Below are 57,671 nucleotides of genomic sequence, written 5' to 3' on the forward strand. Positions count from 1 at the left end.
GCTCGTCTCCCGATTTGAACTGCTTCAGGAAATCGTCGTTGAACAATTCTTCTTTCTTCATAATGTGCAAATATTTAAAATTAGACAAAAAATTAGCGGGGGCATGCCCCCGCTAATTTTCTATTTACACACTTTATGAGATAGTCCTTTTATATCAATTGCCAGAGCAATCAACCATATCCGGCGGACTAGAGAATGCCCATTCCAATTCAATATTGAGTTTAAAGACCATTGCGTCCAATGCTTCTTGATTATCGCTGCAAAGACTCATTCCTTCAACACCCACAGGAATGTACGGTTCAAGGTTTGGATTGCTGGCCCAACCTATCATTGTATCTGAAAAGCTCTCTGGAGACATCCCTGAATCATTAAACATTCCAGTCATATCTTCAACACCTGCAATATCCCAAGCCCCAATGTTTTGGTTAAAAGACTGTGCATTTAAAAACATTTCTGACATATATCTAACATTCGCCACATCCCAGTCACCAATATCCGAATTGAATGATTCTGCTGCTCTGAACATTTCTTTCATATTTGTGACATTGCTGGTTTCCCACAAACCAATATCTCCATTGAAAGAAGTGGCCTCAGAAAACATTCTTTCCATTCTTGTTACATTACTTACATCCCAATCGCTTAAATCACCATTAAATTCATTTGCACCATGGAACATACCATCCATTCTTGTAACATTACTTACATCCCATTCACTTAAATCACTATTAAATGTATGGACCTCGGAAAACATTCTTGCCATACTTTTCACATTACTTACGTCCCAATTACTTAAATCACTACTGAAGTTATATGCGTTATCAAACATTCCATGCAGATTAGTCACATTACTTACGTCCCAATCACTTAAATCTCCATTAAACTTGTTAGCATATAAAAATGCATCAACCATACTTTCAACATTTTCTAGGTTTGGTATATCAGTAGCATTATACTCCATATAATGACACAATGCAAAAGCACTAGTAAAACTTTGCCAAACTATATTGCCCCACTGTTCTAAGCCTTTTAAGGTTCTCCTAATATGAATAGGTTGATCCCGCATCAAAATATGGGGGAAATCTCCTTGAATGGAAACATAATAGGTTCCTGCATTTGTATAAATGTGGGTTGGGTTTCTTGACGTCAGCTCTTCAACAGGAGAGCCATCTCCCCAATCAATTATATAATCATATTCAAGTTCCATTGATGTGCCCGTACCAATGGTTAACTCAAAATTACTGCTCGATATTTCCCATTTGGTAATAAAGGATTCGGGGTCTTCAACCATACTGTCGAAAACGTTGGTAACAGTAATTGTCATTAAACCATTTCTAACCTGTTTACCGTCGGATACTGATACAAGAATAGTATGTTCGGTAGATACTTCATAGTTCAACTCTTTGCCAGGAGCAAGACTTATTACTCCCGATTCCGTAATTTCAAATAAATCATTATCACCATTTTGTGCAATACTAAAAATAAGAGTATCCTCATCTTTATCTGTGGCAGTAACAACTCCGATTTTTTCCGAATCAGAAATATCTTCAGCAACCGTAAAGCTCTGCGCCTCAATTTTTGGAGCATTGTTTTTTTCTGTTGCAGGGGTTGTGCCATCATCCTTACCACAGGACCATAGCAACGCCAGCGAAATAATCGTACATAATAGATTTTTGATATTCATAGTTAATGTTTAAGTGAATCGTATTTTCACAATATCCAATATTCATGCTGTTATTTTAACTACGATCTGACCGATGCCCCATTTGAATTGATGTATGAAGTATTCTTCTCAATTTTTGATAAAAAAACATCAATACTTAACCTAAATTTATTATGCATGCATAATAAATTTTTCATATATTTGAGAACACCAAACCAGTTCTATGAAAGATTTGACCATTGATCATGCCCTTAGGGCCACCTGGCAGGCCGTTAGCAAAATGTACAATGAGGAAGCTAAAAACTATGGGCTTACAATGGCCATTGGATTTACCTTATTGAGCATTGACCCAAAAGGAGGTACTCCGAGTACCACATTGGGACCCAAAATGGGGATGGAAGCAACTAGTTTGTCCAGGATCTTAAAAAATATTGAACAAAAAGGATACATACAACGTAAACGTAACCCTAAAGACGGACGTGGGGTTCTGATTTATCTCACACCGCTGGGTTTGGAAAAACGGGGAGAATCCAAAGAAGTGGTATTGCGTTTCAACGAAGTGGTCAAAGAGCACACCTCTCAAGAGGATTTGGTGGGCTTTTTTAGAGTTATTGAAACCATCAACAAGCTGATAACTGACAAGAAAATCTATACAAAAACAACTAATAATTAAATTACAAAACTCGCACATGAAAAGGCATATAAACAAAGTTGCCGTAATCGGTTCCGGAATAATGGGAAGTGGCATTGCATGCCATTTTGCGAATATTGGGGTCGAGGTCCTATTGTTGGACATTGTTCCCCGCGAACTTACCGACAAGGAAAAGGCCCAAGGACTTACCTTAGAAGATAAAGCGGTCCGCAATCGTTTAGTGAACGATTCATTGGCCACTGCCCTCAAATCCAAACCCTCCCCTATTTACCACAAAAAATTTGCAGATCGTATTACCACAGGAAACATGGAAGACGATATTTCCAAAGTGGCCGATGTGGATTGGATCATTGAAGTGGTCGTGGAACGCTTGGACATCAAAAAACAGGTATTTGAAAACTTAGATAAACACCGCACACCTGGTACTTTGATCACTTCGAACACTTCTGGAATCCCTATCCGATTTATGAGCGAAGGAAGAAGCGATGATTTCCAGAAGCATTTCTGTGGCACGCACTTTTTCAACCCAGCACGTTACTTAAAACTTTTCGAAATCATTCCTGGACCTAAAACTTCACAGGATGTTTTGGACTTCCTTAATGGCTATGGTGAACAATTCTTGGGGAAAACATCAGTCGTTGCTAAGGACACACCCGCATTTATCGGTAACAGAATCGGAATCTTTAGTATTCAGAGTTTGTTCCATGCCGTAAAAGAAATGGGCATGACGGTTGAGGAAGTCGACAAACTCACTGGACCAGTGATCGGACGACCGAAATCCGCCACCTTCCGCACCGTAGATGTAGTAGGACTGGACACCTTGGTGCACGTGGCCAACGGAATCAGTGAAAACTGCAAGGACGATGAGCGCCACGAATTGTTCCAGTTGCCGGATTTTATCCAATCCATGATGGACAACAAATGGTTGGGAAGTAAAACCGGACAAGGTTTCTATAAAAAAGTTAAAGGGGACGATGGCAAGAGCGAAATCTTGACCTTGGATTTGGACACCATGGATTACCGCTCCAAAAAGAGTGCAAAATTTGCCACTTTGGAACTTACCAAGACCATTGATAAGGTCATTGACCGTTTTCCCGTTTTGGTAGATGGCAAGGACAAAGCAGGTGAATTCTACCGAAAGAGCTTTGGAGCACTTTTTGCCTACGTTACCCATCGTATTCCTGAAATTACGGATGAGTTATACAAGATAGATGACGCCATGAAGGCTGGCTTCGGCTGGGAACACGGCCCATTCCAAATTTGGGATGCCGTTGGGCTCGAAAAAGGACTTGAATTCATTAAGGCTGAAGGTTTGGAGGCTGCTTCATGGGTGTCCGAAATGAAAGAAGCCGGAATTGATTCCTTCTACACCGTTAAAGAAGGGAACACCTACTTCTACGACATCCCAAAAAACCTGCCTGCCGGCAAGGCAGGAACCATGGAAAAAGTTCCGGGCCAGGATGCATTCATCATTTTGGACAATATCAGAAAAACCAAAGAGGTCTTTAAAAACAGTGGTGTTGTTATCGAAGATTTGGGCGATGGAATCCTGAACTGCGAATTCCAATCCAAAATGAATACCATCGGTGGCGATGTACTTGCTGGTTTGAACAAAGCCGTAGATCTAGCAGAAAAAGATTTTGCAGGATTGGTGGTTGGTAACCAAGCTGCCAACTTCTCTGTTGGTGCCAATATCGGAATGATTTTCATGATGGCTGTGGAACAAGAATATGATGAGCTGAACATGGCCATCAAAATGTTCCAGGACACCATGATGCGCATGCGATATTCCTCTATTCCGACTGTTTCTGCCCCTCACGGTATGTGTTTGGGCGGTGGTTGCGAACTTTCGCTCCATGCGGATAAGGTGGTGGCCGCAGCAGAGACCTACATTGGTTTGGTGGAATTCGGTGTAGGTGTAATTCCCGGTGGAGGTGGTTCCAAGGAAATGGCGCTACGTGCTTCCGACACCTTCAGAAAAAACGATGTGGAGCTCAATGTACTTCAAGAGTACTTCCTCACCATCGGAATGGCCAAAGTATCAACTTCGGCTTATGAGGCCTATGACTTGGGCATCCTTCAAAAAGGAAAAGATGTAGTTGTGGTCAACAAAGACCGTCAGATTGCAACAGCAAAAGCGTATGCTAAACTGATGGCCGATGCAGGCTATACCAAACCGGTTAAACGAAAAGATGTCAAGGTACTTGGAAAACAAGCCTTGGGTATGTTCTTGGTAGGAACGGACTCCATGGAAGCTGGACATTACATTTCGGAGCACGACAAAAAGATTGCCGACAAATTGGCTTACGTAATGGCCGGTGGCGACCTTTCTGAAGCAACAATGGTAACCGAGCAATATCTTTTGGACTTGGAACGAGAAGCATTTCTATCCCTTTGTACCGAAAGAAAGACTTTGGAACGTATCCAACACATGTTGAAGACAGGAAAACCACTAAGAAATTAGATTTCGGACAACTAGAATCTAGAAATTAGACAAATGGCAAGACATAATTTTAAAAAATTAAAGGTTTGGCAAGATGGTATTGAATTTGTGAAAGATAGTTATAACCTAACAAGAACTTTCCCTGATTTTGAACGATTCAATCTTGCAAGTCAAATGAACAGATGCGCTGTATCCATACCTTCAAATATTTCGGAAGGTTCTAGCAAAAGTACTGACAGACACTTTAAAAAGTTTTTAGAAAACAGTCTTGGTTCTGCCTTCGAATGGGAAACACAATTAATAGTTTCATTTAACGAAGGGTATTTAGATAAAAACGATTTCAAAGCATTAGAAAATAAAATACTACAAATTCAAAAAATGTTAGGCAAGTTTATTGATAATCTAAGCGATTAGTCTAAACTCCAATCATCTAGATTCTAGATTCCAAAATAATATATAAAACTATGAACAAACAAGCATATATAGTAAAAGCATACAGAACAGCCGTGGGCAAAGCACCAAAAGGTCTGTTTAGGTTTAAGCGCCCGGACGAACTGGCTGCCGAAACCATAGAACACATGATGAAAGAGCTTCCCCAATTGGACAAAAAACGTATTGATGACGTTATTGTGGGAAATGCCATGCCCGAAGCCGAACAAGGTTTGAACATGGCTAGGCTCATCTCACTAATGGGACTGGACATTGATGATGTGCCAGGGGTGACCGTGAACCGGTATTGTGCATCCGGATTGGAAACCATTGGTATCGCTACGGCCAAAATCCAATCGGGAATGGCGGATTGTATCATCGCTGGTGGTGCGGAAAGCATGAGCTACATCCCTATGGGTGGCTACAAACCAACACCAGATTACGCAACTGCCAAAGAAGGGCACGAAGACTACTATTGGGGAATGGGGTTGACTGCTGAAGCGGTTGCCAAACAGTTCAAGGTATCTCGCGAAGACCAAGATGAGTTTGCCTACAATTCACACATGAAAGCGTTAAAAGCGCAAGAAGAAGACCGTTTTCAGGACCAAATTGTTCCTATCGAAGTAGAGCACACCTTTGTGAACGAAGCTGGTAAAAAGGAAACAAAAAATTACACCGTAAACAAGGATGAAGGTCCAAGAAAAGGCACCAACATACCAACCCTAAACAAGTTGAGACCAGTTTTTGCTGAAGGTGGTAGCGTAACTGCAGGTAACTCCTCACAAATGAGCGATGGAGCCGCCTTTGTCATGGTTATGAGCGAAGAAATGGTAAAAGAATTGAACCTTGAGCCCATTGCCCGATTGGTCAACTACGCAGCTGCAGGTGTAGAACCAAGAATTATGGGAATAGGCCCTGTAAAAGCCATCCCAAAAGCATTGAAACAAGCTGGAATGAAACAGGATCAAATAGACCTTATCGAGTTAAACGAAGCCTTTGCATCGCAATCGCTTGCCGTTATTCGAGAACTTGGGCTGAACCAAGACATTGTAAACGTAAACGGAGGCGCCATTGCACTCGGTCACCCGCTGGGATGTACCGGGGCCAAACTATCTGTCCAACTTTTTGATGAAATGAGAAAGCGGGACATGAAAGGCAAATACGGAATGGTAACCATGTGCGTAGGTACTGGGCAAGGTGCCGCGGGGATATTTGAATTTCTTTCTTAATATTCGAAAAGAGATAAGAGAAAAGAGAGGGCTTCAGATGAAAAGACACAATTATAAAAATTTGAAGATTTGGTCACTCGGATTGGAAATAGCAAATGACATTTCTGATTTGCTTCTCAACTTTCCCAATCATGAGCGATACGATTTAAGTACCCAAATAAGCAGATGTTCGGTTTCAATGCCAAGCAATATTGCAGAAGGATCTTCGAGAACTGATAAATCTTTTAAATATTTTATTGATGTTGCTTTGGGGTCTTCTTTTGAACTCGGCACACAACTTTTAATAGCAAAACATCGGAATTATATCAACACTGAAAATTTAAACAAACTTGAAGACAAGATAGAAGAATGGCAAAAGATGACCATGGGGTTTCAAAATGGATTGAGATAAGTCTCTCTTCTATTTTCTATCTTCTTTAATCATTAAAAAAATGGAAACAACAGAAAAAGACATACTGAGAGGAGGTCAATTCTTGGTCAAAGAGACCAAATGTGAGGACGTGTTCACCCTTGAAGACCTCAACGAAGAACAAAAAATGATGCGCGAAAGCACCAAAGAATTTGTAGACCGCGAGCTTTGGGCACATTGGGAACGCTTTGAGAAAAAAGACTACGCATACACCGAAGAGTGCATGAAAAAAGCTGGAGAACTCGGTCTTCTAAGTGTTGCTGTACCCGAAGCCTATGGAGGTATGGGCATGGGATTTGTTTCCACTATGCTGGTCTGTGATTACATTTCAGGCGCCACGGGATCTTTTAGTACAGCATTTGGAGCGCATACTGGAATTGGAACCTTGCCCATTACATTATATGGAACCGAAGAGCAAAAACAGAAATACGTACCCAGATTGGCTACAGGCGAATGGTTCGGAGCTTATTGTTTGACCGAGCCAGGAGCGGGTTCCGATGCAAACTCGGGTAAAACAAAGGCCGTCCTATCCGATGATGGCAAATATTACAGCATTACAGGACAGAAAATGTGGATTTCCAATGCCGGTTTCTGTAACCTGTTCATTGTTTTTGCCAGAATCGAAGATGATAAAAATATTACAGGCTTCATTGTTGAAAATGACCCGAAGAATGGGATTAGTTTAGGTGATGAAGAAAAGAAATTGGGGATTCACTCCTCCTCTACCCGCCAAGTATTCTTCAGCGAAACCAAGGTACCCGTTGAAAATATGCTTTCTGAAAGAGGCAATGGGTTCAAGATTGCCATGAACGCACTAAATGTGGGCAGAATAAAATTAGCTGCAGCATGTTTGGAAGCCCAACGCCGTGTAATCAACGAAGCCACAAAATATGCCAACGAACGTGTTCAGTTTAAAACTCCGATTATAAACTTTGGTGCTATTAAGGCCAAGATTGCAGATATGGCCACCAATGCTTATGTGGACGAAGCTGCCTGTTACCGTGCCGCAAAAAATATCGAGGACAGAATCGCCATTCGCGAAGCCAATGGAAATTCACATCAAGAAGCAGAGCTTAAAGGTGTTGAAGAATATGCGATTGAGTGCTCCATTTTGAAAGTGGCCGTATCTGAGCACGTACAGCATACCACGGACGAAGGCATCCAAATTTTTGGAGGAATGGGCTTTAGTGCCGATACCCCAATGGAATCTGCGTGGAGAGATGCCCGTATTTCCAGAATTTATGAAGGTACGAACGAAATTAACCGTATGCTCTCCGTAGGCATGTTGGTTAAAAAAGCCATGAAAGGCCATGTAGACCTTTTAGGTCCAGCTACTGCCGTTGGTGAAGAATTGATGGGCATACCATCTTTTGAAACACCTGATTACTCTGAGTTACTATCAGAAGAAAAAGACTTACTGTCTCGATTGAAAAAAGTATTCTTGATGGTTGCTGGTAGTGCCGTTCAAAAATTCGGACCCGACTTGGAAAAACATCAAATGTTGTTGATGGCCGCTTCCGATATCTTGATTCAAATTTATATGGCAGAATCAGCTATCCTAAGAACGGAGAAAAATGCAAAACGCTTTGGTGAAGAAGCCCAAGCAACACAAATAGCCATGACCAAATTGTATTTGTACAGGGCCGTTGACATTATCCAACAAAAAGCTAAGGAAGGTATTGTCTCCTTTGCCGAAGGTGATGAACAACGTATGATGTTGATGGGGCTTAAACGCTTTACCAAGTATACAAATCAACCCAATGTAGTGAAGCTTAGGACGCAAATTGCTGATAAAGTCGCTGCAGACAACGGGTATACCTTTGACTAATTCAAATATGTGTTGGGATAAAAACCCACTTGGATTTGAAAACGCCCCGATTGGGGCGTTTTTTTGTTTTCTACTTCTATTTGATGCACTGTGTCAGGTCGAGCGCTCGCCTGCCAGACGGACAGGCAGTCAAGACCAAATTGAAATTTACGCTTTGAAAAATAATCAACTAGCAAGAAGATACGAGCGTGACGCTCGCACAAACGGGAGCACTTATGTCAGGTTGAGCGCAGTCGAGACCAATCTATGGCTCAGGCTTTTGTAAGACTTCTCGACTGCGCTTAAAACGACAATTATTTTATGCAAAAACTTTACTTGATGGATTCCAATATTTGCTCGTCTTTCTGTTTTTTGGAAAAGTTAATGGCACATTCAATTAGTGCTAAATGTGAGTAAGCTTGTGGGAAATTACCCAACAACCTTTTTGTTTTAAAGTCAATATCCTCGCTAAAGAGTCCCAAATGGTTACTATAGCTCAATAATCGCTCAAAATGTTCCAAAGCCTTTTCCTCTTCCCCTATTTTGAACAAGGCATTGATAAACCAAAATGTACAAATGGTGAATGATGAGGAAGGAAGCCCAAAATCATCTTCATTTTTATAGCGGTACAAAAGACCATCGTTGCTAAGCCCATCTTCTATGGCTTTGACCGTATTTACATATTTAGGGTCGCGCGCATGTATAAAACCATAAGGCTCCATCAAAAGTACCGACGCATCCAAATGGCGGGACCCATAACATTGCACAAAGGCATTGATATCATTGTTCCAGGCGTTTTCATGGATATCTTCCTTAATTTCCTGCTCAAGGGCCGTCCAGCGTTCCAGTTTTCGGGTTTTACCGAACATTTGGGCCACTTTTATAGCGCGGTCCAAAGCTACCCAACACAACACTTTGGAAAAGGTAAAATGTTTGTCTTCCCCACGGAATTCCCAGATACCTTTGTCCGGTTCCTTCCAGTGTTTTCCAACAATCCAAACAATTCCTTTGGTAATGCTCCAAAGTTCCTCCACATTCTCAATATCGTTGCTAAAGTTCTTTAACTGCTCATAAATCACATCCATCAAAATGCCATAAATATCATTTTGACGTTGCTTGTAGGCCGCATTACCAACGCGGACAGGTTTGGAGCCTTTGTATCCATCAAAATGATCCAAGGTCTTCTCTGTTAAAGTTTTTTCCTTGTTGATACCGTACATAATCTGGAGTTTCTCATCCTTGTCGGGCATCAAATCAATAATAAACTGAAGATAACGCTTGGCCGAGTTTTTATGTCCAAGCTCAGAAACAACTTTAATTACCATGGATGCATCACGAATCCAGCAAAAACGGTAATCCCAATTCCTAACCTCGCCAATGGTTTCGGGCAAGGATGTGGTGGCTGCCGCCAAAACCGCCCCAGTCTTGTCATAAGTCAACATTTTTAGGGTTATGGCGCTTCGTATAATTTCATCCTTGAATTTTTGGTAGTCCGGCGTTTTTGCAACCCAATCCAACCAATATACCTTGGTGCGTTCCAGTTCCAGCCCCATTTTATCCGTGGTCGGCATCAATATTTTTTCGTTGTAACGAATCAAAAAGTATCCGTCTTCCCCCAAACTTATCTCCTCGCCACCCAAAACGCGTTCCTTATCAAAAGATGTATATAGGAAAAGTGTATCGTATTTTAACTTATGGGTAAGGCTGGCAATAAAATCCTCTTTTACAAAATGTTTGGTTGCACCTAATCCATATTCCAATTTAGGGTCATATTTTACCATGAACTTTGGTGCACCAGAAATATATTTTACATAGCGGATAATCTCTGGCTGTGCTTTGTACTTCCCGTTCATTTTATGATGTCGGGGCATAAAGTCGTGCAGTTCAAAAACATTATTGCCCTCCGTAAAACGCGTAATCAAAATTGCGGTGTTTCTGTAATATTCCTGTTCAATGGTATAATCCCCTTTTGGATGGATTTCAAAACTGCCCCCTTTTTGCTCATCCAGCAACTTTGCAAATATCGACGTAGAGTCAAATTGCGGCAGACAGCACCAGTCTATGGAGCCTTCTTTGGAAATTAATGCCGCACTTCTGCAATTTCCTATAATTCCATAATTCAAGTTGTCCATAGGTCAAAAATTCTCAAAAGGGTTAGAATGAATTGGTTTTGCGCTCGAATTTCCCGAATTTTAAAGAAACAAAAAATTAAAATACGTCAAAAATCATCCTTTTATGGGCAAAACTATCATAATCTCAAATCGATTACCCGTTCAGTTACAAATTAGCAACGGAACCATTAATGCAATACCAAGTGTTGGGGGTTTGGCTACGGGGATGAAATCCGTACATAGCGGTGGCGAAAGTCTTTGGATAGGTTGGTCCGGGTTAACCGACGAGGACACACCCGAAGAACTTGAAAATGACATTGATAAAGCCTTAAAAGAACATGGCTGTGCCAAGGTAAAGCTCAATTCCGATGAAATTGATGGCTTTTACTACGGTTTTAGCAATAGAACCATTTGGCCCCTGTTCCATTATTTTTTGAAGTATTCCGAGTTTGAACTGAATTATTGGGACACCTATAAAAAGGTAAACCAGAAATTTGCCGATGCCATTATAGAAAATTCGGACGAGGACGACACTATTTGGATCCATGATTACCAATTGATGCTGGTTCCACAAATGGTGCGTGAAAAACGTCCCGATACTACAATCGGATTCTTTTTACATATTCCCTTCCCCTCTTTTGAAATATTCCGAACATTGCCTTGGCGTGATGAAATTTTGGAAGGATTGTTGGGCTCGGACCTTATAGGTTTCCATACCTACGATTACGAAAGACACTTTCTAAGCTCAGTACGAAGGCTTATAGGATTGGATGTAAGTTTCAACGAGATTTATTTGGACAATCGGGTCATTAAAGTGGACTCCTTCCCTATGGGAATTGATTACAAAAAATTCAGGGATGCCGCAATCTCGCATGGATCCAAAAGCCAAGATGAACGAAGTGACCTCCAAGTTAGGTTGGACAACCATAAAGCCTCGGCTCCAGATACCAAGCTCATCCTTTCCATAGACCGATTGGATTATAGCAAGGGCATTGCAAAACGTATCAATGCTTTTGAGTACTTCCTTCAGAAATACCCAGAATACAAAGAAAAGGTGAGATTGATCATCCTAGCTGTGCCATCTCGTTCAAACGTACCTCAATATCAGCTGTTAAAAAGAGAAGTTGATGAACTGGTCGGAAGGATCAATGGGGAGTTGTCCACCATAAATTGGACCCCGATCTGGTACTTTTACCGTTCCTTGCCTTTCGAAAACTTAATCGACCTTTATACTTCAAGCGACATTGCATGGCTTACACCGCTCCGAGACGGAATGAACTTGGTCGCCAAGGAATATATCGCCACTCGAACGGACAAATCCGGGGTGCTTATTTTAAGTGAAATGGCTGGTTCCGCTTACGAAATGAACGAAGCCCTGTTAATCAATCCCAATAACTTTGAGCAACAAGCGGACACCTTAAAAAGAGCCTTTAACATGCCCATGGAAGAACAAGTGTCCAGAAACACCTTTTTACAAAAAAGATTGGAACGCTACAATGTGGAGGTCTGGGCCAACGAGTTCATGAACGCCCTAAAGGAAAACAGAGATTTGGGCCAAGCCTTTATTTCCGAAAAAATGTCACCACAAATCCTCATGTCCATTGAAAAAGCTTATACAGCATCGAAAAAACGCCTGCTGTTCTTGGATTATGATGGAACTCTAGCCGGATTTCATAAAGATCCACAACAAGCTTCCCCCGATGAAGAATTATATGAGCTGTTGGATGAATTGCACCAGCAAGAGAACACCACTATATTTTTAATAAGCGGAAGGGACAAGGAAACCTTTGGCCGTTGGTTTTTGCCCAAAAAATATAATATGATCGTAGAACATGGGGTGTGGATTTCCAGAAACGGTGATGACTTTAAGTTGCTGGAACAAGTCAAAAGCGGATGGATGAGCAAAATAAGACCTGTTTTGGAATCTTTCGTGGATAGGACCCCCGGCTCCTTTATCGAAGAAAAAAATTATTCCCTAGCTTGGCATTACAGAAACACCGATCCCGATTTTGGTGCAAAAAGAGCAACAGAACTCAATACTGTTTTACGTAGTTTAATCGGGAATGACGATATTAGCGTTTTGAACGGAAACAAGGTCATGGAGGTAAAAAGCAGCAATGTAAACAAAGGTAGGGCCGCCACGAGAATGTTGAGTGAAGATGATTATGACTTTGTATTTGCCATTGGTGATGACTGGACGGATGAATTTATGTTCCAAGAACTGCCCGATTCGGCAATTACCGTAAAAGTGGGACTCAAAAAAACACAGGCCAAATACCATGTGGAAAACACCAAAAGGGTACGGCAACTTTTAAAACGTTTTACAAAACAATGACACGAGGTTTTTTTTTGATTTGCTCATTATTGGTAAGCGCTCTAGGGTGGGCGCAGACCGATACGGAGGTCTATCTTTTTGATCTCAAGGTGAAAAATGGAAAACCAACCCTGTCCAATCCAAAAAATATTTCCAACAATCCCGGTTACGACAACCAACCCTCTTTTTGGGATGATGATTCTGTTTTGTTTGCTTCAACAAGGCAAGACCAAACAGACATTCTTCAATTTAATGTGAATGAGGGCAGCACTTCGTCCTGGTTGACCTATACCACGGCTGGAAGCGAATATTCGCCCCTTCGCATCCCCGGCAAAAATGCCATTTCTGCAATTCGGTTGGATTTAGATGGCCTGCAACGTTTGTATGAGTATGACTTTGAAACAAGCGAATCCACCCCGATCACAAATCTAAAGATTGGATACCATGTTTGGTTTAACGATCACATTTTGGTAGCTACCGTTTTGATGGAAAATAGAATGGATTTAAAAGTTATGGACCTTGAAAAAGGAACACAAAAAACCGTTCACCAAAACGTAGGACGGTCGTTGCATAAAATACCGAGTACTGACCTTATTAGTTTTATAAGCAAGAGAAATAATACTTGGGAAATAATGTCTTTGGACCCCAAGACAGGTGAATCAAAGAAAATAACCAACACTTATGCCCAAGAAGAAGATATTTGTTGGTTGGATGAAAACACCATTATTACCGGAGCAGGCAAAAAACTTTTGACAAAAACTTTAGATTCAGATACTGACTGGGAAATCATCATTGAGTTTCCGCAAGAAGAAATCAATAACATCAGTCGTATTGCCATTAGCCCTAACAGCAAACGATTGGCATTTGTGGCCGAGGAATCGCCCGCAAAAATCATTCAAAAGCAGGTGAAGGCCTTTAACAGCCGAGATTTAGATGGATTTGTGGCCTGTTTTTCAGAAAATGTACTGGTGCAACGATTTCCCAATGAGAAAATGTATCAGGGCAATAGCACAATGCGAGACAACTACGAACGTTTCTTTGAAAACGTAAAATCCTCAAGCGTAGAAGTGGTGAACCGTATCATCCTCGGAAACACCATATTAGATGAGGAAGAAACCAAAGTAGATGGCAGGGACGGACACCAAGTCGCCATCTATCAAGTGGAAAATGGATTGATTGCTTCCATGACCTTTGTTTTCCCCGATGGGCCCTTGACCGATGCCGAAAGTATTGTACAGGAACAATTGGAAGCATACAACAATAGGGATATCGAGGCTTTTACCGATACTTATGCCAATACCATTGAACTATATAATTTTCCACAATCGCTCAATCTAAAAGGTAAATCCAAACTTGCACAACGGTACGGTTCCTTTTTTGAGAACACCCCGGATTTGCATTGTGAAATACAAAACAGAATCGTAATCGGAAACAAGGTAATTGACCACGAATCCCTAACCATCAATGGAATGCTTGTAAAGGCCATTGCCATTTATGAAGTGGAAAATGGCGAAATTGCCAAGGTTACATTCATCAAATAATTTTTATGGCATTTTAAACTAACTAAACCTCACAAAAATGAAAAAAGTACTTACACTCCTATTGTTGACCATTGCATCCATTGGTTTTTCCCAAACCGATACCCGGATGTACGACATCATCAATTCCGTATCGGCAGATCGTATTGAAAGTGATGTGACCACCCTTGTTAATTTTGGTACAAGGCACACTTTGAGCGATACCGTTTCACAAACCCGAGGAATTGGTGCCGCAAGAAGATGGATCAAGTCGGAGTTCGACAAAATTTCTTCTAATTGTGGAGATTGTTTGGAAGTGTTTTATCAAAAAAACCTGATTGAAGAAGGTGATAACGCCCGAATAGTCAAAGATGTTGAAGTTGTAAACGTAGTAGCGATTCAGCGTGGAACCAAGTTTCCGAACCGCTTTATTATTATGAGCGGTGATATTGATTCACGCGTAAGCGATCCAACCAATTACACTTCCGATTCTCCTGGAGCCAACGATAATGCCAGCGGTATGGCGGGCACCATTGAAGCTTCGCGAGTGCTCTCCAAGTATAAATTTGAAAGCAGCATCATTTACGTTGGTCTTTCGGGTGAAGAGCAAGGACTGTATGGTGGAAAAGGTTTAGCTGCTTATGCCAAGGAAAAAGGCTGGGATATTGTGGGTATCCTCAATAATGATATGATTGGGAACATTACTGGTGTGGACGGTGTGGTGAGCAATAGGGATTTCAGGATTTTCTCGGAACCCGTTCCGCCTACCGAAACCGAACAAGAACGGAGAGCAAGACGTTTTTACGGTGGCGAAGTAGATGGTATCTCCCGCCAATTGGCCAGATATGTGTACAAAACCACAAAGACCTATATGCCCGAAATGAACCCCATGATGATTTACCGACTGGACAGATTTGGGCGCGGTGGCCACCACAGACCTTTTAATGATGCGGGATACGCAGGTATTCGAATTATGGAAGCCCATGAAAATTACACACAGCAGCATCAAGATATTCGTGTGGAAGATGGCATCGCCTATGGTGATGTATTGGAACATGTAAATTTTGAATATGCCAAAAAACTCACGGCGGTCAATGCCATTAACCTAGCTTCTATTGCGTGGGCTCCGCCAGCTCCCGAAACCGTAGAAATTGGCGGTATTGTGGAACCCAGCGCCAAACTAAGATGGAGCAAGGTGGATGGGGCCGTTGGCTATAAAATCTATTGGAGGGACACCACCTCACCTACTTGGGACAGTTTTAAATTTGTTGGTAATGTTAGCGAACATACCTTGGAAGGCGTAGTTATTGATAATTACTTCTTTGGAGTGGCCGCAGTTGGCAAGGATGGGCACGAAAGCCCGGTGGTTTTCCCGAACAAGGTTTTTAGATAGGGTTTGAATGTGTCATTTCTACTGACCCCTGAGCATAGTTGAAGGGAAGCAGGAATCCAGAGTATTTCATAGGATAAGATTGGATTCTGCACCAGGTGCGGAATGACAGGTTGTTACCTGGACACAGCACAACATTTTTTTAACTGATTTTAAACTACTTACCAAGTATTAATTATGAAGCAAAATTTTTTTCTAGTTTTCCTATTGGGGTTGAGTATTGCATCTGCGCAAAATTTTACTAAACAAGACACCTTAAGGGGCAGTATAACTCCAGAAAGGGAATGGTGGGATTTGAACTACTATCACCTCAACGTGAAGGTGGAACCCTCCGATAAGTTTATTTCGGGGCACAACGTTGTTCGGTACAAGGTTTTGGAAGATGCCAAAATACTTCAAATTGACCTACAAGAGCCCATGAAAATTGAATCCATCACACAAGACGGTAAAAAATTAAAATACACTTCTGTAGGAAACGCTCATTTCATCAAACTGAAGAAAAAACAGGTTCCTGGTGAATTCAACGAACTAAAAATAGCATACTCTGGGCATCCTAGAGAAGCGGTAAGAGCTCCATGGGACGGTGGTTTTTCTTGGAAGGAAGATGCCAATGGCAACCCTTTCGTTGCTACATCGTGCCAAGGTTTGGGCGCCAGTGTATGGTGGCCCAATAAGGACCACATGTACGACGAGGTGGACAGTATGCGCATTAGTGTCACCGTTCCCAAAGATCTTATGGATGTATCCAACGGACAATTGGAGAGCGTTGCCGACAAAGGTGATTTTAAAACCTACAACTGGGTGGTAAAGAATCCCATAAACAACTACGGTGTTAATGTTAATATTGGAAATTACAGACACTTCAGCGAAAAATATGAGGGAGAAAAAGGCACGTTGAATTTGGATTACTACGTGTTGCCCGAAAACTTGGAAAAAGCCAAAAAACAATTCGCCCAAACCCCAATGATGCTCAGAGCTTTTGAACATTGGTTTGGCCCCTACCCTTTTTACGAAGATGGCTTTAAATTGGTTGAAGTGCCTTATTTGGGCATGGAACACCAAAGTTCCGTTACCTATGGCAATAAATACGAAAATGGATATCTGGGCCGGGATTTATCCGGTACCGGTTGGGGGCTACAATTTGATTTTATCATTATCCATGAGGCTGGGCACGAATGGTTCGCCAACAACATTACCTACAAAGATATTGCCGATATGTGGGTACACGAAGGATTTACGGCCTACTCCGAAAATCTGTACCTAGACTATCATTTTGGTAAAAATGCATCTGCCGAGTATGTTATCGGAACTCGTGCCAATATCCAAAACGACATACCCATTATTGGCCCCTATGGAGTAAATCAAGAAGGTTCGGGAGATATGTACTACAAAGGTGCCAACATATTGCATACCCTGCGCCAATTGGTGGATGATGATGAAAAATGGCGTCAAATATTGAGGGGGCTCAACAAGGATTTTTATCACCAAACAGTGACTACGGAACAGATTGAAAACTACTTAAGTAAAAAATCTGGTAAGGATTTATCCGCTTTTTTTGATCAATATTTGCGTACTACCCTAATTCCAAAATTGGAATATAAAATTGAGGATGGTTCTATTACCTATAGATATGTTGATGTGGTAAAAGATTTTGATATGCCCATCAGAATATTTGTAAATGGTTCTGAGAAGTGGTTATTCCCCAATGCTGAATGGCAAACAGAGGAACTAGAGGGAAGCAAGGTTGTTTTTGATGAAAATTCCTATATAGAAACGAAAAAAATCTAATCCAAAAGACTTTGACAAAACAAAAAGGCTCCGCATATTACGGAGCCTTTTTTATTTGACTCATCAGTTGTTTAATTAAACTGTACCTGTGTTAGTGCAAAAGGGCTTCCACCTTCACCTTCAGCTTTGTAGGTAAGGTATAGCTCAGGTTGTACTCCATCGGTTTTTTCAATGGGTATTACAATAGCTCCTCCTTGGCCACTGAGACCATCAGGATTAAGTTGTCCTGTTCCGAGGACTTCGCCATCAGGAGCTCCAGCCCTTAACTCCATGGTATAACCTATACTTGGAGGCTCTTGCCATCCAACAATGGCCATCAATCTACTTACACCTGTCAAATCTGTGTTTTCTATTTTCAACCATCCTTCGGCAGCGTTCAAAAGTTGCAACTGCATTCCACCAAAGGCCATGGCCTGCATACCCTCCGTAGGCGTGCCCTCTGGAAAAGTCATGGTATTACTGGCCAAAACAACCGTTTTTGAGCCTGTTAATGGCAACGCTTCCGCTGTACCTTGGTCGGTATAACTGGCTGTTAGTAAAAATACTTCTCCCTTCTCCTTTGCCTCTGGCTTTACTGTACCGGTTAAAGGGAGTGATGGTTGCTTATTGCCGCCACCTGTCAAGGACTGAATATACTGGGTAATCTGTCTAGCTTCCATTTGAGTGACATTAGGGTGGGCTGGCATTACCACTTCGCCCCAGACACCGGAACCACCTCCAATAATTTTAGCCATTAAATAGTTGGTTGCACCTCGGTCGCCCTTGTACTTCTCCGAAACTTCAAGATAGTTTGGTCCAATCGACGCCTCTTTTTCCTTGTGGCATGATTTGCAGTCCAAACTCTGGGTTAACGCTTTGCCCATTACAGCACCAGATACTTGCTGGTGGCCCAAATTCATGTTCACCTCATCCATACCGGAACGGTATTCTACCGAAACATAAACATTATCCTCATCAACTTCGCTATCCGCATCCGAAACCGAAACCTTGTATCCGATTGGTTGTCCTGGTATATAAAATGATGAATTCGCCTGGTCCAATTCAATATCCACTACAGGTCGCTCATTACCCGCAACTATAGTTTGGTCAAGGCTCGAAACTTCCTCGCCTGCTGTATCTTTAGCTATCACATTAAGTTTATAGGAACCTGCATCTTTGTACGTATACGTTAAAGTGGGTTCCGTGGTCTCCTGGGTAGTTCCATCTCCCAAATCCCAAACATAACTCATGCTATCGCCTTCCCGATCGTGGGCTTCAACAGTGGCTGTAACGGTAAGTGGCAGTGAACCGGAATCGGTATCCACTATAAAATTGTCTATTACAGGGGCTCGGTTACCTCCATTGTATTCAATATAGCTCAAACCACTGTCCGGGTTTGCAGAGAACCAACCACTTCCGTATTCCAATAGGTAAACGCGTCCATCGGGACTCATTTCCATATCGATCAAATTGCTTAATTCGATGTCTGGTGCAAAAGGCTCCATTTTGTTTACAGAACCATCTTCAAAAAGATGAACGGCCATCATCCAACCTCTCATCCAATCATAAATGATTACTTTTCCATCGTAATAGGCCGGCAATCCACCACCATTAGGGTATAAGTCTGACCAATACGTAGGTCCTGCCATAGCGTTTCTTCCTCCCGAACCTGTTTGGGGGAAATCCTGGCTTTCTCCATAATGATAGTATGCATATGCTGGTTGGGCAGGAGGCAACTCTCTTAAACCTGTATTGTTCTTGGAATCGTTGATTGGTTTCTCCGGATCGAAAAACCTTCCGGATTCCCCTGTTTCATAATTATACTTGCTATAGGCAAAATTATCTCCGATAAACATGGGCCAACCGTAATTTCCGGGTTCACGAGCCTGGTTCATTTCATCATATCCTCTTGGGCCACGGGTTTCGAGACTGTCAACTCGTGCATCAGGTCCCACATCGCCCCAATACAAATATCCACGTTTTAAATCAACCGAAATCCTGTATGGGTTACGGTGTCCCATGGTATAAATCTCTGGTCGTGTTTTTTCTGTACCTACAGGGAAAAGGTTGCCTTCAGGTATATCGTAACTTCCATCTTCGTTGACTTTAATTCTAAGTATTTTACCACGAAGGTCGTTGGTATTTGCAGAAGTACGTCTAGCATCAAATTGTTCCTTGCCCGGTATATCGTTCAAGGGTGCATATCCACTATTTACATATTTGGCCTCTTTGTCATCAAAAGGTGTTGAATTGTCCCCTGTTGATAGATATAGATTCCCATTTGGTCCAAAAGCAATAGAACCACCTGTATGGCAGCATATTTCACGTTGGCTGTCCAACTCAAGAATTACTTGCTCGGAATCCATATCAAAATTCCCATCCTTAAACTTAAAACGCGAAAGTCGATTTATCCAATTGTCGCCTGATGGAGCATAATACAGGTAAATCCAATTATTTTCCGAAAAATTTGGGTCTTTTTGAAGCCCCATCAGCCCTTGTTCTGCATTTACCCCTGGTGTTTCCAGTGTTTTATGGTATACATCCAAAAAGGCAACTTGGCTGATTTCTTTGGTCTCATCGGAATACAGCATTACTTCTCCCCTACGCTGCGCAATCAACACATCATTGTTTGGTAGCACGGTCATTTCCGTAGGTTCAAAAAATTGCCCCGTAGACAATGTTACCTTACTGAAGCGGTCGGTCTCGGGTGGTATTTGGGATGTTGCCTTGGCATAATCCAATTCAAGGTTTTTACCGATGGCATAGTTAATACCTCCAAGAACATGTTTTAGAAAGAGTTCCTCGGTATAACTTTCGTCCGTATGTCCTGCTGCAGTGTAAAACGCACGGCCACCATCAAATTCGTGATACCATGCCATTGGATGATAATCCCCGTTTTCCCCACCTTCGTAGGTGGACTCGTCCACGGTCATCAAAACATTGATACCATCGTAAATATTTTTGTAGTTGTACAATTCATCGCTACGGTGCCATACGGAATCTGTTAAAAATTCTGTAGATGGATGGTTTTTATCTTTTATGATAAAATCCGCCTCTGGTGTTCCTGCCGGATGGCTCAAGAATTGAGCACCGACCAATTTGTTGTACCAGCCCCAATCGTACTCGGTATCGGCCGCTGCGTGAATGCCCACATAGCCTCCCCCTGCTTGAATGTAACGCTCAAAAGCTGCTTCTTCACGTGCATTGAGTACATTTCCTGTTGTACTTAAAAACACGATTGCGGAATACTTGGCCAAATTTTCGTCGGTAAATAATTGGCCGTTTGTTGTAGTGTCAACAACAAAATTGTTCTCTTGGCCCAATCTTTCAAGAGCCGCGATTCCTGATGGGATAGAAGCATGTTTAAATGCCATTGTTTTTGAAAAAACCAAAAGCTTGGGCGGCCCTTGGCGTTTTTTCTCACACCCAACAAGAACAAAAAGTAGGCATAACGCCCCTAAAATGTAATTCTTCATGTGCATTAATAATTGTTGTAAAATCTTAAAGTTTAGTTTTGGCAATTAGCTAATAGCTAACTATGTGGCAATATAATTACTATTTTGGTGAAAACCGGCCTCTATTGTCTCAAATTGTAAAAATAAACGGATTCGTTGTAATTCAACGATATTATAACTCTGTTTCAATTGGTTTATCATGCCTTTTTACAAATTGAGGCACCACTTCCATAAATAGTCTTCATTATTTGTCCCTACCGTACTTTTTGTGATAAATCCATGCTGCTACTCCCCCAACAAATGCAAAAGCGCTCAACATCCAGAATACATTTTGGTGTCCCAATTCCTCTCCGGGGTGTGCATCCAGCAGCATACCGTAGGCCGGACCCGCAAAGACATCGGGGGTATAGCCGATCAAAGAGATGAGTCCGACAGCGGTTCCCGTTAATGCCAATGGTATTTTACCAACGTGCATTACTCCAAAATACAGAGCCCGTATGCCGTAAACACCTGCCGCAATAACAACTACCGCTATAAAAAACAAGAGTGTGGTTGTTGGGGCTATCACGCCACTGGCAAAGAGCAATCCTCCAATCAATGCCAAAACAAAGCTTACCACTAAGAGCCATGTAATTTTCAATCTATCCGCTATCAAACCAAAAAGAATGCCTGCGGTAGGACGTAGAAATTGCAACAGGGTTCCCACTTTGGCGGAATCCACTTGATTGTACAACATGACTTCTTCGGTATATTGAGAGATGATATCCGTAATCTTGTAACCTACGTAACCACACAGTATAATTACCATGAGCAACCAAACCGATGGTAATTTAAGCACTTGCTTTATATCTTTCCAAGCAATGTGTTCGAGAATGATTTTCTGATCACTTTCTGTGGTTTTCATAAAAAACCACACTAAAACCCCTACCAAAATAATAATGATGGAGGCTGTATATAGAACATAAGTAAACGCTTTTTTGCGGTCATCAAGATCGGCAAGATCGGGAGACTCCGATAAAAAAAACGAAAAGACCACTACGCCCATCAAACTGAACAAGGCACCTGTTAGTCCTCGACCACCATCGAGAAAGCCAAAGGCTTTTCCTTGGGAATCGGTTCCTCCCCAAATTCTTGTGGCCTTGATCATGGGTGCCCAAAAAAGGAAAATGGTAGTAAAACCCCACCAACCATACAGGACTTGAAGCACCCAAAAATCAGGATATTGGGCAAACAAAAAACCTCCCAAAGCGGTCATCCACAAAGCAATGGCTATCAATTTTCGGGGAGCGAATTTATCTGCCAAAGGTCCGCCCAACACATAAGAAACCATAGCCACCAAACCGTACACCGAAAAGCAAAGCCCCAACTGAACATTGTCCAACTCCAAAACATCCAACACAGTGGGTCTAAAAACGCGCGGCAATACAAAAGGAAGGATAAAGATGGCCTCTCCCGAAAGAATCAACAATAATAAATAGAACCAACTCGGTTTTGTTTCGTTCAAAACTAGGATTTGGATAAAAGTCACCACAAAAACTGGAAAAACCCAAAAGCGTGAAGAATAAAAAATCGGGTATCTTTAAGGTTTCAAAAATCAACCCTAAATGACCCGACTACTTTTTTTATCACTCCTACTAGCTATTGTAAGCTGTAAAAAGGAGACCACCAACCATTACGGTTTGGCAATCACCAATGCACAGGTCATCCATCTGGAAACCGGAAATGTTGAACACCAGAACATTTTTATTTCCAATGGTATAATTGAAGCGGTCGAAGCAGTTGGCTCAAGTAATTTTAAAGCTGATTCCACCATCGACGCCTCTGGAAAATATCTACTGCCCGGTTTTTGGGACAACCACATCCATTTACGTGGCGGGGACACTTTGATTGCAAACAACAAGAATTTTTTAAAATTATTTATTGCCAACGGCATTACTACGGTCCGTGATGCAGGTGGTGACCTTACCCATTCTGTTATGGAATGGAAAAACAAAATCGCTTCGGAAGAATTGACCGGCCCCACTATTTTTACTGCAGGACCTAAAATTGATGGTCCAAAAGCCACTTGGGCGGGCTCTTTGGAAGTTGAAACGGAAGAAGATGTTGTACAGGCTTTGGATTCACTTGAAGCCTTGAACGTAGACTTTGTAAAAATTTATGACAGCAGGATTTCTCCTGAAAACTACTTAAAAGCCATCGAAGAAGCCAAAAAAAGGGGATTCACCGTATCGGGCCACATGCCGTTTACTGTTACTCTGGATAAAACCATTAATGCCGGAATGGATGGCATTGAACACCTCTACTACATAATGAAGGGTAGTGCCAGCAATGAACTTGAAGTTACCAAAAAAATGAACAATGGCGAAATGGGCTTTTGGAATGCCATGCCCGCTCTTTTGGACGCTTATTCGGATGGTACCGCGCAAGCGACTTTTAATAAATTAAAAGAATACGATGTTTTTGTGGTGCCAACACTTCATATTGGAAAAACATTGAGTTATTTGGATGAGGTTGACCATACCAAGGACAAATACCTTAACTACATGGGCCAGGGAATAATCAAGACCTACCAAGGTAGAATCCGGTCAGCATTAAATTCATCAGAAGAAGCTAGGGAAAATCGTAAAAAACTTGATACATTCTTTGGTAAATTGACTAAATCACTTAACGATGCCGGTGTTCAGCTATTGGCCGGGTCGGATAGTGGTGCATTTAACTCCTACACATACCCCGGCATATCCTTGCACAAAGAATTACAGGTAATGGTGGAAAACGGAGTATCACCATTGGATGCGCTTCGCACCTCAGCCTTTAACGGCGCCAAGTTTTTAAATAAAACCGATGATTATGGAACTGTTTCCAAAGGAAAAGTATCAGACTTGGTTATTTTGGAAGCCAACCCTTTGGATGATATTGAAAACAGTCAAAAGATCTTTACAGTAATCAAAGGAACCCAAGTATTTTCCAAAAGTGAGTTACAAGAATTATTGAAGAGTGCTGCAATTGAATAACATCGTTTTGAACTAACGCAATTCCTTTACACTAATTAAAGATCAACGTATCATATTTTGGTATCTTTAGCATTTCATTTTTTTTAAACCTATTATATGATCAAAAAATTAGCAACCCTATTTATCTTATTTGGATTATTAACTGTAAATGCACAACAACCCGGGGAGGATGAAATGGGTGCCTGGTATATGTATTTTGGCACCAACAAAGTTTCGGAACGCTTCAGTATTCATACCGAGGCCCAGTTCCGGTTTTACGAAACCACCAGCAACTTTAACCAAATGCTTCTGCGAACCGGACTCAATTATCATATAAATCCAAATGCCATAGCTACGGCCGGTTATGGTTATATTGATACCGACAATACCTACTTTGAGCTCGAAGGCGAGGTCAACTCCAAAGAACATCGGATTTTTGAGCAGTTTATTCTAAAGAATAAAGTTTGGGAACTTCTATTTGAGCACCGTTACAGGTTAGAACAACGTTTCTTGGATTTTGGCGAGACTACAGAAACCCAGCATCGGGCACGCTACCGTATTCAGATGACCTTGCCCCTTACAAATACTTTTTTTTTGAATTTCTATGATGAGCTTTTTATTAACCTCCAAGATGATTTATTCGGTCAAAACCGACTATACGGAGCTGTTGGCATACACATTACGGAGAACAGTAGTGTGCAGCTGGGGTACCTGAGAAACCAGTTTGCAAATGCCGTTTATAACCGATTACAGTTGGGAGTTTTCTACAATCCAGATTTGAGGGGACTCTTCAAAAAGAAGAAACCTTAAAAATGTTTGACAGCAGTACATATTATCCCTAACTTATAGGCTAATCTTTAAAACAATAATTTTAATGAAAAAAGTACAAATAACAGTCCTAGCGCTACTATTTATAACGGCCTTTAGCTGCAAGCAAGCAAAAAAAGAAGCCCAAGAAACAACGGAGGAAGTTGAGGAAACCGTTGAACAAGTGGCAGAAAAAATCGACCCACAGGTCATTACTTTTGAAATGGAACCAAAAAGCGATAGCAATGTAAGTGGTGAAGTCGTTTTTACCCAAGATCAAGGCGAAGTGATCATGAGAGCTACCTTTTTAGGACTTGACGAAGGTGAGCATGCCATTCACCTGCACGAAAAGGCCGATTGTTCGTCTGCCGATGGAAAATCAACCGGAGGACACTGGAACCCAACTTTTGAAGAACACGGAAAATGGGGTTCGAAAGATGGTTACCACAAAGGCGATATTGGTAATTTTACCGCTGATGTCGATGGGAACGCCACCGTAGAATTTTCTACGGACGAATGGTGCATTGGTTGCGGCGATGAGAAAAAAGATATTTTGGGGAAAGCGGTAATCGTTCACCAAGGTGTGGATGATTACACATCGCAACCTTCAGGTGCCGCAGGAGCAAGAATTGCCTGTACCGGCATCATTCAATAATATTGAAATAACAACAATGCAAAAAGCTGTCCAACCGGGCAGCTTTTTTTTGTTGACCGCCCTTTAAATATTGTCTAACTTGGACCTGAATTTAAAATAACCGGGATGAAAAAATTTCAAATTGCCGCATTAAGCCTGTTACTGGTAGCCGTTTTTAGCTGCAAGCAAACAAAAAAAGAAGAAGAAAAAACAGAAGAAACGGTTGCCAAGGCCTATAGTATTGTAGAAGATTCCACCACTGTTAGGTTTACTGCCTATAAAACTACAGATAAAGTTCCCGTTGGCGGAACTTTTCAAGAAGTTGAATTGACTTACACCTCTGGCGAAACACCCGAAGAAACATTGAACGGGCTTGAATTTACAATTCCTGTAAGCAGCCTTTTCACCAATGACCCCACCAATGTTAGGGATCCCAAAATTATCGAGTTCTTTTTTGATAAAATGATAGAAACACAATCCATAAACGGAACCTTCTCTTTTGATGAAAGCAACAAGTGTTCCGTGAACCTGAGGATGAACGGTGTATCTGCAGAACTTCCCGTGGAATATGAAATCACCGATGACAACCATGTAAATTTCTCGGGGATTGTGGACTTGAAGAAATGGAATGCTTTGGATGCCTTGGCTTCTTTGAACGAAGCTTGCAAGATATTACACACTGGTTCCGATGGTGTCAGCAAAACTTGGGAGGATGTTGCTATCGAAGGTTCTGTTTTATTGGAGCAGAAATAAGCAATAGCTTTTCAACAAAGATTTATGAAGAGGGCTGTTAAGAGCAGCTCTTTTTTTATATATTTAACCAACTTCGATGAATCTGGATAACCTCATACAGCAATTTCAACAAAAAGACACGGTCGCTTTTGAGACCTTGTACAATATGTATGCTGAAAATATATGTGGGGCAATCAATGTAATTGTCAAAGATTCCGAGCGGTCCCAAGAAATTTGTCAAGATGTATTTGTGAAGATTTGGGAGAAATCGAACCAGTACGATGCTTCCAAGGGACGTTTTTTTACATGGTTATTAAACATTGCACGGAATGCCGCTATCGATGAAGTGCGCTCAAAAGCCCATAAGAACAAAAAAAAGAACCTTCCCGTTGATTCTCTCGTAGGTATTTATGAAAACGGCGAAGATTTAAACAGTAAAATGGACACCATCGGTCTTCAATCTTTATTAAAAGGGTTGAAAGAAAAGTGCATTTTATTGATAGATATGCTTTATTTTAAGGGGTATACCCAGAAAGAAGCGGCCAAAGAGCTCAACACGCCAATTGGTACCATAAAAACAAGGATAAGAAGCTGTATTTCTAACATTAGAAAAAATATGGCATAAGCATGGATGTAGAAGAATACATAGCGTCTGGAATATTGGAACTCTACGTTGCTGGAGCACTGCCCCCCGAAGAAAATTTGGAGGTGCAGCATTATGCCATTCAGTACCCTAAGATCAGAAAAGAAATTGAAGCAATTGAAAGAGCTATCCTTGAACTTACCGAAGCCGCTTCGCCAAAAATGCCACAGGATGGGTTTGCAAAGGTAAAGGCTGAAATAAACGATGTTATTCCATTTACTCCCCAAACCACTTCAAGCAAGGCAACTCCGTGGCGAAGTTATTTAGGATGGGCAGCATCGGTACTATTGGCCATTGGTTTGTTCTGGATGTATACGGAAAATTCCAAACTCAAATCCGAGATAGAGCTTACCAATCAGGAAAAACAAAGCTTGGAGGACGTTCTGTCCAACACCCAAGAAGAAATAACCCTTAAGGAAAACCTATTGCAACAGCTTAGGGACAAAAACGTGACGGTGATCGCCCTTGGCGGACAAACGGTATCCCCATCATCTTACGCAAAAGCCTACTGGAACAAAGAAGAAAACAAGGTGATTATTGATGGGCAAGGTCTGCCTGAGCCGCCAGATGGGTTCACCTATCAGGTTTGGTCCTTGAAATTAGACCCGCTCACCCCTACAAGTATTGGGTTGCTGGATGATTTTGCATCACAGGACACCAAACTCTTTACCTTGGAAAACGCCAACGATTCAGAAGCATTTGGTATTACTTTGGAACCTGAAGGCGGTAGTGAAACGCCAACGCTGGAACAATTGTATACCTTGGGTGCAGTTGGTTCCTAAAACCATTTTTTTCGTTTAAAAATGATAATGGAGGTTATAGTAACAACAAGCATCACACCCAACAATATAAAATAACCGTAGGGCCATTTTAACTCGGGCATATTTTCGAAGTTCATACCATAAATACCGGCCAAAAATGTAAGTGGGATAAACACTACCGAAAAAATGGTCAAGGTCTTTATAACCTCGTTCAATCGGTGTCCTTGCACACTGAAAAAAAGGTTGATTTGGCTTTCCAATTCCATAATATCGGAATCTATATCGGTGATCAATCCATTGATCTGCTCCCTGAGTTCACTAAAATACTTAGTCTGAAATCCTTTTACCTCCACCCTTTCTAGTTTAACTATAATATCCCTAAGCCCATGTGACGCCTTTTTAAAATCTTGAATGACAGCCTTTTTTTGTTCCACTTCGAACATAAATTCCGGTGTAGGCTCACGTTTTACAATGGCATCCAATGCGTTTTCCATTATCACACTTTCCTCATATTTATCCTTATAGTTGTTTATCAAGGTTTCCAGAATAAAGAAAAGGAGGTAATCCGCCCGTTTTTTTCTGATGATTCCCTTGTTTTCGAATATGCGTTGGCGAATCCAATCAAAATGGTCGCCCCGTTTTTCTTGTATGCACCAATTAAAATCCTTGGACACCACAAAATACATTTGTTCGGATTCCATACCATGCCCTTCGGTTTTTAGGATTTGGGCAGCAATAAACAATTGGTCTTCCAATACTATGACCTTATTGCCCATTTTTGGGTTCAACAACAATCGTAATAAAAAATCATCCAGGCCATTGCCACCAACCATTTGTCTAAACTCCTCCATATACTCCAACCCATAAGTGTTTACCCAGGTAATGGATTTATCTCCTTTGGAAAGTTGCATATCTTCCTGTAAAGAGAATTTACGGTTGTAGTAATTATCCGGCGAGTAATTTATTACCCATGAATTTTCTTCAAATTCTGTTATCATGGCTTAAAAAGTGAAAGGGTTTATTCGTAGTTTAGGACTATAAGTTAATCCAAATTTACTAAGAACCATTATGATTGACCCCATGTCCTTTAAATCCGAGATTTTATTCACTATTGTTCTTCTGGCCATCATCATAGCCCTCAATTCGTTGAGCAAAAGGGCCATTAGGCGTTTTGGCAAAATCAGTTCCATTGATATGAACAGCAGGAAAATTATTTTTTACTTGAGCAACTTGCTGTATTATCTAGTAGCGTTCATTGGAATTTCGTTGATCTGGGGTGTAAACTGGGAAGATTTTTCTGTGTTTATATCGTCCATCCTGGCCATTCTGGGAGTTGGGTTTGTAGCCCAATGGTCCATTTTGTCCAACTTAACGGCCAGTGTTATACTGTTTTTTAATCATCCATTGCGTTTGGGCGACAGGATCCGCGTAATGGACAAAGATTTTGATTGGACGGGCAAAGTAGAGGATATTAGCGGTTTTTACCTTTTTATGCGCACTGATGATGGCAAACAAATAACAATACCTACCAACTTGGTGATTCAAAAAGGAATAGAAATATTAAAAGAGGAAAAAACGGAACCCGACTTAAGTCCCGATAAATAAAACGCCATGGCTTTACAACCATGGCGCACCTAAAAACAACAACCAAGCCGAGACCATGGCGATCTCAAACCTAGGTTCTTATAAGAGATAGTTAGAGACTGGCTATTTGAGCCTCTTTTATAGGCCCAAGTTCGTATGCTGCCCCCATTAGCTCTTGCTTTAATTCGCTTACCCTTTCTTTTTTGCCATTGGCTTTGTAGATTTCAGCCGCTTGATGAAGAATGGCCGGCTCATAAGTAGCACCGATTACGTGCTTTTCTATGACCTCCATGGCCTGTTGTTCTTCTCCCAAATAAAGCAAACTGTATGCCAACCACCCGTAAGACTCAGGCGTAGGTCTGTTGTTCACTTCTTCCTGTGCCAGCTTAAATGCACTCTGTTCCACATTCATGCTCAATAAAAAATCTACGTTATAGGCATTGTACATGTCGCCATAATCTTTGTTGCTGTCCACTACCCTATAATAGTTTTCCAATGCTTGGACTTTGAGCATATCTTCATTTAAAAAGGAGGCCACTTCAGCTTTCAACAGATAATATTCGGGAGATTTGTTCTTTTTTATGATGGAGTCCAATATCCTGATCGCTTCGGTACCATTTCTTTCGTGTGAGTAAACTATCCAAGCTATACCTTTTTTGGCGTATGCATTTTGAGGATCTAATCGGAGTGCTCTTAGGTACAGCTTATAAGAATCCTCAATTCGCCCTGCATGACCATAAAAATCAGCAAGATTGGTGTAGGACCACAATAGCAAATCTTTGTTTTTTGATGATTCGGCCTTAGCCGTAGCCCTTTCCATAAATTGAATGGCCGTATCCAAATCCCCTTTGTGATCGTTCCATTTTGCAACACGGATCAAATAGCCAAAGTCGGACATATTTTGGATGCTATCCAAATATTGGTTGGCCAGATCGTAATTACCCAATTCCATGTGCAGGTCAAACAACAAACTCTGCGTTTCTTTTACGCCACTTCCCAAAACCCTGGCTTCCTTGGCTAATTGCAGTGCTTCTTTAAAACGGTGTTGGGAGATATAATTCCTGGCAAGAGCCCGCAAATATCCCGATTTGCCCACGGCAGCGATTTCCACGGCTTTTTTAAGGGATCGCTCGGCATCTTTTAAATATTTGATGTCACCCGTTCCTTTAAAAAATCGACTGTATTCACTGGCTACATTGCCCAAACTGAGCAATTGCATACTATCGGATTTGATTTTGTTATCCCAAAGTTTAAAGTATTTGGATGTGGTCCTTACAGGTTCTGATGCCAAAAAGTAATCGTAATCCTGTCTATTTGTTTTGAATTCAGTTTCTTCCTGCTGACATGACGCCAAAAACAATAGGGCCAGCGGCAAAAAGATATATTGTATTGTAGTTTTCATTTTGTTGTTGTTTTTAAAATTAAATAAGGGGCTGTCTAAAATGTCGATTTTCGTCAACCTGAACTTGGTTCAGGTTCTCATAACAATTTGTTTATTATGATGATGAGATTCTGAAATACCTTGCCTGCCGGCAGGCAGGAATTCAGAATGACGCATTTCAATACTTTTCAAACAGCCCCAATCCCTTTTATAGCAATTACTCGGGCGCTCCCAAATAGGGAAATGTAGTTGAAATATTGGCCGTAAGCCCAACACCATCAGATGTTAGCCTTGGCAAATCGGCCATACCATCGTCATCAAGGTCTTGACCGCTAAATCGGTCACCTTCCATACCTCCGAAGAACAAAATCAGCGATACATCAATAATGTCATCGTTTGGGTGTCTTCCTGTTAAAGCCACCTCATCCCCGTCGGGCACCAACACGTTGCCATCGTTATCAAGGTCGGAGCCTGGATTAAAATATGTTGTAGGAAGATTAGGGGCCACTTCTAGCACATCAGCCGCCAAGACCGTGGTCAAGGTTGCGGCATCCAATCCTAGAATATTGTTCTCATAATTCACATCGGCAGGGTCCAATCCCAGTTTAAGGGCATAAACATCGTGGTATTGCTCCAATCTGGCTTGAAAACCTGCTTGGAAGGTGGCTGCCATTTCCGAAGGAATTGTGGTGTTGTGGGCATCTTTAACGCTTGCCTCACCTTCCATATCAAAACTCAATGTGGTGTTTATTCCTGGGCGACCAAGGTGATCCACCTGTGCAAATGTTCCTGTAAAATCGGCTCCCATCATGTCATCGTCGTCGCCCATCATATCATCATCCATCATCATGTCGTCGTCCATCATCATGTCGGTTCCGTTGTCATCGTTGCTACAGCCAACCACTAGGCCTAAGCTAAGCACAAGGGCTGTTATGTAAATTGATTGTCTTAGTTTCATAATATCTGTTTAAAGTTTCTTATTGTTTTCTGTTTGTAGTCACCCAGGTTTTATATACTGAAAGTCCAAGGGCGTTCGTAGCTGTTGGTGCTCCCAACATGCTGTTTGGAATTTCCACTACAATGGAAAGTGTATTGGCACCATCAAAAGTGTCTGCAGCTTCTTCTGGGGGCAAAAACCCTCCCGGAGCGGAATCCGTCTCAGGAGATATCACTGCATTGAACTGGAAAAAGTCAAAAAAGAACGGATCTTGTCTGGGCCCTGCAAAAAGTGATACTCCATCAGAGGTTGTTTCTACAATGGCTGTAGCACCAGAAATCTCCACATCGCCCAAAGCAGCATCGGTATACACTTCGCTGCCCAAACCTGTTTGGGAAGGGGCCGTTGGCCCAAAAAAGTACATTCTACCATCTCTTGCAATGGCTTGGATTACTTGGTCTTCTACCAAATCCCCATCCAAATCAATATTGATTTCGGTAAGTACATCCTCGTCAAAAGTTCCGTAAGCCAACTCGGGCAATACATTGGATTGCAGGTCTACCACAAATACGGTATTGTCCGACCCCTCGCTGGGTTCAAAAGCATAAAAATCGGCAATGTCCGCAGTGGTTCCAGCCGAAGAGGGCGCATCTATATGGTCTGCAGCGATCAATACTGTAGCTGCAATTACCAAGGCGCCTAAGCCTAATAGGTATTTCGTTGTTTTTTTCATGTTACTTGTTTTTAAAGTTTCGTTCACCCCTACCTACGGAACCTTTTAGGGGGTGGTTTGGTTTTTAAATGTTAAAATTATCTTAATGTAATTTTAATGAAGTACTCGTACCTAGATCAAAAAAAGTCGGATAATTTGTTTTACTTTGGCTAGTTAATTCATTAAAATGAACCCTTCTTCCTCTGGATGGATCAACAAGTTTGGTCACCTTGTAGACCAAGAGTCTTCTAAATTTAAAGACTTTAATAGCCTGTACAAAGAGCTCAAAGCAAATGGCTTTATTTACGGCGTGCATTTAGATATATCTTCCTTTATTGAGGTGGAACACACCTTGAGCGAAGATGAAATTGCCAAGATCAACTTGCTCACCGCTTTATATTTTACCTATACTTTTGAAGTGGGGAAAACGGATTTCGAAGCATTTGTAAACAAAGTGTTCGAGTACTACCAGTCTTTGAATGTTAGCAAGATTTCTTTCCTTGATAGAATATTGAGTGGTTCCAAAACGGTGTCACAACTTGAAAAACTGATTGATTCCAGAATCTATTTAAGTGACAATACCTTTAGCAGGGCATTGGGAAATAGCCTGACCAATTCCTTGCTGTATGTTGACATCCTCATATTTATGGTTTACCTCCGAGGCAATAGGGATATGATGGAACATGCCCAGCTTTTGGAGTACGTAACCATCAACATTGTTTACCATGCGCTCAACTCCAAAGAAACCCACGAATCTGATGAGAAATTAATTCAATTATTGGGTTCATCCCTAACCTATGTCGACCTCGACAAAACAAAATTTATTGGAAATTTTTCAGACTTATTGACCCAAAATTTTACCGAAAATGAAAAGGATTATTTTTTGGATATGGCCTGCTTGACCATCTGGGAAGACAAGGCTTTGGACTATACCGAAACGGACTATATTTTTGGTTTGGGAAAGGACCTCGGAAAGTCTAAAAAAGAGGTGGAACTTGAGTTGGGATTTGTTGCGGATTTCTTTGAAAAAAACAAAGATAAAATTGCCTATCTAAGCAACAAAAATTTGGCCGTTCAGTTCTACGATGGCATGTCCAAAAATGTGAGCAAACTTATTCTTAGAAATAGCAAAAGATTAAAAAAGGAACTCGACCAAAGTAGAGAGTTGGTCGCTCTTTTATCCAAGTCCACGGTCAAGGATTTAAATACTGAAGAGAAGAAAAAAGTACAAAATCAATTGCTCGATATTTTTAAGAGTATTCCCTCTTTGGCTATTTTTATGTTGCCCGGTGGAGCGATCCTTTTGCCTATTTTTATTAAATTGATTCCGAAATTACTCCCCTCTGCTTTTGATGATAACCGGGTGGAAGAAAAATAGTGTTTTTCTTCCAAAAAAACCACTATAAGAAAAATTTATGGTTAGTTTTTTAAATATTTTAATTATTGATAACCAGTGATTTAAATTTTTTTATTCCAACCATAACTTAAAGTCTCTAACGCGTTCTCTACTTACAATAACATCATGCTCATTAAAGCGGTTCAGTTTGATTTGAAGCCTTGAATTTGAGTATGAAATGATGTCTGCTATGTGGTTGATGTTCACATAGAACTTTCGGCTCACCCTAAAAAATGTCTGAGGTTCCAACTCCTCCTCCAACTGTTCCAAAGTAGTGTCCAACAAATAATTTCTTCCGTCCGAAGTTGCCGCATAGGTTCCTTTGTTTTCACTATAAAAACATTCCACATCCTCGGCGTTTATAATTTTTAAATGCTGCCCCACCTTGGCCGTAAATCGTTTTTTGTATTCCCTCTCCAAAGGGTTAATCAAAAGATTTTTTATGTCGTTAAAATCAATCGGCATTCTACGATTTTCGGGCTTAAAATTTTGATACTTTTTCACCGCGCTTTCCAGCTCTTCTTCGTCTATTGGTTTCAGTAAATAATCAATGCTATTTAACTTAAAAGCTTGGAGCGCATATTCATCATAAGCGGTGGTAAAAATGATGGCACTTTTTACCTCGATCGCATCAAAAATTTCGAACGAAAGCCCATCGGATAATTGAATGTCCAAAAAGATTAAATCGGGGTGGGGATTGTCTTGAAACCAAACAATGGAATCTTCAACGGAATGCAACATGGTGGAGACCTCAATTTGCAATTCCGAAAGCAATCTGGACAATCGTCTTGCCGCTGGTTTTTCGTCTTCAATGATCAGGACGTTCATTTTTTTTTGGTTGTTTTTGGTTAGATACTTTATTGCCTACTGCCCTCTAAATTATAATAGCTGACTTTCTACCTACTATTTTCTTATCTGTATTTATCAACATGGTCTTTGTCTTCATCCATATATTTTTGAATCTGTCTTTCTTCCCACTTTTTGAAAAAACTAAACTTATGGCGTAGTACAATTAGTGTATGGACTACCAGAATCACTCCCCAAATCAGTATGTTGGCATTGATCCAATCGTAGTAATAGGATTCCTTTGGAAATGTCTCTGGCAACAACGAGTTCAAAACTCCTGTCTTAAGCAACACCAGAGTACCGTTTACAATAACCAATATGCGATGTGCCTATAATAACCTTTAAGTTCCTGAACTCGTTTTTTAGCAGCCTCTCTGGCCATGTCTCTGTCTGTCATCGCTTTACTTGTACTTGTTCATTTCCTCTTTGTCCTCATCCATATATTTTTGGATTTGACGCTCTTCCCAGTCCTTTCCCAATAAGGGGTTGAACCCAAAGGTTTTGGTTGCATGGAACAACACTCCCAATCCCCAAGCTACCAATGTGATAAAATGTTCCCATTGCCAAAAACTATCCGACCTTAGGGAGATATTGATCAAAATAAAGGTGTTGATTACCACATAAATGGCCAAGTGTATATAAAAACCTTTAAGCTCATCTACCCTTTTTTTGGCTCTATTGTATTTTTCCTTATTATAGTTTTCCATGATTATTTCCATTTATTGTTCTGTTCTTCATCGCGCATAATCTTCTCTATTTTGCGCTTTTCCCATTGTTTTCCAAAAAACGGGTTAAGGTCAAAAGTTTTAATGGCATGAAAAACAATACCGATACCCCACCCAAAAGCGGCCCACAAAAACCACATATACCCGAAACCGGTGGTAAAATAATTGATCAGCGCCAATCCTGAGATCACCAAAACATAGGAAGTCAGGTTTCCGTAAAACTTTTTAAGCTCGTCCACGCGCTCCCTTGCCCGCATGTACTTGTTTTCTTTATCGGTATTTTCCATGGTATTCGTATTTGATGTGATGTTGCAGTTAAAAATACTCATTATTAAAATTCTTTATCGTTCATAAGTTCCTGAATCTTACGCTCTTCCCATTCTTTTCCAAAAAGGGGATTGTGTCCGTAAGCCGACATCCAGTGACCTATTAGTCCGAGACCCCATCCCACGGCCGGAAAAATAATCCATGGGAAACTTGTAGTGCTATAATTGATATATCCCAGTAAAGGAATCACAATTAGGTAAGCTGTAAGATTGTAATAAAAAGATTTGATGCATTCCACCTTCTCCTTGGCTTTGGCATATCGAAGTTCTGTTGCGTTTTCCATGACTGTTCGGTTTTGATTTTTGATTACACTGCTAAATTCGGCATAGCAACTCCCTTAATGAAAAATGAATTCCTGAACTGTACATTTATTGGGATGAATTGTAGTGTTGGGGTTTAGGGTTTGGGAGAGCAAGCAAAAAGGTTTGATGAAAACTACACGAAACCATTTTAAGTGAACTTGATACTTGAATTTGAATTTGAACTTGAGCTTGATACTTGAACTTAGCCAAACAAAGCATTCTCGACTGCTCCTTCGACTGTCTGCCCGTACGACAGGCGGGCGCTCAGGATGACAGCTCGAACTGACATCCGACATTTAAATTCTAAAAATCATCCTTATCCATAAGCTCTCTGATCTTGCGCTCTTCCCAACGTTTTCCCCAAAGCGGGTTATAGCCAAAGGCTTCCATTCCATGGACAAGTACACCGAACCCCCAACCGAATGTTGGAAAAAATGCCCAAAGAAAATCCGTTGTTTTAAAATTGAGCCACCACAAAAAGGGAATCACAATACAATAGGCCATAAGGTTGCCGTAAAAATCTTTAATTGCCTTTACCCGCTCTTTGGCCTTTACGTACCTTTTTTCTTCAATATAGCTCTCTTGGGTCTCCAATACGGTATATTTTTGGGTGAGCATGGGCAGAGACACACTAAAATCCGTTTCTGTTTTTTTAACGACCATTTCGCGGTCGGTTAAAATACGGTAGCGTTGCTTTATATTCTGTAATCCAACCCCGCTGCTTTTTTTCACCACTTGTTTTTCTTGAAGGTTATTGCTCACGACCAACATGCCTTGTTGTTCAAAAACTTTGATGTGCAATGGCCTTGATGAAGTGACCACATTATGTTTTACGGCATTTTCCAGCAATAGTTGTAGGGACAGGGGCACAATTTTAGCTTCAGGCTGGGAACAGCTATCCGGAATATCGAAGATGATGCTGTCCTCAAAACGCATCTTTAAAAGTCTTACATAGGTTCTGGCGAACTTCAGTTCTTCATCCACGGTAACCAAGTCCTTATTTTTCTGCTCCAGCACATACCTATAAACTTTGGACAGTGATGTTGTAAAGTTTTGGGCCTGATGTGGGTCTTCATCTATCAAACTGGTTAAAACATTGAGGCTGTTGAACAAAAAATGGGGGTCCAACTGGTTTTTTAAAGCATCGAAACGAGCAGATGCCGACCCTGCTATGATCTTCTGTTCTTTTACCTGCTTCTCTTTGTAATATTTATAGTAATAAGCAGCATAGAACAAAATGGCCACTGCCATGGAAATCAAAAAAGAGCTCACATAATACTCCATGCGCTCTTCTGCCAAAAATTGATCTATTGATTTTTGATATACCAGCACCACCAGAACAAATCTGGAAATACCAATTCCGATAATCGAGGCTATAACATTTCCCAGAAAACCATAGCCTATATATTTTTTCGTAAAAAGCTGTTTATCATACTTCCGCATCAAAATGATAAAGGAAGCAGAGTTGAGCATATAAATAATCACGGAAAAAACCATACTCTCCCAAAACTCTGTCCAAAGCTCTTGAAAAGTAAGGTCCCACCCCTTAACAAAGAAAATAATGAGCAAGACCATGTAAATGGCCACCCCCACTAAAAACGCCCTTACAAGTTCCCTTATTAAGAGTTTCATCCTTTTCTATTTACCACAATTTGCCAAAACCTCTTTAGCTCTTTCTTCTCCCCAAGTAGGGTAAAACGGTGTTTCGGATTTAAAGGTAGCAAAAAGTTCCAAGGCTCTTTCCACATCCTTACAATATGGTGTGGTGTCCTTGCCAAAGTATTTTGCCGACCCCATATCCCACTCTGCCTTGGAGAGTATAACCCGGGGGTTATTAGGGGCCAGTTCCATTGCTTTTTGATAGAGTTGTGCATTTTTTTGTGACAGGGTCATCCCATAAGTGGCACCATCAAAAGCAATCCAAGCTGTATTAATGAGTGCTTCTTGGATCAATATCTCAGGGTTGTTCGGTGAAATAGCTTTGGCCACATCTATAAATTCTTTGGCTTTTTCGAGCTGTTTGCTCAGTTTTTCTTCATCCTTTTCTCCAAATGAGATTATCGTGTTTATTTGAGAAACATAATAATACGGTAACCACTTGTCCGGTTCCGCAGTTGCTATTCGTTCGAACATGTTGGATGCCTCCATCATTTTTTGATTTCCCCATAGTTCGAAGGCCTTTTCCATCCCTTTGGAATACCGGTCTTGTGCATTGACAAAGGTGGCCCCAATGAGTACCATCAATAGGATAAGTTTTTTCATGACTGTCGCTTTTATGATTATTGATACCACAAAGATGGTTGGAGCACATCGCTTTTTAAAAGAAGCTTTACCGAACTGTAAACATTCGAGGATGAACTGTAAGGTATGCAAGCTTTAATTTTTACTTTAGCTGTTCGGTTCCAAAAAATTAAAGCAATCCATGTACATTCCACCTCACTACAACAATCAAAACATTGAAGAAATCAAGGATTTCTTGAGGAACAATAGTTTTGGCATATTGATCAACATTGTAGACGACAAACCATGGGGCACCCATATTCCTTTGGAACTGGAAACCGACGAAAACGGAAATGATATTTTGGTGGGCCACATTGCCAAAGCCAATCCTCAATGGAAAAATTTTACGGCCAAAACAGAAGTTCTGTGCATTTTTAATGGTCCGCATGCCTATATTTCATCTTCTTGGTATAAAGAGGAAGAAGTGCCTACTTGGAACTATATAGCAGTACATGTGTACGGAAATCTAAAGGTTTTAACCGAAGAAGAGACCATGCAATCCATGCACCGACTGGTAGATAAGTACGAGAAAGTCTCCAAAAACCCGATTTCCCTTAAAAACTTATCCCCAAAAACCTTGCGCCAAGTAAAAGGAGTGGTGGGTTTTAAAGTGCAAGTATCGGATATACAGGCTACCTACAAGCTATCCCAGACCCAAGCCAATGATCACCATAAAATAATATCAGAACTTGAGGAAATTCCAGACCCGGGAAGTCAAGATATTGCCCAGCACATGAAAGGCAAAGCCACTTAGTGGCTATTCTATATCTTGAAAATTGGTATCCGCCCAATTGGAATACCTCGGGTTCTCAACATGCATGATCCAAATTTCGTCTTGGTACTTGCCCTTCATTTTTGATTGATATGCAGCGTATGCCATTTCATTTTCTTCATATTTTGCCAAATACACATAATTGAGACCGTTATCCGGGTTCCTGAAGTATTGTGCCTGCAATCCCTTGCTTTTCAATTCTTTCATAAAGTTTTTTAGGTAGGTCTCATTTTTGAAAACGTTGGCCACAATATAGTGCCCTTGCCCTACTCCTTCAAGGTCAATGTATTTTTCAATGGGCTTAAACGCACCTCCATGAAAAGTTCCTTCACTTTTCTTGTTGGATTCTTTAACGACCGATTTGGAGTTATCTGCAAGAGCTTGTGCAGTCGAAGCTTCAATTTCATTGTAAACAGAGTCCAAATCCTTGTTGTCCGCCAAATATAGTTTTTGGGCCTTGGTCTCAATATCGGGAATCTCATCCCCATTGTGCCTTTTCACGATTCGCATAACCATCTCAAAGCGTTTTTCCATTTCTTGTTCCCTGTCCTGTTTCATGGAATCTATTTTGTAAAGGAGGTCATCAATTACAGCGTAGCTATCTTCTTGCTGCTCCTGCAATTGTGCTACGCGCTCTTCCCAATAGGCTCTGTCCTCTTTATTGGAGGGACGCAGAGTGGTTTCTACATCCAACTTGCCATGTTGCTTTGCTTTTGCGGTTTCATCGCTTGCTTCAGCAACAGCCGTATTTTCAACCTTCTTTTTCTCTTCATCGTCGTTGGAAACGAATGTGTTTTTGGAAAGATTGGGAACAAAAGAATAAGCAATTGAAATTTCGTGGGTTACACCAAGGTTGGCAATGTTGCTGTTCAAGCTTTTTTCAAAATTATATCCAAAGGACAATCGTTGGTTCAAATTGAATCCAGTACCGGCCGATGCACCATAAAATTGGTCGTATCCACCTTGAATCCAACCCAATTTGGGAAGATCCAAAATAATCCCTCCTCCAAAGATAGGGTCTTCGCTCCCTTCAAATCGTGCTCGTGCCAGGGGCATTAATCTCCCATCCTCAAAAACACCTCTTCCATTTTCCAACTCTTTAACAAACTGTACGTGACCTGAAAAAGTTTTTTGGTTTAGGTTGCTCAGGGATTTTCCTGACCTTAAATTATAATCCACCAAATTTTGAGCGAACACTCCAAAGTCGAATTTGCCCAAACTAAGGTTAAGTCCTGGCTGGAACGATATTACAGAACTTTCCTCAGCTTCCATCAAAATGGGATCTCCTCCCTGAGTTACCGCTCTACTAGGATCATAGCCTGTTACATAGTAAGGGATATTCACCCCAAAGGTTAAGCTACTCTCTTCTCCCAACTGGATACCGTGGGAATAATTGGCCATGACACCTAAATTGGAAATGACCCCTTCATGCTGGTTATATAAGCTGAACCCAAGTCCAACCCTATCGTTCAATCTACCGCTGTAACTCAAAAAGTAGTTCTGGCGATTGTTTTCGAAATCAGCACTTTGACTGCGATGGAAAAAGTTGATGTACGATTTATCCTCACGTATTGATGAAAAGGTAGGATTGATCAGAAATCGGTTGAACTTCAACAAATTCTGAAATGGTACATCGTAACTAACATAGGGGTTGCTTTCTTCTTGGGCCTGTAACGGGAAACCAAGAAGAGTAAAAATCAGAAACCCATATACATAATGCTTAAGTAGAGGCGGAAATGTGATTTGGGGGAACGGGGGTAGTTTTATCTCCATAGCCGATTGGGATTTGTAGGTTAATATTCCTGATTGGGACAGGACCATATGTTTTTGATAGTCTCATTCGCAAGATTTGGGACTTGTAAGAATTTTATGACTAATTATAATGTAAATCTACATATTTTATCGTCCAACAGGTAATTTTTTCGTTGAACGGTCTATTGAATTGATAGATAAGCAGTTTGAATTCATAAAAATTGAATTTCAGTTTATAAAATGTTCTGGAATTAAATTTATTTTTGACAAAAAAATTCAAAATATTCCCCAACATGGATGCGTCTTTTACCATTGTTCCCTATTCTGAAACTTATAAAGATGCTTTTAGGAGCCTGAACGAGGAATGGATTACCAAATATTTTCAGATGGAGGAAATGGACCGTGTTGCGCTCCACCATCCCAAAGAATATATTTTGGACAAAGGCGGGTATATTGCGGTAGCTTTAATAAATGGGGAACCGGTGGGAGTTTGCGCTTTAATTCCTTGCCAATATGCCGGTTATGATTTTGAACTTTCTAAAATGGGCGTCTCCCCCAAAGCGCAAGGCAAAGGTATAGGCAAATTGTTGGGACAGCACATTATTGATAAAGCCAAAGGGTTGGGAGCCCAAAAAATATTTTTGGAGAGCAATCGAAAATTGGCCCCGGCCCTATCGCTTTACAAAAAATTAGGTTTTAAGGAAATGACCAAAATTTCGTCACCTTATGCCCGTAGCGATATTCAAATGGAATTAACAATAACCTCTGCCTAGTACTGCACATGCCAGGTTTGTACCTGTCTTACATTTTTGTAAGGTTTTAAACGACCACCTATTTACTATATCGTTAAAAATGAGTATCTTATAGTGTCAAACCTTAAACCTCATTGTCATGGCTCTAATAAAATCGCTCAATAAATGGGCAAATGCCCGTACTTATCTCCTCTTGGACTTGATCAGAGTTATGCTTGGTATCATCTTTTTTGTCAAGGGAATCGAGTTTATGACCAATTTCACAGAAATGGAGCGAATGGCACGTCCTTTTGAAGGGGTGCCAGGGGGCATGTTCATTCTGCATTATATAGCTCCTGCTCATTTTGTTGGTGGTATTCTTATCGTTGTAGGATTGCTGACTAGATGGGCCTGTATTGCACAGCTACCCATACTTTTGGGTGCCGTTCTTACTAATTTCTTGGGCGAGATGGACACCAACAACCTTATGTTGGCCATCATTGTTTTATTAGCTACCCTCTTCTTTATTGTTTATGGTTCCGGGAAACATTCTGTGGATTATTACCTTAAAATGCAGCAATAGTCTATAAATTGTCCAGTTGGTTGCTCTTGCCATCCGAGCTTATCGTCCAGAAAAATCCAATAAAGAAGAAACTGTCGGCCGGTGGAGTAATTGCTCTTCTATTGAATACTCCGTTAGCATCCGGAACTTCTGCATATTGATAATTGCTCACATTATTGAAACTCAAAAGATTGCTCACCGAGAAGTACAAAATCTTTTGTTGGTCAATAAGATAGGCCCAATTGAAGCTAAGATTGTTGTAAGACTTTGTCTTTTCCGTCATAAAACCAGGTATATTGGGATTGTGGTACGGCCTACCGGAACCATACGAATAAGAAAACCCAACTTGGGACCTTAGCTTATCCACCCAATATTTGGTAACCAACGATACATTATGTTTTGGCGCAAAGTTAGGCGTTGCCCTTTCGGGAAAGTTTCGATAGTTCCGTTCAGTATCCAAAAAGGAATACGAGAACCAATAATCCAAGTTCTCTATGCTCTTGCTATCCCTCCAAAAAACATCGACGCCCTTGGCATACCCGCCTCCCGAATTGGTGTAATTGGAATTGAACTGTGGCGCATCCGTATCATATTTGACCAACTGGTCATAATCCTTATAATAGGCCTCGGTCCTAAAAGTTTTCCCATTATTGATGTATTGATAATTGAGGATATAGTGCGATGCTTTTTCCATGTCCAAATTTTGCGTGAACTTAACCACTTCGGTAAGCGGCCGCTGATAAAAATCGCCATAGGCCAAAGAAAACTGCCCGTCCTCTCCCGGTTTATAGGCCAAAGACACCCTTGGCGATATTGTAAACCCATCCAGCAAGCTGCTGTGCGCCCCCCGGATACCCAGCTTCATGGCGAACTTGTTGCTCAGGAAAATATCTGATTCTGCAAAAGCGGCCCATAAACCATCATTATAACCACTATTGAACTCATCCAAATCAACATCTGTGTAGGTTTCATCATAATTGGTATTGAAATACTCTGCTCCAAAACTCAAATCATACCGATTACTAAAATTTTTACGTGCCTTTATCTTGATATGTGATGAGGTTTCCTTGGCATCGACCTTGTCTTCCTGTATACCGATATCATTGGTGTCCCAAGCAATAGATGCTCCAGAAGTCAAACTCCAGTCGTTGGCAAAAAAGTATTTATAGGACGAATTAAAGTATAAGTTGTTGTTCTTGAGACGGAAACGTACGTAATCATCAAAATTGATGTCCTCCTGTTCAATATCCAGATTGGAATGGTTGAATCCCGTGTACAGTTTAAACATACTCTTTTCACCTTTGCTTCTAAAAACCGCTTCCCCAGAAATGGATTCGTACGGGATGTTCCAACGAACACCTTGGGTGGATGGAATCAAAGCCTCATAAGGGGCAAGATTCATGTAAGATGTATTGATGCTGAGCGATTGGTCGCCCCAAATCTTTGTATGCCCCACTCCACCCCCAACACTCATTATGGAAATATCCGTTTTCTCCTGTAACGGCACATCCGTAGTATTCAACAAAAGTACACTGGACAGGGCCTGCCCATACTCCGCCGAATAACCTCCCGTGCTAAAAGAAATCCCTTTAAAAAGAAATGGTGAAAATCTGCCACGGGTCGGTGTATTATTGGGTGTGGCATTGAACGGTTGAAAAACACGAAGACCATCTATAAAAACCTGTGTTTCCCCTGCAGTACCTCCACGAACGAACAAACGACCATCCTCGTTTACCGTTGTGGTTCCAGGTAGTGTTTGCAAAGCAGCCACAAAATCGCCCGCAGCCCCTGCTGTGGTAACAATATCCAACGGTTTCAGCACAGACACCTTGGAATTATCTCCTGCCTCAAAGGTTCCCGCGGTCAAAGTAACACCCGACAACGAATTGACGGACTCCATCAATTTAATATGTAAATCCTTAAAATAGGAAACATCTCCTGCCTCGTAGTGTGGTTCGTAGGACAACATGGAAACAACCAGGGTCTGCATTCCCTCTTCAGTTGTCTCAAAGCTAAAATTACCGTCGGCATCCGATGAGGCGCCATCGTAAGTTCCTTCCAAATAAATGTTGGCACCTTCGATGGGGTTGTTTTTGGCATCGGTAACTTTTCCATTGATGGTCTGCTGTGCAAAAACAACTCCGGTACTTAATAATAATGTAATTAGATTGATGATGATTTTCATGACTGATCGTTTTGATTGATGCCACAAAATTGCTCTTGAACACCTTACCAAACGAAAAGGAAATACTCAATTGTAGTTTTTTATTGCTGAATTGAATTACAGTTTTCACTTTGCAGTTCACTCCAAAAAATCAACATTTCGGTAGGTTGAAATTTTTATAGACGGTCTTCTTTCTGAATTTTGGAGTAGACAAAACATCAAATACAAATAGTATGAAAACTGTTACACTAGCTTTAAGTTTCCTCTTTGTAAGCATCATTGCCATGGCACAAGAAAAAACCAACGTAGCTATTACCGTTACCATCGACAACCTAACCAGTGATGAAGGAAAAGTGCTTGCAGGCCTACACACCGCCGAAACTTTTATGAAAGGTCCAGGCATACAAAACTTGGAAAGTACCATTGAAAACGGAAAAGCAATCTTGAAGTTCAATAACGTAAAACCAGGCACCTATGCCGTTATGGCCCTGCACGATGCTAACGAAAACAACCGAATGGATTATCAGTCCAACGGGATGCCAAAAGAAAGCTACGGGATGTCTGGCAACGATATGACCATGGGGCCACCAACTTTTAACAGTGCCAAGTTTACTGTTGGCGATGAGGATTTGGAAATGAACATCCGGTTTTAATCAAAAAACAACAGTCAATTATCAGAAGAACCCGTCTAAAAAGCTTGTAGCCTGTCAGTTCGAGCGCAGTCGAGAACCTGAATAACATTGATAACCAATAGGTTTCGACTACGCTCAACCTGACAAAGTCAAAATTTTGTTGCTTTTTAGACGGACTCTTAGCTTTAATACAATCTGCGCCTTTTAGGATTCTTTCTTTTCTATAGACTAACCTAATGGTTTTTTATACTTTTATGCCCTAAACTTAGAATTGAATGACCATTACCCAGCTTCAATATGTGTTAGCTGTTGCCGAGCACAAGAACTTTACCCTTGCCGCAGAAAAAAGTTTTGTTACCCAACCCACCTTGAGCATGCAGGTACAAAAGTTGGAGGACGAACTCGATGTCCTCATTTTTGACAGGGGCAAAAAACCCATCACCATTACCGAAGTAGGGGAAAAAATTGTGGCCCAGGCAAAGAACATTGTTGCCGAAGCGGAACGCATCAAAGATATTGTGGATCAAGACAAAGGGTATGTTGGGGGAGATTACACTCTTGGAATAATACCTACGGTTATGCCTACTTTACTGCCCATGTTCCTAAATGCATTCATAAAAAAGTATCCCAAGGTTAACCTCATCATCAAGGAGCAATCCACCCAAACCATGATCAAAAATATTATGGATGGGCATTTGGATGCTGGAATAGCCGCAACACCGCTAGAAATTGAGTTTATCAAAGAACGCCCATTATATTATGAGCCTTTTGTAGGTTACGTCCCAAAAAATCATAGGCTGGCATCAGAAAATGAAATATCTACGGATGATCTGGATGTAAATGATATTCTTTTGTTGCAGGATGGCCATTGCTTTCGAGAAGGGGTGATCAACCTTTGCAAGGCCTCCAAAAACCGACATGGTGACCATTTTAAAATTGAAAGTGGAAGTTTTGAGACCTTGGTCAGTTTAGCGGATGAAGGCATGGGAATGACCCTGTTGCCCTACTTGAATACCCTACACTTGGAAGAGGACAAGAGTACTAACCTAAAATCCTTCCAAAAACCTACTCCGGCACGTGAAATAAGTTTGATTTACCATAAAAGCGAACTGAAAATACAAATTACGGATGCTCTCAGAGAGGTAATCTCCAGTATTGTTCGTGGAGCAATTGCTTTTCAGGATGTGAAAATCATCAGCCCTTTAAACAAAAATTAAAGAGCCGCTTTTCAGCGGCTCTAGTTAGTGTTTATGCTTTTAATAGTAATAATGTTGATTGTAATTCTGGCTTGTCTACAAGATAAAATTGTAACCAGATTTTAAGCTCTTCCACTTCACTTGGCAATAATCTAGAAATAGCTTTCTGAAGTTCCCTAGCAAAGAGTTTAACATCAAAACTCACCTTTTGAAGGATTGTTTTGGTGTAATCTAACATAGCTCTAGGCATAATAATTTGATTAAATTGGAAATAATAGGTTGTCTCCTAAATTAGTAAAAAACACGTTTAAAAAACCTAAGTTTCAGTTAAAAAATAAATACCTTGTTGTTAAAATTGATCAATGCCCTATATGAACCAACCACAGATAAAACCTATTAAGCTTCTGTTTTTCAGTGTTTTGATGATTTCTTTTTTATTAACTGGATGTAGTTCAATCAAAAAAACACTGAACTCAAAAATTGGGAGCAACAAGCTGAAAAATTCTTTTCATGGCCTTGTAATTATTGATGCCAATACTAAAAAAGAGGTCTATAGTCATAATGGCGACAAATACTTTACCCCTGCCAGCAACACAAAGATTGTAACGTTCTACACGGGGATGAAATTACTTCCGAAAAACATCCCAACCCTAAAATATATCGTTGCCAACGACACTTTATTTATTGAAGGTGCCGGTGACCCATCATGGTTGCACCCCTATTTTCAGGATAGCACGGCAATAGATTGGTTAAAAAATCAGGAAACCATTGCTCTTTACACCAAAAATCACAACGAACCGCGCTATGGACCTGGTTGGGCCTGGGAAGATTACGACACCTATTTTTCGCCCGAGAAATCCACTTTGCCTCTTTACGGCAATGTAGCAACCATTTCCAACACCAACGGATTGGAAGTTTCTCCAAAAACGTTCGCCGATAAAATCATAATTAAGGATACCACTTTAAAAAGAGAAGAGTTCCGCAACAAGTTTTATGTCTCCTCAACGGAACAAGACACTTTGGAAATTCCTTTTGTGACCAGTGACAATTTGACCAAAGAATTATTTGAAACTGCACTTGGGAAGAATATTGTTTTAACCCAACATTTTCCATCTGGAGAAAAACAAACATTGTACGGAATAGAAACCGACTCTATTTTTAAGCGTATGCTTTTTAAGAGCGATAACTTTTTGGCAGAGCAATTATTGATGGCTTCCTCGGCCACATTATCCGATACCTTGAGCACCAAAAAAGCCATCGATTTTATGTTGGACAATCATTTAAAGGACTTAGAACATCAGCCCCGTTGGGTAGATGGTTCGGGGCTTTCCCGTTATAATTTGTTTACGCCTCGTTCCTTTGTTCAAATCCTTCAAAAACTATATGAAGAAGTACAGGAAGAACGCCTTTTTGGGATATTTCCGATGTGGGGACCCAACAATACGGTTGAAGAATGGGAAGACCCCACTACGGAGCCGTTCCTCTTTGCCAAATCGGGCTCAGTGGGCAACAACTATAATTTGAGCGGCTATGTGAAGACCAAATCGGGCAAATTGCTCATCTTTAGTTTTATGAACAACCATTTTCGGGTGTCATCATCAGAAATAAGGGAAACCATGTATGCTACCTTAAAGAATCTCTACGAAAACTACTGATGCATAATTCCCTGCACTTGGGCGTATTGCAATAGCATTATAGTCTTGGCATCTTTTATTTCACCGTTTTGCATCATGGCAATCGCTTTTTTAAAATCCAGCTCCAACACCTCAATGTTTTCGGTTTCATCCGCTGCGCCACCGCCCTCACTTACTTTCATGGCATCTTTATACTCACCAACAAAAAAATGAAGAATCTCAGTAACCGAACCGGGTGACATGTAGGCTTCAAAAACCTTTTCCACCTTATCAATTTTATAACCCGTCTCCTCCTCTACCTCCATTTTTATCGTTTCCTCAGCATTGCCCTTTTCCAAAAGTCCCGCACAGACCTCAACCATCATCCCATCATCATTGCCATTCACATACGTGGGCATACGAAACTGTTTGGTAAGCACTACCTTTCTTTTTTCAACATTATAAAGAAGTATGGCGGCACCATTGCCGCGGTCGTATGCTTCTCGAATTTGCTTTTCCCAAATGCCATCGTCCCGTAAATATTCAAAAGTGATTTTTTCTAGGGAATACCAATTGTCCGAAAGCAGCTCTCGCTGCATGTTTCTAATTCTGTTGCTAGCCAAAATGAATAAGTTTTGGTTAAATATACAAGCTTATCCCCTTATCACCTTGAATTACTGCAATCACTTTTGACATCAATATTATTATGTCGATATTTATGTTTTTTGATGAAAACCGACCAAACCCAATATTATGCGTAACCCCTTACTCCTTCTATTACTTTTTGCTATTCTGATAAGTTGTGATAAAAACACCGAAAAAAAACTGCCCCGAATCGCTATTGCTGGCCTTGGAATTGAATCCAGTACGTTTTCGCCCGCCCTTACCCATGAAGAAGCATTCCATCCTAAAATCGGAGATTCCATATTTAACCGCTATCCGTTTATGAATGCGGATTCATCCTTGAGAAAACGAGCCGAATGGGTTCCCACTTTAGTGGGAAAATCATTGCCCGGGGGAACCGTAACTCGAGAAGCTTACGAATCCTTGGTGGGCAAAACACTTACCATGTTGGAGGAAAATATGCCGTACGACGGTCTTTTCTTTGACATTCATGGAGCCATGAGCGTTGTTGGATTGGATGACCCAGAAGGCGACCTCATCAAAAGAATTCGTGAGGTAGTGGGAACCGACGTATTGATTTCGACCTCCATGGATCTCCACGGAAATGTATCCAAACGTTTGGCGCAGCACTCCGATTTGATTACTTGTTACAGAATGGCACCTCATGAAGATGCAACGGAATCCCGCAAACGAGCTGTGGAAAACCTGGTATCGCGATTGGAAAACGGAAAAGGTAAGCCAAAATATAAAGCCTGGGTTCCCGTACCGATTTTGTTACCAGGCGAAAAAACGAGCACCCGAGTGGAGCCAGGTAAAAGTCTGTACGCCAAAGTTCCCGAAGTGGAGCAACAAGAAGGTGTAATCGATGCAGCTATTTGGATTGGCTACGCATGGGCCGATGAACCCCGAAACCATGCCGTGGTTATGGCTACCGGGGATGATAAAAAGCAAGTAACCGAAGGGGCCGAAAAGTTGGCCAATAGCTTTTGGGATGTCCGCGAAGAATTTGAATTCGTGGCCCCCACAAAATCCTACGAAGAAGCATTGGAACTTGCTTTGGCGAGTGACAAAAAACCATTTATGTTGAGTGATATGGGCGACAACCCCACCGCAGGCGGTGCAGGGGATGTTACCTGGACCTTGACCGAACTTTTAAAACGAGGGGAATTCCACACACCTGATGGCAAATCATTGATTTACGCCTCTATTCCCGGGCCTAAATTGGTGGAACAAGCTATGCAAGTTGGCGTTGGCGGAGAAGTCAGTGCTCCTGTTGGTGCCGATATTGACGATAGATATGCCCCACCCCTTATGCTAACGGGAAAAGTTACTGCCATAAAACATGGCGACGTACATGCTGAGACCGAAGTAGTTGTACAAGTGGACAACGCCCATGTAATCGTAACCAAAAAGAGAAAACCGTATCACAGAAAATCCGACTTCACCAATTTGGGACTTACTCCCAGTGAAACGGATATTATTGTAGTCAAAATTGGGTATTTGGTTCCAGAACTTTATAATATGCGTGGGGACTGGATCATGGCACTTACCCCTGGGGGCGTAGATCAAGACTTGGAGCGTTTGGGCCATAAAAGAATCATCAGGCCCATGTTTCCTTATGATAAGGATATGGAACGCCCTGACCTATCGGCTCGCTTGATAAAGGCTTCGGATAATCTGGACTAAACAGTTACCGCTTGGTTTAAATATTGACGAAAGGGTAGCATTTCTTTGTAAACATCAACGATTTTTTCCTTGAAATCATCACTGAGGACGTCTTTCTTGGTCAAGCCATATTCTACTGCAAAGGTTTTGTTCCGCAACAATTCTATATGTGGATGGTCGTTGGAAAACCCTTTGGGCGATGACACCAGTTTTTCGTCTTCATATAAACCTCCGAACATTTTTTTGAAAGAAGGTTTATCAAGAATCGCCTGCAATTCCTCCCCGTTGTAATCGATGGCATCACGGATACTACGAAGGGTTTTGGAATCCGGTCGCCAGCGACCGCCGGCCAGCAAACAATGTTTTAGACCGATTTCAATATAAAAATCGGCAGAATTGGGCGCTTTGTCCAATCCAGCACCAAAATGATCTTTATAAATGGGCTTGTTTGGGTGAAACATCAGATTATTATTGATTCGATTGATACCCTTTTTACCTAGAGTTGGGTAATAATCATCATGAAGCTGAGCCATGGTCATATCCAAATCGTCCAGCCAAGCAATTAAATCATTTCGAAGGGATTTGTACCATTTACGGTTCGCATCCATCCATTCCTTGTTATTGTTTTGTTGCAATTCTTCCAGAAAGTGGAACAGGTCGTTGAAATTCATGGATTGTTCGGTGTTGGATGTTTGATGCTCGGTGTTAAAAGTCTTTAATGGTGTGAAGCTATATCTTGTTTCGAAAAGCTATGATCATGTTCATTAACTTGAAACAACAATCATATAATTTTTCAAATTCCTTATCGGAAATATACGCCCTATTACTAGCCTTATACAAACAAGTCACCACTTCTGCCAGTGAACGCACAAAATAACCCAGAAACTTTCTAAACTCAAGCTTTGATTGAACGATGGAACCTTCAGAAATATTAAGGGCCACCGAATCTGCTGCTCGACAGATTTGGGATGATAAGTTATATGCTTCTTTCTTGGGGAAATCATCGGCAATCAAGTTTATTTGTTCTCCCAAATTCATGGCGTCCTGCCATATATGTAGTTTTTCAAATTTAAACTTCGCTTTTTCAACCACATTAAATCTTTTGAACAATGGATATTTTGCTTCAAGCACCTAACATCGAGCATCAAACCTCCAGCAACTTAAAACCTGTTATCCCCGTCAAGCAAATCCCCAAGGCCACCTAAGATACTGCCTTCTCCTTTGTCTTTTCCGCCTCCTCTGGGTGCAGCGGCCCACACACGGCTGGCCAATCTACTGAACGGCAAAGATTGAATATACACTGTCCCAGGGCCACGCAGTGTAGCGAAGAACAGTCCTTCGCCTCCGAACACCTTGTTACGGATGCCCCCAATAAATTCAATATCGTAGTCTACAGTATGGGAAAAGCCAACGATACAGCCCGTATCCACTCTCAAGGTCTCGCCGGGAGCCAATGTTTTTTTGGCCATGGTTCCACCGGCATGTACAAAGGCCATTCCATCGCCTTCCAGTTTTTGCATAATAAAGCCTTCGCCACCGAAAAAGCCACGTCCCAGGCGTTTGGAGAATTCAATACCAACGGAAACACCTTTTGCGGCACAAAGGAACGCATCTTTTTGGCAGATGAACTTCCCTCCTTTTTCTGATAAATCAATAGGAACAATTTTACCTGGATAGGGTGAAGCAAAGCTTACTTGCTTTTTTCCTTGTCCAATGTTCAGGAAAGCGGTCATAAAAAGGCTCTCGCCCGTGAGCAATCGCTTACCTGCGGAGAATACTTTGCCCAAAACACTGGTATCTTGGTTGGAACCGTCTCCGAAGATGGTATCCATTTTAATGTCCTGGTCCATCATCATAAAAGTGCCTGCTTCGGCAACAACAGCTTCTTGAGGGTCCAGTTCTATTTCCACATATTGCATTTCTTCGCCGTAAATGTGGTAGTCGATTTCGTGTGCGTTCATTTTTTGATTGTTTTTTGATTTCTGTTTATATGTTGATGGATAGGTGGATTTGTTACAGTTCTTTTCAATCTTTATTCCTTGACTAACAATCTAAGCTTTTTGATAGTTAGAATAATACCATAGGCGCTTACAATATATATGATAACGCCTAAAATCATTGGAGAATCCGATACTCCATAAAATTCCAGTTTGGTAATACTAGCTGAAATGTTATGAATGATATGAACCAAAATAATCAACCATAGTGATTTGGTTAGATAATAAATATAGTTATATATAAGGCCTATCAAAAAATAAGCGAATAAGCCTTCCATACTTAAATGCATCATTGAAAAAAGCAATGCGGTAACCACCATGCTAAAGTAGAAGCCATACCTTTCCGATAATGAATTGAAAATAAGATATCTAAATAATATTTCCTCCAAAACTGGGGCTACCAAAATTGATAGGATAGTTGAAACTGTTATATAAGCTCCTTTTTGAAATGGTATTTCCCAAGCTAAAAACCGAAACTCCCCATTTACTAAGTTTCTCCAAAATGGAACATCAACCAAAGTTTGAAAAATAAATAAGAAAACGGATAAGAAGATACATTGTATAACTATACTGTATCGTATTCTATCTGTATTGATAAACCACTTTATTTTTAAAAGTTTAAAGGAAAGTAATATTCCAGCAAGATATATTATTGGAAAAGAGGAAACTAAGACTATGCCTTCCGTTTCATAGGAGAAAAAGTTTAAAGAATTCAAAACATACCAAAGCATTGCTGATATGAAATTCATTAAAACCAATAAAGCTATAAAGTAGAAAAGAACGAGATGTCTTCTTATGAAGTGCACTGTAAAAGTCTTATAACATTATTCTTTCACCTTCACCGTCCACTCAAAATGAAAAGTGGATACCTCTACCCCATCTTGGTTAACGCCTACGGCTTTCATCCAGCAGGTTTGTCCTTCTCCCGTTTCCACGGTTTTTTGGATAGCATCGGCAATGAGTTCGCCATCCTCACAGGTAAAATTGATGCGTCCCGTGGCTTTTTTGGTAAAGGTGGCTTTGTTATTGGCGACGAGCATGGACACTTTTTTGCCGCTTTTTTGGATTTCGTTCATCACCAATGCACCCGTACTTAGCTCTGCTGCCATCCCCTGAACGGCCCAAAACATGGATTTAAACGGATTTTGATTCATCCATTTAAGTTTTACCGTGGTCATTGCTTTTTTATCACCAATATATTTGAGTCGTACCCCGCACCACCATGCCGAAGGGAGCTTCATAAAAGTGAACATATTGATTTTACTGGGTGTAAGTGCCATATACTTTATTTAAGTCTGCCTAAAAATAGGTAAAAAGAAGTTATCCAATATTGTTAATTTTTTGTTAAATCATAGTACTTTGTTTTGCATAGTACCATCTTTTAGATATATATTTGCATCGTAAGCTAATAGGTTAACCCCTTTACAATCAAAAAACATCAATCAGAAAATGGCAACTACAATCACCAAACACGAACGAAATTTATCCGCAATCATCCATGCGTCCATGTTCTCGAAGTACTTTATCCCCTTTGGGAATTTTATACTTCCGTTGATCTTATGGACCGCTAACAAAAAAGAGCATGCGTTTGTCGATTACAACGGCAAACAGGCTCTTAATTTTCAAATTAGTATGTTGCTTTACTCCATCGTGGCAGGTTTGGTCACCATCCCATTCTTTATTGGATTTTGGCCAGACTTGTTCGATTGGAACTTTTTCGGGTTCCACGGGTTGAGCGACCTTAACAACTTAAATATTCATATCGATAGCGACGACTTTAGGTTTGGAAGATTATTCTGGCCTGTTGGTATCTCAGGATTTTTGCAAGTAGCCTTAGGTATTGTGAACATTGTTTTCACCATTTTGGCCACAATCCGAACGAATGAGGGAGAATATTTTAAATACCCATTCACTATAAAATTCATCAAATAATCATAGGAGCCTAATCACCTCCACAATAATCATCATCAATCAAAGTAAAACGGAGTTTAACCATCAATCAAAAAACGAAAAAACAATCATCAATCAAAGAACCGTTTCCACTCCCCTGCCCAATTCAGGGGAATGGAGTGGGAACGTAACCAAACAAAGTTTGGAAGAACAAAAACGAACTGTTAATCAGATGCCGAACCCAGTTCAGCATAAATTTAGAACCATGAAATTATGAACATAGAAAACACAAAAGCACAAATGCGCAAGGGGGTTCTGGAGTATTGCATTTTGTCCATCTTAAAGGATGATGACAAATATGCCTCAGAAATTCTAGGAGCCTTGAAAGACGCAAAGATGTTAGTAGTGGAAGGTACCATATACCCTTTGCTCACAAGGCTTAAGAATGCAGGATTACTCAACTATCGCTGGGAAGAATCCACATCCGGACCTCCCCGCAAATATTACGCGCTAACCGAAACAGGCCAATTGTTCCTTAACGAACTCAATGGCACCTGGGATGAACTAAGAAATGCAGTCAATCTGGTAACCAACACAAAATAGAATCAAAAAATGAACAAGACAGTAAATATAAATTTAGCAAATACGCTCTTCCATATAGACGACGATGCGTATAACAAGCTGAGACGGTACCTGGAGTCCATAAAACGCTCCTTTGCCGGTACCAAGGGAAGCGACGAGATCATTGCCGATATCGAGGCTCGTATCGCCGAGCTCTTTTTGGAGAAAATGGAGAACGAACGCCAAGTAATCACCCATAAAGAGGTAGATCAAGTAATCGACGTTATGGGGCAACCCGAAGATTATATGGTGGACGAGGATATTTTTGAGGACGAACCTAAAAGAACCCATGCAGAACCTACTAGTAGAGCAAAAAAACTATACAGGGACATCGACCACAAATACATTGGTGGTGTTTGCGCAGGTTTGGAGCATTATTTGGGCATCGACGCCCTTTGGGTAAGGCTCATATTTATCCTTTTGGCCGTATTTACCAGTGGTTTTGGGCTTATCGCCTATATCCTACTCTGGATTTTGGTGCCCGAAGCTGCCACAACCTCGCAAAAATTGGATATGCGGGGGGAGCCCGTCAACATCAGCAATATAGAACGCAAAGTTAAAGAGGGGTTTGATGATGTTGCCGAAAAAGTAAAAAGTGTTGACTACGACAAAGTGGGCAACAAGGTCAAAAGCAGCTCCAAGACCTTTTTTGATACCATCGGGGACATTATCCTGTTCCTGTTCAAGGTATTCGGCAAGTTCATAGGCATTTTATTGATCATCATCGGGGCATCCACCCTAGTAGGACTGTTCTTTGGTCTGTTTACCGTAGGCATGTTCGATGCGGTACACGTACCCGGCATAGATTTTTATGAAATCGTGAACACTTCCGGTGCACCAGTATGGGTGGTATCCATCTTGTTGTTCTTTGCCGTGGGGATTCCGTTCTTCTTCCTGTTATATTTAGGTTTGAAGATATTGGTGAACAACCTTAAATCCATCGGAAACATTGCCAAATTCTCCCTGTTGGGCCTTTGGTTAATTTCCGTAGGACTCTTGATTGTGTTCGGCATACGTCAGGCTGCTGAATTCTCGTACACGGGAAGCGTTAACGATAAGACAGAACTTTCGCTAGAAGTACCATCCGACACACTGATCATAAGCATGAAGGACGATGCACATATGGATTACAACCGAGATGATATTCATTTTGGTAGGATGACTTTCGGTTATGACGAAAATGACAACCGTATTCTTATGTCCGATGAAGTGGATATCAAAATAAGAAAGTCCGATACAGATTCCATCAGCATTAATATTAGAAAAGATGCAGATGGTAGCTCAACACCAGCAGCCCGTGACCGCGCCAGAAACATTGAATATGCATACACGGTTGATGGTAATGAAATTGTACTGGACAAATATTTGACCACCGAAACATCCAACAAAGCTAGAAACCAAGAAGTGACCATTACCATTTATGTTCCAGAAAATATGACGGTATATTTTGATGATTCCACCAGCAGGTACATTGGCCGAGGAATCGACAACGATCAAGGTTTTTATAGAAGTGGTATGGCCGGACAACACTGGTTGATGGGTAGTGACGGAGAGTTGCAATGTTTGGATTGCCCAGAAGACGATGACGAGGATAGAGATGGTAACGGTAAAATCATCATCAATGAAGATGGTATCGATATCGACATCAAAGACAACCAAGATTCCTTTGAAATGAAGATTAATGAGGATGGTGTAAAAGTTAAAGCAAAAAACTAGTCAGGTTTACACCTTATAAAGCAATCAAAAAATCAACATGATAAAGTTTATTTCAATATCCATAATTCTGTTCAGTCTCTTCGCAGTACCGACCTGCAAAGCACAGGACAACTCTTCTATCGGGAATAAAGATGGTGCTGTAAAGGAAGAGAAATCCATACCTTCTTTTAAAAGCCTGATTGTTACAACAGCGGGAGACATCTATCTGCACCCTTCTTCGGCAACCACATTGCAGTTGAAAGGGGAAAAAAGCTGTGTGGAAAAAATCAATGTGGCCGTTTCATCAAAAGTCTTGCACATTTCAAGTGAGGACAACCATTCAAATGAATGTCGTGTTAAAATTTATATTGGGACTCCAAGTTTTGATGAAATTCAGCTAAGTGGAGGCGGGTCACTCAAAATAAAGAATGGTTTTGACCCCATAAAGGTTCTCAAGTGTTCTGTGAAAAGCGGAGGGAATCTTGAAATGGCATCAACACCTGTCGATTCTTTGTTTGCCATTGTCCAGGGAGGTGGAAAAATAACTGCACAAGTCAGCACGCTCCTTGATGGAACGGTGAAAGGTGGGGGAACTATTTTTTATACAGGTAAACCCATCATCAAATCGGATATAGCGAATGGTGGTGTAATTAAACGCAGATAATATGAAGGGAACAAAAAATTACAATTGGGGAACGATTTTCTACAATTGAGCATTTTTAAATTCAAACAGCATACATAAAAACAGACATTTACACTGAAATAATTCAGTAGATAACAAATCATTTTTCAAAATCAATCAACAGATGCCCAGCCAAGCTGAGCATAAAAAAACAACAATCATGACAACACTAGCAAGATTAGCCATCGCCGCACTCCTATCCTTATTTGCATCCTCATGCATGATGGATATGAACTTCGGCAACGGAAAAACAGGCAACGGCGAAATCGTGGAAGAAAGCCGCGATGTAAAAGAAGATTTCGACATCGTATCCGCATCGGAAGGGATCGACGTTTTCGTGACCCAAGGGTCCGACTTCAACATTACCGTGGAGGCAGACGAGAACATCATCGACCTTATTGGAACAGATATAAGAGATGGTAAACTAAAAATCCACGCTATCGAGAATATCGGTAGAGCTACCAAAAACGTTTATGTAACCTTACCAGAGATTACAGCTTTGGAAAGCTCGAGCGGAGCAGACCTTATTGCCCAAAGTGTAATAAAATCCAATAACATAGAATTGGACGCCAGTAGCGGTTCGGACATACAGCTAGAGGTTGAAGCCGGAGAAGTTTCTGCAGATGCCAGTAGCGGTGCCGACATCAAGGTTTCTGGACAGGCCGATGCACTTTTTGCTGATGCCAGTAGCGGTTCCGACATTAAGGCGCAAGACCTTATGGTAAAAAGGTGTAACGCAGATGCGAGCAGCGGCGCCGATATCTCCGTAAATGTTTCGGAGTCTTTGGTAGCAGATGCGAGCAGCGGAGCGGATATCAAGTACACAGGCGATGCC

54 protein-coding genes (1 of these 54 running past the window's edge) are annotated in these 57,671 nt (G+C 41.0%); 30 read left to right on the forward strand and 24 right to left on the reverse strand.

Annotated elements, in window-relative coordinates; all coding sequences use genetic code 11:
• Positions 1-154: 154 nt before the first annotated feature.
• Entirely contained in the window at positions 155-1,681 is a 1,527-nt protein-coding gene (locus tag GO009_RS07840; RefSeq protein ID WP_163625660.1) for a BspA family leucine-rich repeat surface protein, read from the reverse strand.
• Positions 1,682-1,883: 202 nt separating this feature from the next.
• Here GO009_RS07840 and GO009_RS07845 point away from each other — a divergent pair, with 202 nt between their 5' ends.
• The 6 genes from GO009_RS07845 to GO009_RS07870 are packed head-to-tail and all read left to right on the forward strand — an operon-like array spanning position 1,884 to position 8,650.
• Complete coding sequence (locus GO009_RS07845) at positions 1,884-2,333, forward strand: MarR family winged helix-turn-helix transcriptional regulator (RefSeq protein WP_163625661.1); 450 nt, start codon at positions 1,884-1,886, stop codon at positions 2,331-2,333.
• Between the two features lie 16 nt (positions 2,334-2,349).
• Positions 2,350-4,776, forward strand: coding sequence for a 3-hydroxyacyl-CoA dehydrogenase/enoyl-CoA hydratase family protein (locus tag GO009_RS07850; RefSeq protein ID WP_163625662.1), 2,427 nt, complete (start codon positions 2,350-2,352; stop codon positions 4,774-4,776).
• A gap of 33 nt (positions 4,777-4,809) precedes the next feature.
• Complete coding sequence (locus GO009_RS07855; RefSeq protein WP_163625663.1) at positions 4,810-5,169, forward strand: four helix bundle protein; 360 nt, start codon at positions 4,810-4,812, stop codon at positions 5,167-5,169.
• Positions 5,170-5,219: 50 nt separating this feature from the next.
• Entirely contained in the window at positions 5,220-6,413 is a 1,194-nt protein-coding gene (locus GO009_RS07860) for an acetyl-CoA C-acyltransferase (RefSeq protein WP_163625664.1), read from the forward strand.
• 37 nt (positions 6,414-6,450) lie between these two features.
• Positions 6,451-6,804 (forward strand): four helix bundle protein, encoded by a 354-nt coding sequence (locus tag GO009_RS07865; RefSeq protein WP_163625665.1) that lies wholly within the window; start codon positions 6,451-6,453, stop codon positions 6,802-6,804.
• 40 nt (positions 6,805-6,844) lie between these two features.
• The gene (locus GO009_RS07870; RefSeq protein ID WP_163625666.1) at positions 6,845-8,650 is read left to right on the forward strand and encodes an acyl-CoA dehydrogenase family protein; all 1,806 of its coding nucleotides are present in this window, start codon (positions 6,845-6,847) and stop codon (positions 8,648-8,650) included.
• Between the two features lie 311 nt (positions 8,651-8,961).
• Here GO009_RS07870 and GO009_RS07875 read toward each other — a convergent pair whose 3' ends face one another.
• Complete coding sequence (locus GO009_RS07875) at positions 8,962-10,761, reverse strand: glycoside hydrolase family 15 protein (protein WP_163625667.1); 1,800 nt, start codon at positions 10,759-10,761, stop codon at positions 8,962-8,964.
• Between the two features lie 103 nt (positions 10,762-10,864).
• Between GO009_RS07875 and GO009_RS07880 the strand changes: the two genes are divergently transcribed.
• The 4 genes from GO009_RS07880 to GO009_RS07895 all read left to right on the forward strand — a co-directional run bounded on the left by GO009_RS07880 (position 10,865) and on the right by GO009_RS07895 (position 17,749).
• Positions 10,865-13,075, forward strand: a complete 2,211-nt coding sequence (locus GO009_RS07880; RefSeq protein ID WP_163625668.1) for a bifunctional alpha,alpha-trehalose-phosphate synthase (UDP-forming)/trehalose-phosphatase — start codon at positions 10,865-10,867, stop codon at positions 13,073-13,075.
• Complete coding sequence (locus GO009_RS07885) at positions 13,072-14,595, forward strand: nuclear transport factor 2 family protein (protein WP_163625669.1); 1,524 nt, start codon at positions 13,072-13,074, stop codon at positions 14,593-14,595. The genes GO009_RS07880 and GO009_RS07885 overlap by 4 nt, the downstream gene beginning before the upstream one ends.
• A 37-nt stretch (positions 14,596-14,632) precedes the next feature.
• Complete coding sequence (locus GO009_RS07890; RefSeq protein WP_163625670.1) at positions 14,633-15,964, forward strand: M28 family peptidase; 1,332 nt, start codon at positions 14,633-14,635, stop codon at positions 15,962-15,964.
• 174 nt (positions 15,965-16,138) lie between these two features.
• Complete coding sequence (locus GO009_RS07895) at positions 16,139-17,749, forward strand: M1 family metallopeptidase (protein WP_163625671.1); 1,611 nt, start codon at positions 16,139-16,141, stop codon at positions 17,747-17,749.
• Positions 17,750-17,820: 71 nt separating this feature from the next.
• Here GO009_RS07895 and GO009_RS07900 read toward each other — a convergent pair whose 3' ends face one another.
• Both GO009_RS07900 and GO009_RS07905 read right to left on the reverse strand, forming a co-directional pair.
• A complete protein-coding gene (locus GO009_RS07900) occupies positions 17,821-21,210 on the reverse strand; it encodes a ThuA domain-containing protein (protein WP_306770397.1) in 3,390 nt (1,129 codons plus the stop codon).
• Positions 21,211-21,427: 217 nt separating this feature from the next.
• Positions 21,428-22,687 carry a nitrate/nitrite transporter gene (locus GO009_RS07905; protein ID WP_163625673.1) on the reverse strand — a complete coding sequence of 420 codons (1,260 nt, stop codon included), beginning with the start codon at positions 22,685-22,687 and terminating at the stop codon, positions 21,428-21,430.
• A gap of 100 nt (positions 22,688-22,787) precedes the next feature.
• Between GO009_RS07905 and GO009_RS07910 the strand changes: the two genes are divergently transcribed.
• From GO009_RS07910 to GO009_RS07935, 6 genes are all read left to right on the forward strand, one after another.
• A complete protein-coding gene (locus tag GO009_RS07910; RefSeq protein WP_163625674.1) occupies positions 22,788-24,194 on the forward strand; it encodes an amidohydrolase family protein in 1,407 nt (468 codons plus the stop codon).
• A 96-nt stretch (positions 24,195-24,290) separates the two neighbouring features.
• Entirely contained in the window at positions 24,291-24,983 is a 693-nt protein-coding gene (locus tag GO009_RS07915; RefSeq protein ID WP_163625675.1) for a DUF2490 domain-containing protein, read from the forward strand.
• 64 nt (positions 24,984-25,047) lie between these two features.
• Positions 25,048-25,635 carry a superoxide dismutase family protein gene (locus GO009_RS07920; RefSeq protein WP_163625676.1) on the forward strand — a complete coding sequence of 196 codons (588 nt, stop codon included), beginning with the start codon at positions 25,048-25,050 and terminating at the stop codon, positions 25,633-25,635.
• A gap of 105 nt (positions 25,636-25,740) precedes the next feature.
• A complete protein-coding gene (locus GO009_RS07925; RefSeq protein WP_163625677.1) occupies positions 25,741-26,367 on the forward strand; it encodes a YceI family protein in 627 nt (208 codons plus the stop codon).
• A 76-nt stretch (positions 26,368-26,443) separates the two neighbouring features.
• Complete coding sequence (locus tag GO009_RS07930; protein ID WP_163625678.1) at positions 26,444-26,971, forward strand: RNA polymerase sigma factor; 528 nt, start codon at positions 26,444-26,446, stop codon at positions 26,969-26,971.
• A 2-nt stretch (positions 26,972-26,973) separates the two neighbouring features.
• The gene (locus GO009_RS07935; RefSeq protein ID WP_163625679.1) at positions 26,974-27,771 is read left to right on the forward strand and encodes an anti-sigma factor; all 798 of its coding nucleotides are present in this window, start codon (positions 26,974-26,976) and stop codon (positions 27,769-27,771) included.
• On the opposite strand, the gene GO009_RS07940 is transcribed toward GO009_RS07935, so the two are convergent.
• Positions 27,768-28,748 (reverse strand): CorA family divalent cation transporter, encoded by a 981-nt coding sequence (locus GO009_RS07940; RefSeq protein WP_163625680.1) that lies wholly within the window; start codon positions 28,746-28,748, stop codon positions 27,768-27,770. The two genes, GO009_RS07935 and GO009_RS07940, sit on opposite strands and share 4 nt — an antisense overlap.
• Positions 28,749-28,818: 70 nt before the next feature.
• Here GO009_RS07940 and GO009_RS07945 point away from each other — a divergent pair, with 70 nt between their 5' ends.
• The gene (locus GO009_RS07945; RefSeq protein WP_163625681.1) at positions 28,819-29,355 is read left to right on the forward strand and encodes a mechanosensitive ion channel family protein; all 537 of its coding nucleotides are present in this window, start codon (positions 28,819-28,821) and stop codon (positions 29,353-29,355) included.
• Between the two features lie 91 nt (positions 29,356-29,446).
• On the opposite strand, the gene GO009_RS07950 is transcribed toward GO009_RS07945, so the two are convergent.
• The 3 genes from GO009_RS07950 to GO009_RS07960 all read right to left on the reverse strand — a co-directional run bounded on the left by GO009_RS07950 (position 29,447) and on the right by GO009_RS07960 (position 32,385).
• Positions 29,447-30,736: a hypothetical protein gene (locus GO009_RS07950; RefSeq protein WP_163625682.1), complete on the reverse strand. Its 1,290-nt coding sequence runs from the start codon at positions 30,734-30,736 to the stop codon at positions 29,447-29,449.
• 196 nt (positions 30,737-30,932) lie between these two features.
• Positions 30,933-31,673, reverse strand: a complete 741-nt coding sequence (locus GO009_RS07955; protein WP_163625683.1) for a DUF4331 family protein — start codon at positions 31,671-31,673, stop codon at positions 30,933-30,935.
• Positions 31,674-31,692: 19 nt separating this feature from the next.
• The gene (locus GO009_RS07960) at positions 31,693-32,385 is read right to left on the reverse strand and encodes a DUF4331 family protein (RefSeq protein ID WP_163625684.1); all 693 of its coding nucleotides are present in this window, start codon (positions 32,383-32,385) and stop codon (positions 31,693-31,695) included.
• A gap of 166 nt (positions 32,386-32,551) precedes the next feature.
• Between GO009_RS07960 and GO009_RS07965 the strand changes: the two genes are divergently transcribed.
• Positions 32,552-33,742 carry an LETM1-related biofilm-associated protein gene (locus tag GO009_RS07965; RefSeq protein WP_163625685.1) on the forward strand — a complete coding sequence of 397 codons (1,191 nt, stop codon included), beginning with the start codon at positions 32,552-32,554 and terminating at the stop codon, positions 33,740-33,742.
• 90 nt (positions 33,743-33,832) lie between these two features.
• Here the strand turns inward: GO009_RS07965 and GO009_RS07970 are convergent, their stop codons facing one another.
• From GO009_RS07970 to GO009_RS08000, 7 genes are all read right to left on the reverse strand, one after another.
• The gene (locus GO009_RS07970; protein ID WP_163625686.1) at positions 33,833-34,588 is read right to left on the reverse strand and encodes a LytTR family DNA-binding domain-containing protein; all 756 of its coding nucleotides are present in this window, start codon (positions 34,586-34,588) and stop codon (positions 33,833-33,835) included.
• Between the two features lie 83 nt (positions 34,589-34,671).
• Positions 34,672-34,923 (reverse strand): 2TM domain-containing protein, encoded by a 252-nt coding sequence (locus tag GO009_RS07975; protein WP_262886998.1) that lies wholly within the window; start codon positions 34,921-34,923, stop codon positions 34,672-34,674.
• A gap of 84 nt (positions 34,924-35,007) precedes the next feature.
• A complete protein-coding gene (locus GO009_RS07980) occupies positions 35,008-35,313 on the reverse strand; it encodes a 2TM domain-containing protein (protein WP_163625688.1) in 306 nt (101 codons plus the stop codon).
• 2 nt (positions 35,314-35,315) lie between these two features.
• Entirely contained in the window at positions 35,316-35,618 is a 303-nt protein-coding gene (locus GO009_RS07985) for a 2TM domain-containing protein (RefSeq protein WP_239057419.1), read from the reverse strand.
• A 44-nt stretch (positions 35,619-35,662) separates the two neighbouring features.
• On the reverse strand, positions 35,663-35,941 hold the full coding sequence (locus GO009_RS07990; RefSeq protein ID WP_163625690.1) for a 2TM domain-containing protein: 279 nt from the start codon (positions 35,939-35,941) through the stop codon (positions 35,663-35,665).
• A gap of 322 nt (positions 35,942-36,263) precedes the next feature.
• Positions 36,264-37,592, reverse strand: a complete 1,329-nt coding sequence (locus GO009_RS07995) for a 2TM domain-containing protein (protein WP_163625691.1) — start codon at positions 37,590-37,592, stop codon at positions 36,264-36,266.
• Positions 37,593-37,598: 6 nt separating this feature from the next.
• Positions 37,599-38,222: a hypothetical protein gene (locus GO009_RS08000; protein WP_163625692.1), complete on the reverse strand. Its 624-nt coding sequence runs from the start codon at positions 38,220-38,222 to the stop codon at positions 37,599-37,601.
• Positions 38,223-38,382: 160 nt separating this feature from the next.
• Here GO009_RS08000 and GO009_RS08005 point away from each other — a divergent pair, with 160 nt between their 5' ends.
• Complete coding sequence (locus GO009_RS08005; RefSeq protein WP_163625693.1) at positions 38,383-38,994, forward strand: FMN-binding negative transcriptional regulator; 612 nt, start codon at positions 38,383-38,385, stop codon at positions 38,992-38,994.
• A 3-nt stretch (positions 38,995-38,997) separates the two neighbouring features.
• Here the strand turns inward: GO009_RS08005 and GO009_RS08010 are convergent, their stop codons facing one another.
• Positions 38,998-40,785, reverse strand: a complete 1,788-nt coding sequence (locus GO009_RS08010) for a PorP/SprF family type IX secretion system membrane protein (RefSeq protein ID WP_163625694.1) — start codon at positions 40,783-40,785, stop codon at positions 38,998-39,000.
• Between the two features lie 272 nt (positions 40,786-41,057).
• Between GO009_RS08010 and GO009_RS08015 the strand changes: the two genes are divergently transcribed.
• Both GO009_RS08015 and GO009_RS08020 read left to right on the forward strand, forming a co-directional pair.
• Entirely contained in the window at positions 41,058-41,537 is a 480-nt protein-coding gene (locus tag GO009_RS08015) for a GNAT family N-acetyltransferase (protein WP_163625695.1), read from the forward strand.
• A gap of 118 nt (positions 41,538-41,655) precedes the next feature.
• Complete coding sequence (locus GO009_RS08020) at positions 41,656-42,078, forward strand: DoxX family protein (protein WP_163625696.1); 423 nt, start codon at positions 41,656-41,658, stop codon at positions 42,076-42,078.
• Position 42,079: 1 nt separating this feature from the next.
• Here the strand turns inward: GO009_RS08020 and GO009_RS08025 are convergent, their stop codons facing one another.
• Entirely contained in the window at positions 42,080-44,242 is a 2,163-nt protein-coding gene (locus tag GO009_RS08025; protein ID WP_163625697.1) for a TonB-dependent receptor, read from the reverse strand.
• Between the two features lie 212 nt (positions 44,243-44,454).
• On the opposite strand from GO009_RS08025, the gene GO009_RS08030 reads away from it, so the two are divergent.
• Positions 44,455-44,874 (forward strand): DUF2141 domain-containing protein, encoded by a 420-nt coding sequence (locus GO009_RS08030; protein ID WP_163625698.1) that lies wholly within the window; start codon positions 44,455-44,457, stop codon positions 44,872-44,874.
• Positions 44,875-45,128: 254 nt separating this feature from the next.
• Positions 45,129-46,070, forward strand: a complete 942-nt coding sequence (locus tag GO009_RS08035) for a LysR substrate-binding domain-containing protein (RefSeq protein ID WP_163625699.1) — start codon at positions 45,129-45,131, stop codon at positions 46,068-46,070.
• 31 nt (positions 46,071-46,101) lie between these two features.
• On the opposite strand, the gene GO009_RS08040 is transcribed toward GO009_RS08035, so the two are convergent.
• A complete protein-coding gene (locus tag GO009_RS08040; protein WP_163625700.1) occupies positions 46,102-46,299 on the reverse strand; it encodes a hypothetical protein in 198 nt (65 codons plus the stop codon).
• Positions 46,300-46,411: 112 nt separating this feature from the next.
• Between GO009_RS08040 and GO009_RS08045 the strand changes: the two genes are divergently transcribed.
• The gene (locus GO009_RS08045; RefSeq protein WP_239057420.1) at positions 46,412-47,704 is read left to right on the forward strand and encodes a D-alanyl-D-alanine carboxypeptidase; all 1,293 of its coding nucleotides are present in this window, start codon (positions 46,412-46,414) and stop codon (positions 47,702-47,704) included.
• On the opposite strand, the gene GO009_RS08050 is transcribed toward GO009_RS08045, so the two are convergent.
• Positions 47,698-48,285: an NUDIX domain-containing protein gene (locus GO009_RS08050; RefSeq protein ID WP_239057422.1), complete on the reverse strand. Its 588-nt coding sequence runs from the start codon at positions 48,283-48,285 to the stop codon at positions 47,698-47,700. The genes GO009_RS08045 and GO009_RS08050 overlap by 7 nt on opposite strands.
• A gap of 130 nt (positions 48,286-48,415) precedes the next feature.
• Between GO009_RS08050 and GO009_RS08055 the strand changes: the two genes are divergently transcribed.
• The gene (locus GO009_RS08055) at positions 48,416-49,972 is read left to right on the forward strand and encodes a M81 family metallopeptidase (RefSeq protein ID WP_163625701.1); all 1,557 of its coding nucleotides are present in this window, start codon (positions 48,416-48,418) and stop codon (positions 49,970-49,972) included.
• On the opposite strand, the gene GO009_RS08060 is transcribed toward GO009_RS08055, so the two are convergent.
• The 5 genes from GO009_RS08060 to GO009_RS08080 all read right to left on the reverse strand — a co-directional run bounded on the left by GO009_RS08060 (position 49,969) and on the right by GO009_RS08080 (position 53,228).
• Positions 49,969-50,622, reverse strand: a complete 654-nt coding sequence (locus GO009_RS08060; RefSeq protein ID WP_163625702.1) for a DUF2461 domain-containing protein — start codon at positions 50,620-50,622, stop codon at positions 49,969-49,971. The two genes, GO009_RS08055 and GO009_RS08060, sit on opposite strands and share 4 nt — an antisense overlap.
• 58 nt (positions 50,623-50,680) lie before the next feature.
• The gene (locus GO009_RS08065; RefSeq protein WP_163625703.1) at positions 50,681-51,043 is read right to left on the reverse strand and encodes a four helix bundle protein; all 363 of its coding nucleotides are present in this window, start codon (positions 51,041-51,043) and stop codon (positions 50,681-50,683) included.
• A gap of 68 nt (positions 51,044-51,111) precedes the next feature.
• Positions 51,112-51,912 carry a TIGR00266 family protein gene (locus GO009_RS08070; protein WP_163625704.1) on the reverse strand — a complete coding sequence of 267 codons (801 nt, stop codon included), beginning with the start codon at positions 51,910-51,912 and terminating at the stop codon, positions 51,112-51,114.
• 71 nt (positions 51,913-51,983) lie between these two features.
• Positions 51,984-52,697, reverse strand: coding sequence for a CPBP family intramembrane glutamic endopeptidase (locus tag GO009_RS08075; protein WP_163625705.1), 714 nt, complete (start codon positions 52,695-52,697; stop codon positions 51,984-51,986).
• A gap of 75 nt (positions 52,698-52,772) precedes the next feature.
• Positions 52,773-53,228, reverse strand: a complete 456-nt coding sequence (locus GO009_RS08080) for a DUF4442 domain-containing protein (RefSeq protein ID WP_163625706.1) — start codon at positions 53,226-53,228, stop codon at positions 52,773-52,775.
• 169 nt (positions 53,229-53,397) lie between these two features.
• Between GO009_RS08080 and GO009_RS08085 the strand changes: the two genes are divergently transcribed.
• The 5 genes from GO009_RS08085 to GO009_RS08105 all read left to right on the forward strand — a co-directional run.
• Complete coding sequence (locus GO009_RS08085; RefSeq protein ID WP_127137725.1) at positions 53,398-53,880, forward strand: DUF4870 domain-containing protein; 483 nt, start codon at positions 53,398-53,400, stop codon at positions 53,878-53,880.
• A gap of 231 nt (positions 53,881-54,111) precedes the next feature.
• Complete coding sequence (locus GO009_RS08090; protein WP_014031488.1) at positions 54,112-54,441, forward strand: PadR family transcriptional regulator; 330 nt, start codon at positions 54,112-54,114, stop codon at positions 54,439-54,441.
• Between the two features lie 9 nt (positions 54,442-54,450).
• Entirely contained in the window at positions 54,451-56,175 is a 1,725-nt protein-coding gene (locus GO009_RS08095; protein ID WP_163625707.1) for a PspC domain-containing protein, read from the forward strand.
• Positions 56,176-56,212: 37 nt separating this feature from the next.
• The gene (locus tag GO009_RS08100; RefSeq protein WP_163625708.1) at positions 56,213-56,818 is read left to right on the forward strand and encodes a DUF2807 domain-containing protein; all 606 of its coding nucleotides are present in this window, start codon (positions 56,213-56,215) and stop codon (positions 56,816-56,818) included.
• A gap of 178 nt (positions 56,819-56,996) precedes the next feature.
• Positions 56,997-57,671, forward strand: partial view of a head GIN domain-containing protein gene (locus tag GO009_RS08105; protein WP_163625709.1) — the 5' portion only. 48 nt of this gene lie beyond the right edge of the window; only the first 675 of its 723 coding nucleotides appear in the window; its start codon is at positions 56,997-56,999; its stop codon lies beyond the right edge, outside the window.

It is taken from the genome of Allomuricauda sp. TY007, assembly GCF_010468565.1.
GTDB lineage: Bacteria > Bacteroidota > Bacteroidia > Flavobacteriales > Flavobacteriaceae > Flagellimonas.

Bases quoted from the DNA above. Each gene is read 5' to 3' on its own strand.
- GO009_RS08100 (WP_163625708.1), top strand. From the start codon at position 56,213: ATGATAAAGTTTATTTCAATATCCATAATTCTGTTCAGTCTCTTCGCA.
- GO009_RS07980 (WP_163625688.1), bottom strand. From the start codon at position 35,313: ATGGAAAACTATAATAAGGAAAAATACAATAGAGCCAAAAAAAGGGTA.
- GO009_RS07845 (WP_163625661.1), top strand. From the start codon at position 1,884: ATGAAAGATTTGACCATTGATCATGCCCTTAGGGCCACCTGGCAGGCC.
- GO009_RS07920 (WP_163625676.1), top strand. From the start codon at position 25,048: ATGAAAAAAGTACAAATAACAGTCCTAGCGCTACTATTTATAACGGCC.
- GO009_RS07950 (WP_163625682.1), bottom strand. From the start codon at position 30,736: ATGAAAACTACAATACAATATATCTTTTTGCCGCTGGCCCTATTGTTT.
- GO009_RS08075 (WP_163625705.1), bottom strand. From the start codon at position 52,697: ATGAATTTCATATCAGCAATGCTTTGGTATGTTTTGAATTCTTTAAAC.
- GO009_RS07960 (WP_163625684.1), bottom strand. From the start codon at position 32,385: ATGAAAAAAACAACGAAATACCTATTAGGCTTAGGCGCCTTGGTAATT.
- GO009_RS07840 (WP_163625660.1), bottom strand. From the start codon at position 1,681: ATGAATATCAAAAATCTATTATGTACGATTATTTCGCTGGCGTTGCTA.
- GO009_RS07955 (WP_163625683.1), bottom strand. From the start codon at position 31,673: ATGAAACTAAGACAATCAATTTACATAACAGCCCTTGTGCTTAGCTTA.
- GO009_RS07885 (WP_163625669.1), top strand. From the start codon at position 13,072: ATGACACGAGGTTTTTTTTTGATTTGCTCATTATTGGTAAGCGCTCTA.
- GO009_RS07860 (WP_163625664.1), top strand. From the start codon at position 5,220: ATGAACAAACAAGCATATATAGTAAAAGCATACAGAACAGCCGTGGGC.
- GO009_RS08020 (WP_163625696.1), top strand. From the start codon at position 41,656: ATGGCTCTAATAAAATCGCTCAATAAATGGGCAAATGCCCGTACTTAT.
- GO009_RS07965 (WP_163625685.1), top strand. From the start codon at position 32,552: ATGAACCCTTCTTCCTCTGGATGGATCAACAAGTTTGGTCACCTTGTA.
- GO009_RS07895 (WP_163625671.1), top strand. From the start codon at position 16,139: ATGAAGCAAAATTTTTTTCTAGTTTTCCTATTGGGGTTGAGTATTGCA.
- GO009_RS07940 (WP_163625680.1), bottom strand. From the start codon at position 28,748: ATGATAACAGAATTTGAAGAAAATTCATGGGTAATAAATTACTCGCCG.
- GO009_RS08080 (WP_163625706.1), bottom strand. From the start codon at position 53,228: ATGGCACTTACACCCAGTAAAATCAATATGTTCACTTTTATGAAGCTC.
- GO009_RS08040 (WP_163625700.1), bottom strand. From the start codon at position 46,299: ATGCCTAGAGCTATGTTAGATTACACCAAAACAATCCTTCAAAAGGTG.
- GO009_RS07925 (WP_163625677.1), top strand. From the start codon at position 25,741: ATGAAAAAATTTCAAATTGCCGCATTAAGCCTGTTACTGGTAGCCGTT.
- GO009_RS07870 (WP_163625666.1), top strand. From the start codon at position 6,845: ATGGAAACAACAGAAAAAGACATACTGAGAGGAGGTCAATTCTTGGTC.
- GO009_RS07945 (WP_163625681.1), top strand. From the start codon at position 28,819: ATGATTGACCCCATGTCCTTTAAATCCGAGATTTTATTCACTATTGTT.
- GO009_RS08060 (WP_163625702.1), bottom strand. From the start codon at position 50,622: ATGAATTTCAACGACCTGTTCCACTTTCTGGAAGAATTGCAACAAAAC.
- GO009_RS08035 (WP_163625699.1), top strand. From the start codon at position 45,129: ATGACCATTACCCAGCTTCAATATGTGTTAGCTGTTGCCGAGCACAAG.
- GO009_RS07935 (WP_163625679.1), top strand. From the start codon at position 26,974: ATGGATGTAGAAGAATACATAGCGTCTGGAATATTGGAACTCTACGTT.
- GO009_RS07995 (WP_163625691.1), bottom strand. From the start codon at position 37,592: ATGAAACTCTTAATAAGGGAACTTGTAAGGGCGTTTTTAGTGGGGGTG.
- GO009_RS08095 (WP_163625707.1), top strand. From the start codon at position 54,451: ATGAACAAGACAGTAAATATAAATTTAGCAAATACGCTCTTCCATATA.
- GO009_RS07850 (WP_163625662.1), top strand. From the start codon at position 2,350: ATGAAAAGGCATATAAACAAAGTTGCCGTAATCGGTTCCGGAATAATG.
- GO009_RS08030 (WP_163625698.1), top strand. From the start codon at position 44,455: ATGAAAACTGTTACACTAGCTTTAAGTTTCCTCTTTGTAAGCATCATT.
- GO009_RS08015 (WP_163625695.1), top strand. From the start codon at position 41,058: ATGGATGCGTCTTTTACCATTGTTCCCTATTCTGAAACTTATAAAGAT.
- GO009_RS07915 (WP_163625675.1), top strand. From the start codon at position 24,291: ATGATCAAAAAATTAGCAACCCTATTTATCTTATTTGGATTATTAACT.
- GO009_RS08005 (WP_163625693.1), top strand. From the start codon at position 38,383: ATGTACATTCCACCTCACTACAACAATCAAAACATTGAAGAAATCAAG.
- GO009_RS08025 (WP_163625697.1), bottom strand. From the start codon at position 44,242: ATGAAAATCATCATCAATCTAATTACATTATTATTAAGTACCGGAGTT.
- GO009_RS08055 (WP_163625701.1), top strand. From the start codon at position 48,416: ATGCGTAACCCCTTACTCCTTCTATTACTTTTTGCTATTCTGATAAGT.
- GO009_RS07910 (WP_163625674.1), top strand. From the start codon at position 22,788: ATGACCCGACTACTTTTTTTATCACTCCTACTAGCTATTGTAAGCTGT.
- GO009_RS07875 (WP_163625667.1), bottom strand. From the start codon at position 10,761: ATGGACAACTTGAATTATGGAATTATAGGAAATTGCAGAAGTGCGGCA.
- GO009_RS07855 (WP_163625663.1), top strand. From the start codon at position 4,810: ATGGCAAGACATAATTTTAAAAAATTAAAGGTTTGGCAAGATGGTATT.
- GO009_RS08000 (WP_163625692.1), bottom strand. From the start codon at position 38,222: ATGAAAAAACTTATCCTATTGATGGTACTCATTGGGGCCACCTTTGTC.
- GO009_RS08070 (WP_163625704.1), bottom strand. From the start codon at position 51,912: ATGAACGCACACGAAATCGACTACCACATTTACGGCGAAGAAATGCAA.
- GO009_RS07900 (WP_306770397.1), bottom strand. From the start codon at position 21,210: ATGCACATGAAGAATTACATTTTAGGGGCGTTATGCCTACTTTTTGTT.
- GO009_RS07880 (WP_163625668.1), top strand. From the start codon at position 10,865: ATGGGCAAAACTATCATAATCTCAAATCGATTACCCGTTCAGTTACAA.
- GO009_RS07865 (WP_163625665.1), top strand. From the start codon at position 6,451: ATGAAAAGACACAATTATAAAAATTTGAAGATTTGGTCACTCGGATTG.
- GO009_RS08010 (WP_163625694.1), bottom strand. From the start codon at position 40,785: ATGGAGATAAAACTACCCCCGTTCCCCCAAATCACATTTCCGCCTCTA.
- GO009_RS07930 (WP_163625678.1), top strand. From the start codon at position 26,444: ATGAATCTGGATAACCTCATACAGCAATTTCAACAAAAAGACACGGTC.
- GO009_RS07990 (WP_163625690.1), bottom strand. From the start codon at position 35,941: ATGGAAAACGCAACAGAACTTCGATATGCCAAAGCCAAGGAGAAGGTG.
- GO009_RS08090 (WP_014031488.1), top strand. From the start codon at position 54,112: ATGAACATAGAAAACACAAAAGCACAAATGCGCAAGGGGGTTCTGGAG.
- GO009_RS08085 (WP_127137725.1), top strand. From the start codon at position 53,398: ATGGCAACTACAATCACCAAACACGAACGAAATTTATCCGCAATCATC.
- GO009_RS07970 (WP_163625686.1), bottom strand. From the start codon at position 34,588: ATGAACGTCCTGATCATTGAAGACGAAAAACCAGCGGCAAGACGATTG.
- GO009_RS07890 (WP_163625670.1), top strand. From the start codon at position 14,633: ATGAAAAAAGTACTTACACTCCTATTGTTGACCATTGCATCCATTGGT.
- GO009_RS08045 (WP_239057420.1), top strand. From the start codon at position 46,412: ATGCCCTATATGAACCAACCACAGATAAAACCTATTAAGCTTCTGTTT.
- GO009_RS07985 (WP_239057419.1), bottom strand. From the start codon at position 35,618: ATGGAAAATACCGATAAAGAAAACAAGTACATGCGGGCAAGGGAGCGC.